The organism is Komagataeibacter ossonobensis (assembly GCF_057359305.1).
In genome coordinates this window covers 1-54195 of record NZ_JBXAYQ010000022.1, presented here as the reverse complement: position 1 = coordinate 54195, position 54195 = coordinate 1, and the positions used below count along the sequence as shown (strand labels likewise).

The 54195-nt window shown below is 62.9% G+C and carries 48 protein-coding genes and 1 tRNA gene; 25 read left to right on the top strand and 24 right to left on the bottom strand.

The features are described 5' to 3' along the window. The coding region (locus AC1RQ9_RS12445; RefSeq protein ID WP_485987211.1) for a DUF4070 domain-containing protein at positions 1–646 on the top strand (646 nt) is incomplete at its 5' end. Positions 647–976: 330 nt separating this feature from the next. Here AC1RQ9_RS12445 and AC1RQ9_RS12440 read toward each other — a convergent pair. After that, positions 977–1051: transfer RNA gene (locus AC1RQ9_RS12440), tRNA-Val, on the bottom strand. Positions 1052–1245: 194 nt separating this feature from the next. Between AC1RQ9_RS12440 and AC1RQ9_RS12435 the strand changes: the two genes are divergently transcribed. Continuing rightward, positions 1246–2091, top strand: a complete 846-nt coding sequence (locus tag AC1RQ9_RS12435) for an N-formylglutamate amidohydrolase (protein ID WP_485987210.1) — start codon at positions 1246–1248, stop codon at positions 2089–2091. A 38-nt stretch (positions 2092–2129) separates the two neighbouring features. On the opposite strand, the gene AC1RQ9_RS12430 is transcribed toward AC1RQ9_RS12435, so the two are convergent. The 5 genes from AC1RQ9_RS12430 to AC1RQ9_RS12410 form a co-directional block, all read right to left on the bottom strand. Continuing rightward, the gene (locus tag AC1RQ9_RS12430) at positions 2130–2492 is read right to left on the bottom strand and encodes a YidB family protein (protein ID WP_485987209.1); all 363 of its coding nucleotides are present in this window, start codon (positions 2490–2492) and stop codon (positions 2130–2132) included. A 215-nt stretch (positions 2493–2707) separates the two neighbouring features. Further along, positions 2708–3394, bottom strand: a complete 687-nt coding sequence (locus AC1RQ9_RS12425) for an NUDIX hydrolase (protein ID WP_485987207.1) — start codon at positions 3392–3394, stop codon at positions 2708–2710. A 45-nt stretch (positions 3395–3439) separates the two neighbouring features. Further along, entirely contained in the window at positions 3440–6391 is a 2952-nt protein-coding gene (locus AC1RQ9_RS12420) for a glycosyltransferase (protein ID WP_485987206.1), read from the bottom strand. 50 nt (positions 6392–6441) lie between these two features. Then, positions 6442–6948 carry a YbaK/EbsC family protein gene (locus AC1RQ9_RS12415; RefSeq protein WP_193731739.1) on the bottom strand — a complete coding sequence of 169 codons (507 nt, stop codon included), beginning with the start codon at positions 6946–6948 and terminating at the stop codon, positions 6442–6444. A 93-nt stretch (positions 6949–7041) separates the two neighbouring features. After that, positions 7042–7734 (bottom strand): YoaK family protein, encoded by a 693-nt coding sequence (locus AC1RQ9_RS12410; protein ID WP_485987205.1) that lies wholly within the window; start codon positions 7732–7734, stop codon positions 7042–7044. A gap of 919 nt (positions 7735–8653) precedes the next feature. Here AC1RQ9_RS12410 and AC1RQ9_RS12405 point away from each other — a divergent pair. The 4 genes from AC1RQ9_RS12405 to AC1RQ9_RS12390 all read left to right on the top strand — a co-directional run bounded on the left by AC1RQ9_RS12405 (position 8654) and on the right by AC1RQ9_RS12390 (position 12953). Then, the gene (locus tag AC1RQ9_RS12405) at positions 8654–10003 is read left to right on the top strand and encodes an amidohydrolase family protein (protein WP_485987203.1); all 1350 of its coding nucleotides are present in this window, start codon (positions 8654–8656) and stop codon (positions 10001–10003) included. Between the two features lie 72 nt (positions 10004–10075). Beyond that, complete coding sequence (locus AC1RQ9_RS12400) at positions 10076–11050, top strand: isopenicillin N synthase family dioxygenase (protein WP_485987201.1); 975 nt, start codon at positions 10076–10078, stop codon at positions 11048–11050. After that, a complete protein-coding gene (locus AC1RQ9_RS12395; RefSeq protein WP_485987199.1) occupies positions 11047–11799 on the top strand; it encodes an alpha/beta fold hydrolase in 753 nt (250 codons plus the stop codon). The genes AC1RQ9_RS12400 and AC1RQ9_RS12395 overlap by 4 nt, the downstream gene beginning before the upstream one ends. 5 nt (positions 11800–11804) lie before the next feature. Next, positions 11805–12953 carry a BMP family ABC transporter substrate-binding protein gene (locus AC1RQ9_RS12390; RefSeq protein ID WP_485987197.1) on the top strand — a complete coding sequence of 383 codons (1149 nt, stop codon included), beginning with the start codon at positions 11805–11807 and terminating at the stop codon, positions 12951–12953. Between the two features lie 33 nt (positions 12954–12986). Here the strand turns inward: AC1RQ9_RS12390 and AC1RQ9_RS12385 are convergent, their stop codons facing one another. The 8 genes from AC1RQ9_RS12385 to AC1RQ9_RS12350 form a co-directional block, all read right to left on the bottom strand. Further along, complete coding sequence (locus tag AC1RQ9_RS12385; protein ID WP_485987195.1) at positions 12987–14435, bottom strand: M48 family metallopeptidase; 1449 nt, start codon at positions 14433–14435, stop codon at positions 12987–12989. Between the two features lie 4 nt (positions 14436–14439). Next, positions 14440–14817, bottom strand: coding sequence for a hypothetical protein (locus AC1RQ9_RS12380; RefSeq protein ID WP_485987193.1), 378 nt, complete (start codon positions 14815–14817; stop codon positions 14440–14442). A 3-nt stretch (positions 14818–14820) separates the two neighbouring features. Next, positions 14821–16620 (bottom strand): CHASE2 domain-containing protein, encoded by a 1800-nt coding sequence (locus AC1RQ9_RS12375; protein WP_485987192.1) that lies wholly within the window; start codon positions 16618–16620, stop codon positions 14821–14823. Between the two features lie 311 nt (positions 16621–16931). After that, positions 16932–18305 (bottom strand): amidohydrolase family protein, encoded by a 1374-nt coding sequence (locus tag AC1RQ9_RS12370; protein WP_485987191.1) that lies wholly within the window; start codon positions 18303–18305, stop codon positions 16932–16934. 391 nt (positions 18306–18696) lie between these two features. After that, positions 18697–19272 carry a cupin domain-containing protein gene (locus AC1RQ9_RS12365; RefSeq protein ID WP_485987190.1) on the bottom strand — a complete coding sequence of 192 codons (576 nt, stop codon included), beginning with the start codon at positions 19270–19272 and terminating at the stop codon, positions 18697–18699. A gap of 53 nt (positions 19273–19325) precedes the next feature. Next, positions 19326–20459, bottom strand: a complete 1134-nt coding sequence (locus tag AC1RQ9_RS12360) for a PQQ-dependent sugar dehydrogenase (protein WP_485987189.1) — start codon at positions 20457–20459, stop codon at positions 19326–19328. Positions 20460–20488: 29 nt separating this feature from the next. After that, positions 20489–22999: an HWE histidine kinase domain-containing protein gene (locus tag AC1RQ9_RS12355; RefSeq protein WP_485987188.1), complete on the bottom strand. Its 2511-nt coding sequence runs from the start codon at positions 22997–22999 to the stop codon at positions 20489–20491. Beyond that, the gene (locus AC1RQ9_RS12350) at positions 22981–23211 is read right to left on the bottom strand and encodes a hypothetical protein (RefSeq protein WP_485987187.1); all 231 of its coding nucleotides are present in this window, start codon (positions 23209–23211) and stop codon (positions 22981–22983) included. The genes AC1RQ9_RS12355 and AC1RQ9_RS12350 overlap by 19 nt, the downstream gene beginning before the upstream one ends. 266 nt (positions 23212–23477) lie before the next feature. Between AC1RQ9_RS12350 and AC1RQ9_RS12345 the strand changes: the two genes are divergently transcribed. Next, a complete protein-coding gene (locus AC1RQ9_RS12345; RefSeq protein WP_485987186.1) occupies positions 23478–26024 on the top strand; it encodes an EAL domain-containing protein in 2547 nt (848 codons plus the stop codon). Between the two features lie 124 nt (positions 26025–26148). On the opposite strand, the gene AC1RQ9_RS12340 is transcribed toward AC1RQ9_RS12345, so the two are convergent. Beyond that, positions 26149–27486, bottom strand: a complete 1338-nt coding sequence (locus tag AC1RQ9_RS12340; protein WP_485987184.1) for a serine hydrolase domain-containing protein — start codon at positions 27484–27486, stop codon at positions 26149–26151. A 154-nt stretch (positions 27487–27640) separates the two neighbouring features. Between AC1RQ9_RS12340 and nagA the strand changes: the two genes are divergently transcribed. The 11 genes from nagA (at position 27641) to AC1RQ9_RS12285 (ending at position 41455) form a co-directional block, all read left to right on the top strand. Further along, positions 27641–28747, top strand: a complete 1107-nt coding sequence (gene nagA, locus AC1RQ9_RS12335) for an N-acetylglucosamine-6-phosphate deacetylase (RefSeq protein WP_485987182.1) — start codon at positions 27641–27643, stop codon at positions 28745–28747. A gap of 335 nt (positions 28748–29082) precedes the next feature. Further along, entirely contained in the window at positions 29083–30411 is a 1329-nt protein-coding gene (locus AC1RQ9_RS12330; RefSeq protein WP_193731758.1) for an ATP-dependent DNA helicase, read from the top strand. Between the two features lie 127 nt (positions 30412–30538). Continuing rightward, a complete protein-coding gene (locus tag AC1RQ9_RS12325) occupies positions 30539–30781 on the top strand; it encodes a hypothetical protein (protein ID WP_485987181.1) in 243 nt (80 codons plus the stop codon). Between the two features lie 688 nt (positions 30782–31469). Continuing rightward, positions 31470–31715, top strand: coding sequence for a hypothetical protein (locus tag AC1RQ9_RS12320; RefSeq protein ID WP_485987180.1), 246 nt, complete (start codon positions 31470–31472; stop codon positions 31713–31715). Between the two features lie 187 nt (positions 31716–31902). After that, complete coding sequence (locus AC1RQ9_RS12315; protein WP_485987179.1) at positions 31903–32478, top strand: Crp/Fnr family transcriptional regulator; 576 nt, start codon at positions 31903–31905, stop codon at positions 32476–32478. A 23-nt stretch (positions 32479–32501) separates the two neighbouring features. Beyond that, positions 32502–34823, top strand: a complete 2322-nt coding sequence (locus tag AC1RQ9_RS12310; protein WP_485987178.1) for an EAL domain-containing protein — start codon at positions 32502–32504, stop codon at positions 34821–34823. A gap of 30 nt (positions 34824–34853) precedes the next feature. Next, positions 34854–36596, top strand: a complete 1743-nt coding sequence (locus tag AC1RQ9_RS12305; protein WP_485987177.1) for a putative bifunctional diguanylate cyclase/phosphodiesterase — start codon at positions 34854–34856, stop codon at positions 36594–36596. Positions 36597–36602: 6 nt separating this feature from the next. Continuing rightward, entirely contained in the window at positions 36603–37019 is a 417-nt protein-coding gene (locus AC1RQ9_RS12300; protein ID WP_485987176.1) for an RrF2 family transcriptional regulator, read from the top strand. A 299-nt stretch (positions 37020–37318) separates the two neighbouring features. Continuing rightward, a complete protein-coding gene (locus AC1RQ9_RS12295) occupies positions 37319–37729 on the top strand; it encodes an RrF2 family transcriptional regulator (protein WP_485987175.1) in 411 nt (136 codons plus the stop codon). A gap of 199 nt (positions 37730–37928) precedes the next feature. Further along, positions 37929–40235, top strand: coding sequence for an FdhF/YdeP family oxidoreductase (locus AC1RQ9_RS12290; protein WP_485987174.1), 2307 nt, complete (start codon positions 37929–37931; stop codon positions 40233–40235). A gap of 14 nt (positions 40236–40249) precedes the next feature. Continuing rightward, positions 40250–41455, top strand: coding sequence for a molybdopterin molybdotransferase MoeA (locus tag AC1RQ9_RS12285; RefSeq protein WP_485987173.1), 1206 nt, complete (start codon positions 40250–40252; stop codon positions 41453–41455). Between the two features lie 177 nt (positions 41456–41632). Here the strand turns inward: AC1RQ9_RS12285 and mobB are convergent, their stop codons facing one another. Beyond that, positions 41633–42163, bottom strand: a complete 531-nt coding sequence (gene mobB, locus AC1RQ9_RS12280; protein WP_193731767.1) for a molybdopterin-guanine dinucleotide biosynthesis protein B — start codon at positions 42161–42163, stop codon at positions 41633–41635. A gap of 95 nt (positions 42164–42258) precedes the next feature. Here mobB and mobA point away from each other — a divergent pair, with 95 nt between their 5' ends. The 6 genes from mobA (at position 42259) to ggt (ending at position 49259) form a co-directional block, all read left to right on the top strand. Continuing rightward, positions 42259–42909: a molybdenum cofactor guanylyltransferase gene (gene mobA / locus AC1RQ9_RS12275; protein WP_485987172.1), complete on the top strand. Its 651-nt coding sequence runs from the start codon at positions 42259–42261 to the stop codon at positions 42907–42909. 13 nt (positions 42910–42922) lie between these two features. Continuing rightward, entirely contained in the window at positions 42923–43729 is an 807-nt protein-coding gene (fdhD, locus tag AC1RQ9_RS12270) for a formate dehydrogenase accessory sulfurtransferase FdhD (protein ID WP_485987171.1), read from the top strand. A gap of 192 nt (positions 43730–43921) precedes the next feature. Beyond that, entirely contained in the window at positions 43922–44308 is a 387-nt protein-coding gene (locus tag AC1RQ9_RS12265) for a glycerol dehydrogenase (protein ID WP_193731770.1), read from the top strand. Between the two features lie 14 nt (positions 44309–44322). Beyond that, positions 44323–46509: a pyrroloquinoline quinone-dependent dehydrogenase gene (locus tag AC1RQ9_RS12260; RefSeq protein ID WP_485987212.1), complete on the top strand. Its 2187-nt coding sequence runs from the start codon at positions 44323–44325 to the stop codon at positions 46507–46509. A gap of 209 nt (positions 46510–46718) precedes the next feature. After that, positions 46719–47366 carry a DNA-3-methyladenine glycosylase I gene (locus AC1RQ9_RS12255; RefSeq protein WP_193731774.1) on the top strand — a complete coding sequence of 216 codons (648 nt, stop codon included), beginning with the start codon at positions 46719–46721 and terminating at the stop codon, positions 47364–47366. A 66-nt stretch (positions 47367–47432) separates the two neighbouring features. Further along, on the top strand, positions 47433–49259 hold the full coding sequence (gene ggt, locus AC1RQ9_RS12250) for a gamma-glutamyltransferase (protein WP_485987170.1): 1827 nt from the start codon (positions 47433–47435) through the stop codon (positions 49257–49259). A 127-nt stretch (positions 49260–49386) separates the two neighbouring features. Here ggt and AC1RQ9_RS12245 read toward each other — a convergent pair whose 3' ends face one another. Continuing rightward, on the bottom strand, positions 49387–50451 hold the full coding sequence (locus AC1RQ9_RS12245; RefSeq protein ID WP_193731777.1) for a hypothetical protein: 1065 nt from the start codon (positions 50449–50451) through the stop codon (positions 49387–49389). A gap of 621 nt (positions 50452–51072) precedes the next feature. Between AC1RQ9_RS12245 and AC1RQ9_RS12240 the strand changes: the two genes are divergently transcribed. Beyond that, positions 51073–51537 (top strand): hypothetical protein, encoded by a 465-nt coding sequence (locus AC1RQ9_RS12240; protein WP_485987169.1) that lies wholly within the window; start codon positions 51073–51075, stop codon positions 51535–51537. 239 nt (positions 51538–51776) lie between these two features. Here the strand turns inward: AC1RQ9_RS12240 and AC1RQ9_RS12235 are convergent, their stop codons facing one another. From AC1RQ9_RS12235 to AC1RQ9_RS12205, 7 genes are all read right to left on the bottom strand, one after another. Then, positions 51777–52181 carry a hypothetical protein gene (locus AC1RQ9_RS12235; RefSeq protein ID WP_227672435.1) on the bottom strand — a complete coding sequence of 135 codons (405 nt, stop codon included), beginning with the start codon at positions 52179–52181 and terminating at the stop codon, positions 51777–51779. Between the two features lie 110 nt (positions 52182–52291). Next, the gene (locus AC1RQ9_RS12230; RefSeq protein WP_485987168.1) at positions 52292–52525 is read right to left on the bottom strand and encodes a hypothetical protein; all 234 of its coding nucleotides are present in this window, start codon (positions 52523–52525) and stop codon (positions 52292–52294) included. A 136-nt stretch (positions 52526–52661) separates the two neighbouring features. Then, positions 52662–52928, bottom strand: coding sequence for a hypothetical protein (locus AC1RQ9_RS12225; RefSeq protein ID WP_485987167.1), 267 nt, complete (start codon positions 52926–52928; stop codon positions 52662–52664). A gap of 55 nt (positions 52929–52983) precedes the next feature. Beyond that, positions 52984–53268, bottom strand: coding sequence for a hypothetical protein (locus AC1RQ9_RS12220; protein ID WP_485987166.1), 285 nt, complete (start codon positions 53266–53268; stop codon positions 52984–52986). Between the two features lie 62 nt (positions 53269–53330). After that, a complete protein-coding gene (locus AC1RQ9_RS12215) occupies positions 53331–53549 on the bottom strand; it encodes a hypothetical protein (RefSeq protein ID WP_193731784.1) in 219 nt (72 codons plus the stop codon). Positions 53550–53565: 16 nt separating this feature from the next. Beyond that, the gene (locus tag AC1RQ9_RS12210) at positions 53566–53844 is read right to left on the bottom strand and encodes a putative hemolysin (protein WP_193731785.1); all 279 of its coding nucleotides are present in this window, start codon (positions 53842–53844) and stop codon (positions 53566–53568) included. A gap of 99 nt (positions 53845–53943) precedes the next feature. Then, positions 53944–54195 (bottom strand): hypothetical protein (locus tag AC1RQ9_RS12205; RefSeq protein ID WP_485987165.1); only part of this gene is annotated, 252 nt, incomplete at its 5' end.

The window sequence follows — 54195 nt, the reverse complement described above, 5'->3', positions numbered from 1 at the left end:
AATTTTCGTCAATGCGGGCTTCATCGTAGGCTTCGACAGTGAAAAGGGCAGCGTTGCCCAGGGCATGATCGACTGTATCGAGGATACGTCGATCCCGGTCTGCATGGTCGGCCTGCTTTATGCCCTGCCCACGACACAGCTGACGCGCCGCCTGCTGGCGGAAGGCCGTCTTTTTTCCGGCAGCGAACAGACGCAGTCGGGTGACCAGTGTACGGCCGGGCTGAATTTCGCCACCAGCCGCCCGCGTCGCGACGTGCTGAACGATTACAGGACGGTGCTTGCGGCCATCTATGAACCGGTCGCCTATTTCGGCCGTGTCCGCAGGCTGGGCCGGATGCTGAAGCGCGGGCGCGCGCACCGGATGATAAAGGGCGACCTGCGCAGCTTTGTCCGGCTTATGTTCCGTATCCACCGCGCGGGACCGGGAACAGCCAGACAGTTCTGGCGCATGATGCTGGATTGCGCCCTGCATAACCCGCGCGCGCTGCCCTATGTGGTGATGACCAGCGCGCTATACCTGCATCTTGGCCCGTTTTCGCGGCAGGTCATTGCCGAGATTGACCGCGAGATCGCGGATGTGGACCAGGGCCGCTGGCATGCCCCGCCGGTCATGCGGCCTGTCGAGGCGGAACTTGTGCCCGCCTGATCCGGTCTGGCGCGGGTGTAAAAACCCGCTGCCAGCGGGGCAGGGAAGTCGGCCTGCCTCCACCGCAGTTGAAGCCTGGGGGATGGGATAAGGCATCATTGCCTGATGATGGGCAGGATCACCACGTCCGTTCCCGCTCGCGGCATCCCATAATATGCGCTCAGGCGCGGCGAGGAAGAAGTGTACGGGGCAAAGGCCAGAACGGCTTCACGGGAATTCCATGCATGCGGACGGATTTCCATGGCCCCTGACGGACGGGCGCAAGTTTACGCCTGATGGGAGACTATCACGCATCATATTGATTTTATGGGGGTTCTGACCGAAGCCGAGTGGTGGGCGCAACAGGGATTGAACCTGTGACCCCTACCATGTCAAGGTAGTGCTCTACCGCTGAGCTATGCGCCCAATCGGCTTCGGTGAAATGGCTTTTACTTGCCCTTTCAGGGGGATGCAACCCCTGTTTTAAAAAAAATCGCATTGACCGCAAACCGGCCTCCTGTCCCTATGGCAGGCATGTGCTGTACTGCTTTCCCGCCTGTGACCATCCGGGGCTGTCCGTGGCCGTTACCCGCGGCAAAAACGCCGTGACGGACCCAGCCATGCCGCCGTTTCATATCCACCACCCCGATGGGGCGGGGACGCCTGTCATCGTGGCGTCGCCACATTCGGGCCGGAATTACCCGGCGGAATTCCTGCGTATGTCGCGGCTGGATGCACGGTCCCTGCGCCGCAGCGAGGACTGTTACGTGGATCAGCTGTTCGCATCCGCACCGGGGCGGGGTGCGACATTACTGCACGCGACCTTTCCCCGTGCCTATTGCGATGCCAACCGCGAGGCATGGGAACTTGACCCCACCATGTTCCGTGAAAAACTGCCTGACTGGTGCAATACCACCAGCCGCAAGGTACGGGCGGGCTTTGGCACGATCGCGCGCATTGTTTCCCATGACGGGCCGATCTATCCCCGCCCGCTGCCCTTCAGCGAGGCCGAAGCCCGCATCCGCACCTGCTGGCAGCCCTATCATGATGCGCTGGCCGGTCTTGTGGCCGACAATGTGGCGCGGCATGGCGGCTGTATCCTGCTGGATGCCCATTCCATGCCCATGCTGAAGGGGCGGGGCGTACAGCCGGATTTTGTTCTGGGGAATGCGTGGGGCACGGCGTGTTCGCCGCAACTGACGGCGCTGGTGGAACGCACGCTGCTGGCCCATGGGTACAGTGTCGCGCGCAATGTCCCGTTTGCCGGTGGCTACGTCACGCGGCATTACGGCCGCCCGCGCCGGGGCGTGCAGGCGCTGCAGCTGGAAATCAGCCGGGCGCTGTACATGGATCAGGATACACTCGCCCCCCATGCGGGCTTTACGGCATTGCAGGGCGTGCTGGGGGATCTGGTGGACCACCTGGTACAGTATGGCGGCATGCTGGAGCAGCAGGCGGCGGAATAAAAAAAAGGCCGGGCATGATACCCGGCCCCTGTCGCATATCAGGCGGTCTTGGTGGGTGCCGTGCCCTGCGGTGTCTGGGTATTGACGGCTTCGGGCAGCAGGTGCGCCAGAACCGGCAGGATGGTGGCGGCCGGCAGGCCGGTCTTGTCCACCATGGCCTGAACCTGCTGGCTGCTGAGCAGGCTGCGCAGCTCATCGGTGGAGATGGGCAGGTTGTGGCCATCTCCGATCCACGAACGCACCTTGTCCCCCAGCCCGGCCTGTTCCGCCTGCGTTACCAGTGAACCGATGGTCGCGGGCGTCAGCAGCTGCGACAGGTAGGAATGCACCTGCTGCGACAGGCCCGATGCGCCCGCCAGGTCATTCAGCTTGCCCATGACGTCATTAAAGATACCGCTCATTCTGCTTTCTTTCCCGTCTCTCGTATGTGTGGGGACCCGACTATACTACACGACATACAGTTATAGGAAATTTATATAAGACGGGCCAAAAAAAAGCGGTGCATATGCACCGCTGAGTTTAGGGAGGAAACGTCCAAGAAGCAGTTGCACAAGGCAGTCTGCTTCCGACCCTTATGATTGTCCTCACGGGGTTGTGTCAACAAAAAAAGCGGCGCTTACCGACGGGCCTGGTACATGTGCCATGAAAGCAACGTTTTCGCGTCCGTCATGCCAATATCGGGCACCGCCGACAGGTCAATGACCCGCAGGTGGATGTGTTCATGTTCCCGCGCTACGCCGGTCTGCCGGTCGCGCAGGGCCTTGGCCAGCGTCTCGTTTATGTTCAGTTCGGCATAATACAGGCCTATTGCCTCATCACAGCCGCCGGGGGACAGCCAGACATCGGTCAGCTTCACCAGATCCTGCGCGCGCACCTGCAGGTCGGCGCCGACTTCTTCCGACAGTTCACGCACCGCGGTGCTGACAAACGCGCCACCGTCCAGCATCCCGGCGGGCAGCGCCAGCAGGTCAGGTTTCGCTACGGGTACCCGTGCCTCGCATGTCAGTACGGTGCGGTCGGGATAGCCCGGACATTTCAGCACCAACAGCACCGATACGGAATCCCCGCGCAGCAGGGCCAGCCCCGGCACGCGGTTGCCTTCATGCAGGGCGTCGGCTTCGACCAGTATGAATCCCATGCGTTGCGCGTCAAAGGCAATGGCGTCGCGCACCAGTACATGGCGCAGGGTAAAACGCGTGCGCATCCCGTCATACCACCGCCGGAAATGCGGCGCGGCCAGCACGCGCGCCTGAAGGTCAGGGTCAATGCCGGGAGCGAAGGAAATAATGTCCGTCTGGTCCATGGTATCCGGTTCCTGTCGGTTGGGCGCCGGAAACAGGCCCGGCTGCTAGCCTTGCATGAATACGGTGTCCATGATTGCGGCTACCGCGTTGCGGTAATCCCTCGGGGCATGTTCGGTTGTGATGCGTGTCAGCGCATTGTCGCGCACTGTGTCCCACAATGTCCGGTCATGATAGAGGCGGACGACCTGCTGCGCAAAATCCGCGGGATCGGTAATGCTGGCGCATAGCATGTCCTGACCATCGCGCCAGCCTGCCTGCCGGCATAACAGGGGCGACCCGACAACCGGCAGGCCGTTGGCGGCGGCTTCATGCAGTTTGTAGGCAATGCCGGCGCCGTAACGGGTGGGGGCGACGAATACGCGATGGTGGTCATAGACCGGGGCGGTATCGGCCACGCGGCCCAGCATGCGCACGTTGGGATGGTGGCGCAGCGGGCCAAGGTCCACGCGCGGGCTGGCATGGCCACACACGCTGAAACGGATGTCAGGCCCCAGCTGGTCCACCAGCAGCGGCAGGACCTGCCCGCTGAACCATGCCAGTGAATCAAGGTTGGGGGATGCCATGTCATGCACCGCGCCAAGGAACAGGATATCACGTCGCGCCGCCCATTCCGGCCCGGTGGCACGCGGCACCTGCACATGACCCAGCACCGACACGTTATCAAATCCGGCGCCACGCAGCAGGTCGGCCTCCGCCGCGTTGACCGCCACCACACGCTGCGCCAGGAACAGCGGGCGCAGTTCATCCGCCAGTCGCGCGCCCAGCGGGCGCGGGGGCGTGATCGCGTGCAGGCGGTCGTATTCCATGTCCCGGCAGGCGGCCAGTGCCTCGGTATCGACCACGATGCGCCCGGCAGGAATGTACGACGCCGCGTCGTTCAGGATACTGGCCACGCGGGCGGCGTTATGGGTGCGGGCGATCCATATCGCATCGAAACACCCGCTGCGCGCGCGCAGGAAATCGGGCAGGTCGGGCAGCTCGCGGTCATGGATGACCTCCACATCCTCGGGGAAGGCCGCGGCCAGCGTCGCGGCGTCCTCGATCGGGCGGAACATGGGATAGATCGTGACGTGGTAGCCAAGGCCGGCCAACGTGGTCACGATGTCATTCGACCGGGTAAAGCCCGAACCCAGATGGCGCAGCGGCAGCCTGTCCTCGATGAACAGGATATGCCGCCCGTCATCGGCATGGCGCGCGCGGGCCTCGTTCGGTGCATGCCGCAGCAGCCTGCGCCGCAGGCCGGGCGTGTGGCGGCGGATGAACAGGTCGCTGTTGCGCGCGATCAGGCGCGATGCGCTGGCCCCGTCCGACGTGCCGCATTCATAATGGACCAGGCAGACGGCCGGATCGTACAGGATCCGGTACCCCAGCGCCTGGATACGCACGCACAGGTCGGTTTCCTCAAAATAGGCGGGCGCGAAGCTTTCATCAAAACCGTCCAGCACCTGCACCACTTCGGTCCGGACCATCAGGAACACGCCCGAACAGAAATCCACCGCGCGCACGAACCCCGCTTCGGGCACACAGGGGTGGGCGTCGCGCATGTAGCCCTGCACCGATCCGTCGCGCCAGATCATGCTGCCTGCTTCCTGCAGCATGCCGTGCGTGCGGATGATGCGTCCGCCGACCGCGCCCGTCGTTTCATCCGCCACAAGCCGCGACAGGGCGTTTGCAATGGCGCCGTATTGCAGGTCCACATCATTATTGAGGAACAGCGTGGCAGGTGCGCGCACCCGGCGCAGGCCGGCGTTACACCCACGCACGAAGCCGATATTGCCCGCGAAGCGCAGCACCTCGATCCCGCGCACATGGTCCTCGATACGGGCCACGCCGTCACGTGATCCGGAATCCACCATCACCACCTGCATCGGCCCATGGTAATTCGCCCGGAGCGAGGCAAGGGTGGACATGGTCAGTTCAAACTGGTCATGCGCCACGATAATGACGCTCAGGGCAGGGGGGGCGTCCGTCGTGAAATCAATCCCGCCATCCAGCAGCAGCGGCAGGCGGGCGGCGCACATGTGGCGGAACAGGGCGCGGGCCTGGTCTTCCGTGACCTGCGGCGGCGGCGGTGGTTTCAGGTCGGGGCGGGCTGTCAGGTAATGGCCCAGACCGTCACGCGCGCGGCGGCGGGCGATATCGGCCTGCACGCCGGGGTCGCGCATATACTGCGCAAGATCCAGCGTGGAACACGGCTTGCGCTGTTCATGCACCCCGTCGCTGAGGAAATGGGCGTAGCCATTGCGCAGGGCCCCGGCCTCGATCGCGGCCTGCACGTCGGGGTTGACCATGGCGTAGAAGGATTCAGAAAAGAACGGTCCCGGGTCGAACGCCTGCGGCGTGGTGTTGCACAGGTAATGATGCAGGGCGCTGCGCCACAGGCCCTGCGTGATTTCCGCATGGGCTTCGGGATAGGCCTGCACGTACCATTCCGCATCGAAATACAGCGACAGGCTGCGGCATGGCAACGCGTCCATGCCGTGTCGCAGGTATGTGGCAAAGGGGCGTTGCGTGCCGCAGCGGTCGCATTCCGCCAGCAGGGCAATGCAGGTTTCGGGATCGAAAAAGCATGACCCGCTGCGCATTTCCCCATCACCCGCGCGCAGGTAATGGTCATAGGCGTTGCGGTATCCGCCCGCGTCCAGCGTGGCGGGGGTTATGTCGGGACAGGCCGCCAGATAGGCGCGTTCATCAAACAGCCAGTGCGGGTTATGGGTGCGCGCGCCCGCGTTCAGGTAGTGGTCGAACCCGCTGCGCCATGTGCCGGCCGCCACCTGTGCCGCGACATCGGGATAGGTGGCGCGGTACCATGCCTCATCAAAAAAGGGGTTGGGCGCATGGCCCAGCGCAGCGCCATGCGTGTCATAGAATTCCTGTGCCTGTTGCGCGGGAATGTCCATAAGGTCCAGCATCGCCGCGTAACGGGCGCGGTACCATGCGGGATCGAACATGGCCCATTCATCAGCCATTTCCGCATTGTTCGGGGAAACAGCCATCGTGCATCCTGTCCCTGTTCTGTTCAGGGACGGGTTATGGACGTCAAAGGTTAATTTTTGATTGGTTCCACCGGGGCGGGGGCGGCGGAAATATCGGCCACGCGTGCCGCTACTGCCTTCTGCGCATCGGCGGGGGCAATGCGCACCACCAGGCCCTGGTCGCCCGCATTGATATAGACATGCGGGCAGGCCATGGCATCCGCCGACACGATGACGGGCAACTGGTGTGCCTGACCGAACGGGCTGGTCCCGCCAGAGCGGAAGCCGGTCAGTTCCGCTGATTTTTCCGGACTCATCATCCGTGCGTTGCGCCCGTCAAACAGGGCGGCGACCTTCTTGAAATTCACCTTGTGGTCGGCAGGCACCACCAGGCATACCGGCGTCTTGCGATCCACTTCCACCACCAGTGTCTTGAGTACGCAGCCCGGGTCTGCCCCGATGGACTGCGCCGCCTGCATCCCGATCAACCCGCCACCGGGCGCGTATTCGTAATCATGCACCGAAAAGGACACGCCGCTGGCGGTCAGGAATTCGGTGGCTTTGGTCTGTTTCGTCACGTGATGCTCCCGGCGTGTTGCGGGCCTGCCCGCATTTTCAGCATCAAGGATAAAATAGCACCGGGTGCCATTGCAAGCACTTGCCGCGGCGGGTCAGCGCCGCATCGCCCGCCGCAGCCCCGGCAGCGCAAGGGCCACCAGCCCGGCCCCCATGAACACCAGCATCCCTATGCCATACATCCGGTAGCCCGCCGCCCCCACGATCCCGCCCAGCACGAAACAGGCAATGATCGCACCATGCAGCCGCAGCCGTTCGCGCACCCGCGAAGCACCGGGATCGAGCAGCCATTGCCCCAGCTCCATGCCAAGGTCGGTCAGCATGCCGGTCATGTGGGTGGTACGCACCCGCGCGCCGGAAATATGGGTGACGGTGGCGTTCTGCAATCCCATAAGGAAACCCAGCCCACAGCCCAGCCCGCCTGCCTCCATCCACGCGGGCAGCACCCGCGACAGGATGCCAAGGGCGATCAGCAGCGTGCCTTCCAGCGCGATGCTCGCGGCATGGACCGCGCGCATGCCCCGCCTGCGGCCCACGCCCACCAGCAGTGTCGCGCCGCACCCGCCCGCAACGAACGCCGCCAGCACGCCCGCGCATGACAGCATGGACACCATGCCCCCGTCGCCCACGCCAACGGCCAGCGCCGACAGGTTGCCGGTCATGTTGGCGGTGTAATACCCGATGGCCAGAAACCCCGCCACATTGACCGCGCCCGCCACCGCCGCCAGCGTGCAGCCCAGGCGCAGGTCGGTGCCGATACTGCGCGTTGCCCCTTCGTGAACCAGCATGCCCCTTGTTCCATTGATGGCGGGAAGGTTCCCGCCCTGCATCATGGTATCCGCCACGGGGCAGGGGGAATGCAAGCCATCACCATGATCGGGCCACCATGCGGAACGATCCGATCACATCATGGCGAGGGGCGGGCGGGAATAAAGTCAGTTGCAACTGATGGTTGCGTGCATCGGCATGTGTCATAAATATTTAATATAGACTTTTTGAAGCCCGGCCGCACGCCCTGCGGGGCGACAGGCATGGCGCGACGCAGGGCGCGGCGATGTTTTCGCAATCAGGAATATGGCGCGATCAAGGCAGCGCGCAATTTAGCAACACTATGAAACATTAAATACCTGACAGGGCTTGATTTACATTTTTTAATACAATGATTACAGAAAATCGCAAATGACCAATACCCCATCCCGGTTTAACCTGATGGATGACATTCCTGTATTCGCTCCTTGAGCCATTCCGCCTCCGGGGATTAGGAAACAATACCTACAAACGGCATGATGACTGCGGATATTCTTGTGATGTAATCATGTTTTAACCGGAAGTTAAGCTTATCGACCTATCAGGATAAATGTACATTCCTGATAACTTATCGCCCGATGGAAGGAAGACCCTTACTCCTTTTGGTGTACATAAATGCTGCTTTTAGTTAATTGTTTGTAATCAATACAGCCGTCATGGAAACTCCACTGCATCCAGATGCATGGTTTTTCCACAATCCGAGGTTGTTGTTGCTGATATTTCCCGACATGTCCGTATCTATACATATGGACAGACACGCATGATGATGGCATGTTCCCGAAAAACACTTAAATAATTTACTTAAGTAGTGATTGGTTCAGTATTCACGCGTCCAGTTTTCCGGTGTGTCGGATTTCCCCCATCCCATGCGCATCGGGACTGGAACAGTATGGTTAAGTAATGATCGATATTCTGATTTGTGATGCCCACCTGTACATTGACCGCGAATGGGAGATTCCCGGCGGCTGGATCGCCATTGAAAAAGATCGCGTCCATTCCGTCGGCGGCCCCGGACAGCCCCCGCCGCCGGCCGCGCGCGTCATGAACGCGCGTGGCCGGCTGGTCACGCCCGGCCTGGTCAATGCACACCATCATATGTACCAGAACCTGACGCGGTCCTACGCCCCCGCCACGCGGATGCGGCTGTTCCCATGGCTGCAGACCCTGTACCCGCTATGGGCCGGGCTGGATGCGGATTCCGTATTCGTCTCAAGCTATGTCGCCATGGTGGAACTGCTGATGGGGGGATGCACCACCTCCATGGATCATATGTTCATCCATCCCCGTCCGCGTCTGATTGACGAACAGTTCCGTGCCGCGCGTGAAATCGGTTTCCGCTTCTATGCAACCCGTGGCAGCATGACGCGCGCGCAGGAAGATGGCGGCCTGCCCCCCACCGCCGTGGTTCAGGACGAAGACACGATCATGGCCGACTGCGAACGGCTGGCCAGCACGTACCACGATCCCGGCCCGGGCGCGATGGGGCGGGTGGCGCTGGGTCCGGTTTCGCTGTTTTCGGCATCCGAAGGGATCATGCGCAAATCCCTCGCCATGGCCGAACGGCTCGACCTGCGCCTGCATACCCACCTGGCCGAGGATATGGAGGAGGACGATTACTGCCTGAGCCTGTACGGCTGCACCCCCACCGAACAGTTCGAGCGCATGGGCTGGGCCTGTCCGCGCACGTGGGTGGCGCATTACATCTATCCCTCGTCATCGGAAATCGACCGCATTGCGGATGCCGGGGTCAGCGTGGTGCAGTGCCCCAGTTCCAACATGATGATCGGCGGTGGCAGCGCCGATGCGCTGGACATGCGCGAGCGGGGCATCCGCGTGGGCCTTGGCTGCAACGGGTCGGCCACGACGGACCATGCCTCCATGTGGATGGAAACGCGCAACGCCATGCTGCTGGGCCGCATATGCCACGGCCCGCAGGCCATGGGCGCGCGTGAGGCGCTGGACATGGCAACCCGTGACGGGGCCGCCTGCCTGGGCTGGGAAGACGAGATCGGGCACCTCCGCCCCGGCGCGTGCGCCGATCTTGTGATCTGGCATGCAAGCGACGTGGCGCTGGCCGGCGCCCTGACCGACCCGGTGGAGGCATGGCTGCGCTGTGGCCCCACCGTGGCGGGGACCACCATCGTGGCGGGAAGGGTGCTGGTGGAAAACTGCGAACCCACGATGGCGGGCCTGGGCGACATGCTGCGTGAACATACGCGGCAGGCACGGCGGATACAGCAGCTGGACTGATATCCGCCGCGGGGGAGCGTGTGCCCCCGGGGGCCGCTATCCAGTATCAATCCATACCGGGGGATATCCATCATGTCACAGCACCCATCCTGCGCGGCGGGGCAACGGCTGCCTGTCATTTCCATCGCGGGCCTGTTTGATCCGGACCCTGCCGCGCGTCGTGCGGTGGGGGCGGCACTGCATGCCGCCTGCCGGGACATGGGCTTTTTCTACTGTGCCGACCACCGGATCCCGCCGGACCTGATCGCGGCGGTATTCGAACAGTCGCGCCGTTTCTTCGCATTGCCCGAAGCGGACAGGCGGGCGCTGGACAAGGGGCGTTCCCCCTGCAACCGGGGGTATGAACCCCTGCGTGACCAGACGCTGGAACCCGGCACGCCACCGGACCTGAAGGAAGGGTTCTATATCGGCCCGGAAAAGCCGTTATGTGATCCCGCCGTCATGGCCGGGCGGTTCAACCAGGGGCCAAACCAGTGGCCCGCGATGCTGCCCGAATTCCGGCCGGTCATGATGACCTACAGCGCCGCCATGACCCGGCTTGCGGAAACCCTCATGCAGGGGATCGCGCTGTCGCTTGACCTGCCGGAGGACTATTTCGCCACCTTCTGCCATGATCCGCTGACCACGCTGCGCCTGCTGCACTACCCGCCGCAGCCCGCACGGCCCCTGCCGGGGGAAAAGGGGGCGGGCGCACATACCGATTTTGGCGGCCTGACCCTGTTGCTGCAGGATGACAGCGGCGGCCTGCAGGTCCGTGCGCCCGACGGGAACTGGGTGGACGCCACCCCCATTGCGGGCACCTTTGTCGTCAACCTGGGCGACATGATCGCGCGCTGGACCAATAACCGCTACCGCTCCACACTGCACCGGGTCATCAACACGTCGGGGCGGGAACGGTATTCGGTGCCGTTCTTCCATACCGGCAACCCCGATCAGGTCATCAGCTGCCTGCCCGGCTGCGTACCGGCAGGGGAGGCGCCATTGTGGCCACCCGTTACGGTGGAAGACCACCTGCGCGCGATGTACACCCGGACCTATGGCCGATGACCCGGCCCGATCCCGTCATCCTGATCCACGGCGCATGGCAGGGCAGCTGGGTATGGGACCGTTTCCTTGCGGCCTGGCAGCGGCGTACCGACATTGGCGCCCATGCGGTTGACCTGCCGGGCAACGGGGCGGATGGCATGCCCGCGCGCGACGCCACGCTTGGCCGCTATGTGGACCATGTGGGCGCGGTCATGGACCGGCTGGGGGCGGCATCGGTCAGCCTTGTCGCCCATTCCGGCGGCGGGGTTGTCGCGTCCGCCGTGGCGGAACGGTTTGCCGGCCGGGTGCGGCGCATTGCCTATCTGGCCGGGATGATGCTGCCCGATGGCATGGGCTTCGGGCAGGCGGTGGAACAGGTGCTGCCTAACCACCCGCAGGCAACCGGCATCAACCCCTACCTGCGCTGGCCCGAACCGGGCGTCGTATCGGTCGTGCCGCCGGAAGCGGCGGTGGCGGTCTTCCTGCATGACTGCCCAGCGGATGTGGCCATTGCCGCATCCCGCCGCCTGACGCCACAGGGGATCCATGGGCTGGACCTGCGCGCGCGCCTGACGGCGGGGCGCTTCGGGCAGGTGCCGCGCCTGTATGTCGAGGCAACGGAGGACCGTTCCGTCATCCTGCCGGTCCAGCGCCGGATGCAGGCCCTTGTGCCCGGCGCGCAGGTGGTTACCATGCATACCGGCCATGCCCCGCAGGTGGCGGACCCTGAGGGTACGGTTGCGCACCTTCTGCCCTTTATTGAAGGATAACATGCATGATCCTGCCGCGCCGGCAGCTTCTGGCCACTGCGGGGGCCGCGTTTTCCACCGGGTTGCTGCCCCGTGCGGGCCGGGCGGCCACACCCACGGCCACCGAACGGCTTCTGGCGGGGCTTGCCGCCCCCTATGCCAACGTGCCGCCCATGCCCCCCGTGGCGGAGGAGGACGCCCTGCTGGCGCTGGGCTATGTCGGGCCGACCAGCGATGGCGGCTGGACCGAAATGCACCATGTGGCGCTGCAGGCCGTGCGCCGTACCTTCCCGAAGCTGCGCACGGTGTATGTGGAAAGCGTGCCGTATTCGGCCGACGCCACCCGCCTGCTGCGTGAATTCGTGGCCGAGGGCGCGCAGCTGGTCATGACCGGTGCGGATTATGGCGACTTCCTGACCGATGTGGCGGCGCGTGCGCCCGAAACCGCCTTCATGCAGTGTGATGGACGCCCCCTGCGGGGCAATGTCAGCTGGTACTACATCGCGCACTGGTATGTCAGCTACGTGATCGGTGTGGCGGCGGGCCTGCTGAGCAGGGATGGAAAGCTGGGCTTCATCGCGTCCTTCCCGCTGCCTTCGGCCTATGCCGGGGCCAATGCAACGCTTATGGGCGCGCGCAGCGTCAACCCCGACGCCACCATGCAGGTCATCAGCATCAATGCATGGTTCGACCCGCAGGCCGCCATTCAGGCCGCCAACGCGCTGGCGGACAAGGGGTGTGACTTCCTGTTCGGCATCATGGACGAAGCGGGCTACCTGCATGTGGCGCAGGAACGCGGGCTGTGGGCGGCCATGTGGAACAAGGACATACGGCAGTTCGGGCCGGATGCGTACGTGGCGTCCGTCGTGCTGGATTTTACGCAGTTCTATATTGCGCAGGTGCGCGCGCGGCTGGCGGGCACATGGCGGCCGGTCCCGCAACTGCTGATGATGGGCCAGGGCGTGGACCGCGACCCATGGGGCCAGCGCGTGCCGCAGGCGGTGCGCGACCGGGCAGACGCCGTGCGCGCGCGGATCATGGGCGGCTGGTCGCCCTTCAACGGCCCCATCCATGACCAGCATGGGCAGTTGCGCGTAGCCGAAGGAACGACGATGAACGACCTTGAACTGTATGACTGGAACTGGGCGGTGGATGGGGTAAGCGGCCTGCCATAAACCCTGCCCGCCGGAATGCGGCGGGCAGGGATATTACGGGGTCTGTTTCTGGGCCGCGATGCACTGCTGCTCGATGCCGTCATCGCCAATGGCCTCACATTGCGCTTCCAGCTTCACGTTCATGACACCGTTCTTGCTCTTGCGCGCGTTCAGTAGCCGAATGGGCAGGAAAGATCGGTCATTGAACTTGTTCTGCTCATCAGCCATGTATTTTTCCGCCGCATCTGCCTTACCTAGCTGCGTCAGCAGCTTTCCCCACTCAAGGGCAATCGGCAGGGTCACATCGGGACGGTTGGCTGCCTTGATCAGGATCTGCAGGGCGTCAAGGGTCTTCCCGGTATGGGCTTCCACCATGTAATGCAGCCATGTCCAGTAAGCGCTCTGGTTGGTGGGAAACCCGATTTTTGCCAGCGTCGGACGGGCGGCGGACCAGTTGTTGTTCCCCACGGCTTCCGCGGCACTCTGCAAAAGATTCATCTGGTTCAGGAAGGATGCGACAGCGGCGCTGTTTATCCATGTGACCATGGGCCTGGTATGCAGCGCGATAATGTCCTGATCGGCATAAACATGGTCGATATACTGGGAAACCGCCTTCAGCCGCGCTTCCGCATGCGGGTGCCGCTGGGTCAGCGTGTTCAGGCCGCTGACCAGCCTGCCATCAAGGTCATCAGGCTTTGAAGCCGTCAGGGTGACGCTGTCTATCTGGAATTTCTGCGGGCCGGTCTTTTTTGCCCTGGCGTTTTTCTCCGCGTCGCGTTTTTCTTCCGCAACCAGTACGCGTTCCACCTTCAGCGCCTCGTCCAGCACGTAGCCCGATCGCGCCATGAGGTCGATGGCCAGGGTATCGGCCTCGGTTTCCTGCCCGCGCGACCATGATGGGAACAGCGCCGTATCGGCCAGCGCCTTGGCCCCCATGTTGGATACCAGCGCCTCCCCCGCGACCGACCCGGCATGGCTGACCGCCCCACCGATCAGGGTGCCCCACTTTACCGCGGCGGATGCATAATTCTTTATGTTGGTGTTGCGCTGCTGGGCCACGGTATGTCCCAGAAGCACATGAGACAGTTCATGCGCCAGCACGAAGGCCAGCGCATCTTCGGACTGGATATCGCGATTGTCGTGGAAATACTGGATCAGCCCGGCATTGATGAAGATCGCCCCGGCTTCCGATACGTCGGATGTGAAATCCTCGGTCGGTACCAGAAAAACCTGGACCTTTGGCTTCACCCCATCCCAGTGCGTGAGCAGCCTATCGATGATGGACTGTGGATAGTTGGAAACCTGCGGGTCAATGATAACACCCGTCGGGTGCGTGCTGGCCGGACGCAGCAGGTCCTGCAGCGCCATGCTGCCCGGATAGCTGGTGCGCGGCTGGATGCGCGTAATCAGCGGGGTGTTGTCCTTCGCCACCGCATCCACCGGGCAGGTGCCCAGCGCCATGGTGGCGCAGAGCACGGACGACAGCACAAGGCGTTTTCCCATCGCGCTAGCTGCCATGACACCCGCTGCCCAGGTTGTTGCTGATTCCGCCGGCCTGATCGATGCTGCCGGGGCCGATCTTCACGCACGCGGTTTCAGCCGGCGGGGCGGAGGTAATGTTGGTCTGCACGGCGGCGGGCTTCACCAGCACCACGCCCTTGTCGGTGCGAACCTTCAGCAGGCCGGTGCCGGCATCCTGCCCCACGATGGGATCACCGATCAGTTCCGCGGCCGGGAACTGCCCCAGACGCTTGTGGTCCAGCCCGTAGACCGGAACCGTCTCGGCAAAGGTGCCCGTAATCTGCTTTCCGCCCGCAGCCTGCGCCGACAGCGGCAGGGCCAGGATGCAACCCGTCACAAGATACATGAAAGGCCTCAGGTTCATTTTCTAGATTTCCCTTTTGTGAAAAATGGTCAGGACGCGGTTCATCCAGCCACGCCCCCAATCGGACAGCAGGCGTCCGCCGCCGCCCACCACGTTTGAAAACCAGGCGACGAAGCCACCGGGCTCGGCAGCTTCCTGCGTGGCCAGGCGCAGCAGCAGCAGGCCGATCCAGTCGGCATTGGGCCAGCGGGGGCCGTCGCCGTTCAGCACGAACCCGATTGCGGCAAGCGTGGCCAGCAGGATCAGGTTGGCAAGATAGGATGATTCCCGCTTCTCTTCCGGCTTGCCCTGCGTCGGTTGCGCGGGTTTTTTCATGGAAATGACGATGGGGCAGGCCCATGTCACCATGAACAGCATGGCAAGCAGGAAATATGCACCCACCAGGTTGCCCAAGCCGTGCGTGGTGCCGCGCTGCACCAGGTCAATGAGCCAAAGGCAGATCGCGACAGAAAAGAGGACGAAAAAGCGCGTCCAGTACCAGCGGAGAGTCACGATGGAATCCACCACCGGGAACGATTTCTGGTGAACATGCGCAAGGTACCGCCGGGCATGCGCCAGCAGCCGCTGGCCATGATAGATGCACAACCGCAGGCCGGGCCATGAACGCAGTTTCTGTCGGTCGTACAGCGGCCACTGGCGGCGCATGACCATATACAGCGCGAAGCCCATCCACAGGACCAGTTCCGCGATTTCCGCCCAGTCAAGGCAGATGAATTCGCCCGGTTCATGAAAATAGCGCTTGCCGTAAACCACCAGGTTGTCGAACGCCATGGCATGCACGATCACGCCCGGCACACGGCCCAGCATGGGGATGTAGGTATCGTCATGCTGGTCACGCAGGTCGGTGCCGTAGAACACCGCGCGCCCCTGAAGCAGGGATCCCAGCGCAGGGGATCCCTCGGGCGTGCCAAGGCCACGTTGGCCCAGCTGCTCCGCCCCGATTTCCAGCGGATAGAATGCAAAGACGTATTTGCCCGGTGTACGGTAGCGGAAGGTGTAGTGGAACCCCAGCGACATCGCCATGCCCAGCCGCCCGCAGCCAAGGAACTGCTGGGTCTGGCAGCGCACCTGCCAGTAGTCGTCCAGTTGACTGACCATATGCTGTGCGGGATCGGGTTTCAGCCCCCATTGTATGATCATCGGCGACCTGAAATCCTGGGGCCGGAAGCCGGGGCATCGCCCGCCCCAGCCGTCCTGACACAGACGACTGTACAGGTCATAGGCGGCGTTACCGCTTATGGGCGGACCTTCCTCATGCGTTTCAGGTTCGTGTTTTGCTTTTTTTCCGTCTTCCTCCTCCGGTTCATGGATCAGCGGATAGGCACCGCCTTCGGCCCGGATGCCGGCGGTGTAACCCTCGCTGTGGATCAGGGGTTCGGGCAGGTCGGGCTGGTCATTACCATCATCGCCACGGCCGAATAGCAGCGGCACGCCCATGTCTTTCGCGCGCTGGATTACCGGCCGGAATTCATCCAGTGATTCCCCGGGGCGTTCATACATCATCCGCAGGTCGACAAAGATCGCTGCCGGATGTGCATCCAGTATCCGGTTTAGCGTGTCGATATGACGCTTATATTCAAACGGGAAGGATGTATCGTATGCATCCAGCGTATGGTCAGTAATGGCGACAACGGCAACATTGCGGTGCGTCGCATCCGATGACATGCCATAAAATGGCGCGCTGATAGCGTTGAACATGGTGGCCGATGACTGTTTGGTGGCGGATTCCAGCCCCATCGGATCAATGAATTTGAATACGCCCCAGAAAAGAAGCATGACCAGAAGATAAATAATTGAATTCATCCCTTTTTTTTGGGGATGATCTTTCTTATTTTTGTTTTTATCTTCCGTTTTATTTATAGTCTGCCTGTTTTTCCGGGCCATATATTGCAGTTCTTTATTTATAAAATAACATCAAAACCCTGTTACAATCTGTGACCCAAAACTGTCAATAGGTAATAAACAAATAACAATCGTGGAAAAATATGGCGGTTTTGGTAAATCCTTATATATCTGGCAATTAATCATACAGAACCAAATGGTTCCTGTATGAAAAATATACCATGCCAGATGTCGGCTTGTACTACCGGACACGAAAGGGGCGGGACTGGCCTTCAGTCTACATCCCCATGTACGCGGCGTCCGGCCACCCAGACAGCACGGATATCGGGGCGGCCCATATTACACAGCATCTGCTGCACCACATCCGCCGCAGTGTCGTCCGTACGGCCCGGACCAGGGGGCAGGATATTGCTGCCGGGGGCGGCACGGTCGATCAGGATGGCGTCAAACGCCTGTCCCGCATCAAACTGTCCTGCCGCGATATCCAGCGCTGCCATCCCCCCGCGCGTGGCCAGCCACAACCCTTCGGTAAAGGTCAGGCGCGCACCCGGCCTGCCGCGTTTCCCTGCCGTGTGCGCGGGGTCGGTGCCGGTATCAAGCATGCGCGATGCGGTGACCGCCATGGCGGCATTGACCGCGACGGACGGAGAATACCCGCCCGAAATATCCGTGCCCAGCCCCACATGCACGCCCGCCTGCCATGCCTTGCGCAGCGGCAGCACCGCACCGGCGAAATAGGCGTTTGAAACGGGGCAGTGCGCAATGGCCGCGCCGCGTGCGTGGACCAGCGCCATGTCATCGGCTGTCATGAAACACGAATGGGCCAGCACCGTGCCGCGCCGCAGCAGGCCGAAGCGGTCCAGCGCCACGGTATCGTTCACGCCGGTCCGCTGGCGGACATAATCATGTTCCCAGTCACTTTCGGAACAGTGGGTCTGGATCAGGCAGTCTTCCGCCGCCGCCAGTGCGGCCAGTCCGCGCAGCAGGCCATCCGTGCAGGCCGGGATGAAGCGTGGCGTGACCATGGGGCGCACAAGGCCCTTTTCGTTACCCGGCAGGGCGCGCACGGCATGGATGAAGCGGCGGGTGGCGTCCAGCGCCTGTTCCACGCCGGCATTGCGATAGGTGGGGGGGCACAGCGCCGGATCATCCATCGCCACCAGCCCGACATGGGCACGCAGGCCGTGGCGCAGGCAGGTGCGCGCCAGCAGCAGGCTGCTTTCTTCATGAATGGTGGCGAAAAAGACAGCGGTGGTGGTGCCATTGGCCAGCAGGGTGCGGACCATTTCATCATAGACCGGGGCGGCAAAGGCGGGATCGGCAAAACGGGCCTCCAGCGGAAAGGTCCGCTGTTCCAGCCAGTCCCGCAGCGGCAGGTCCAGCGCCCGGCCCATCTGCGGCCATTGCGGGGCATGGACATGCAGGTCGGCAAATCCCGGCATGAGCAGTTGCGCGGGCGAAAGCGCCTGCACGGCCATGCCATGGCGGGCGGCGTGCTCCAGTACCTGTGCCGCCATGGGGGTACTGGCATCATGCCGGGCCATGATCGTGCCATCCGCGCCCACATGCACCACACTGTCCGTCATGGTGGCCCGGTCGGTGGCGACCGGGTTGATGACATGACCGCGGATAACGAATTCATCCATGCTGCAACTGAACCCCTACATTACGAAAACGCATTATTATTTCCGTAAAGCCCCCGTCTGCACAGTCCAAAAATCATTCCCGCAACCCCATGCGGACGGAAGGCGGGGCATGGGGGCGGGCAAACTCCACGACCATTGGAAAACACATTGGAACTAAAGGGAAAATACGGATCTCCCAATTTTTTCCACAGGGTTATCTTTCTCCCTATCCCCGGAATCTGTGGATAAAGCGGGGCGGCCGTCCGAACGCCAGCCAAAGACCCATCATCTGGAACAGATTATTGATAGGCAAAGAAAGTTTCTGGTGAAGCTTTTTTCAAAAAGCTTCGGGGAACCCCGCCCTTTGGAAAAAAGGCGACACCCAAAACTTTTTTCCATTTTTTCAATCAGTTCAGTGATACCGGCAGGGCTGGTTGATGACCGGTTCATTGGCGGACTGGATGACCATCAGCGTCACCGGCCCGCTGCCGATATTGCCCGCGTCATGCCCCTTTTTACCCCGATACGGGCCGGTTTGCATGGGGCGCACGCCCTGGTCCTCGCCAAACAGGATGTCACCCGGCCCCATTTCCACCCGCGTGCCGTCCATGGCGCGGACATACCACCGGCCCTGCAGGGGCACGATCCACTGGGGCCTGGGATCCGGGTGCCATGTGCCGTTCCAGCGCGCGGGCTGCACCGTCACCATCACGGTTGCAACCTGCGGGGCCATCGGGTCCTGCCATTGCGGGCCGGCGGGCGGGGACATGCTTTTAAGGAAAAAGTCATGCACAGGGCAGGTGGTGATGTGGCTGATCCCTTTGTCATCGGTCCATAAATGCCGGTACGACCGCTGGGGCGGGGCGGGCTGCGTGGTGTCGGGCAGCACGGCGGGACGGGGCGATGCCGGTGGCACGGTGGCCATGGCGGATACAGGACCCAGCAGGGCGACAAGGGCTGTGAACAGTGCGGCGGCGCGCGGGGACATGGCGGGGGCCTCCGTAACAGTTAAGGGAAAACGGGGGACATGCCCCGTCATGGTCAGTGCGTGGGGGCGGCATCCCCATAGCTCAGGCGGTATATGGCGCCCGACAGGTCGTCGCTGATCAGCATGCTGCCATCGGGCAGGGGCAGGACATCAGCCGGACGGCCCCATGCCCGCTGCCCCTGCCGGAAGCCGCTGACCAGCACGGTGGGGGACCGGGGACGGTTTTCCGCGTCAAAGCTGACGCTGACCACCTGGTATCCCGATAGCTGGCTGCGGTTCCATGACCCGTGTTCGGCAATCATCAGGCTGCCATGATAGGCGGCGGGAAATTCCGTGCCCTCATAAAACCGCAGCCCCAGGGCCGCGACATGCGCGCCCAGCAGCAGGGCGGGCGGGGTGAACTCACTGCATGGATGCTGGCTGCCGAACTGCGGGTCGGGCACGTTGCCCTGATGGCAGTAGGGATAGCCGAAGGACTGTCCCGGCACGTCCACCCGGTTCAGTTCATCGGATGGCACGTCATCGCCCATGTTGTCGCGCCCGTTATCGGTAAACCACATGACACCCGTGCCCGGCTGCCACGTGAAACCGACCGAGTTGCGGATGCCATACGCCACGTCGCGGCGGTCCGTGCCACTGGCGTTCATGGAAATGATACGCCCGAATTCGTGGCCCACGTCACATATGTTGCACGGTGCGCCAATGGGGACATACAGGCGGTTGTCCGGGCCAAACGCAATGAACTTCCATGAATGGTCGCCGGCGCGGTAGGGCAGGCTGTCGGCCACGACCTCGGGCTTTGGCGGGTCGTCCAGATGGTCCTCGATAGCGCGCAGCACGACAATGCGCCGCATGTCGGACACATACAGGTCACCATCGTGGTAGGCCACGCCCACCGGCAGGTCCAGCCCGTGGGCAATGGTCTGCACCCGTACCGTTCCGCCGCCATCCACACCGCTCAGGGCATAGACATTTCCCGCCGCCATGCTGCCGACGAATATGGTGCCCCGCGCGCCACGGGCCATTTCACGCGCACTGGGCACGTGGTCGGACACAATGCTGAGATGGAACCCCTGCGGCACCTGCAGCAGGTCCGTGCGCGGGGCGGCCAGCGCGGCGGTGGCCGGGACCACCAGGGCCGCAATGATGGCGGCGCGGCCCATGAAGGCTGCGGGGATACGGGGCATCGGATGGCTCCTCGGCGCGGCGGGCGTGGTCACGAAACAAGCTGGCGGATGCGTTCGGCCAGGGCCGTGGCGGAATATGGCTTGCGCTCCACCGGGACATCGCGCAGGTCGGGGGGGATCATGGTGCGGTCGGCATAGCCGGTGGCGAAAATGAACGGCACGCCCCGCGCACGCAGCATGTGCGCGACCTCGATCGAGTTTTCATCACCAAGGTTGACATCCAGTATCGCGACATCCGGCACGCGGGTGCGGATGGCGGTCAACGCTTCATACACCGAGGCCACGGTGCGGACCTGTCCCAGATTGCTTTCCTCGATCGCCCATTCGGCTTCCATCGCAATCAGGAACTGGTCCTCGACCAGCAGGATATCGGCGTCGGTCACTTTCTTTTCCTTTCCCGGCGTGGGGGATGCGGCGGCCGTCGCATCCTGCGCCACAGGTGGCGGGGCGGGGTTTACGTGGCGGGCGGGCAGGTCCATGACCACCTCCAGCCCGCCGGGGCGGTAGTTGACATGCGCACGCCCCCCCAGTTCATGCGGGAAGCCCCGTTCGATCAGGACGGAGCCGAAACCCCGGCGCATGGGCGGCGCGATACCCGGCCCCCCGCTTTCGCGCCATGCAATGCGCCACCCGTCCATCTGCGCATCGTGCGACCACGTAATGTCCAGCCGCCCGCGCGCATGGCCCAGCGCGCCATATTTGACGGCATTGGTGGCCAGTTCATGCACCACCAGCGCCAGAACCGACAGGGCGCGGCCCGTCAGCCAGATGGGCGGCCCGTCGCATGTGATGAAGCAACGTTCACGGTAGGGGGCAAGTTCCGCATCCAGCAGCGCGCGCAGCAGGCCGCCGCCCTCGCTGCGCACCGCCTGGTCATGCGCCAGCGCCAGCGCGCGGATGCGCCCGCGCAGCCGTTCGGCATGGCCTTCGACCGTGCCGCCGGGTTCCAGCGGCTGGCTGACCAGCGACTGCACCACCGACAGGATGTTCTTCACACGGTGGTTCAGTTCCTCGTTCAGCATGCGCTGGCGCAGGTCGGCGGTGGCGCGTTCACTCAGCTGCAGCTGGTGGTACGCGCCCATCACCTCGATCAGGGCGGAGCGGACAAGGGTCGCCGCCTCCACGTCGTCACCCGACCATGGCAGGCATTCCCCCGTGACCTGCTGGGTCCAGATGGCGAAACTGTTACGCGGGCCGAAATACCCGTCCTCGGCCTGCTGGCAGTTGCGGTCGGTGGGGTCGGCGCCCCATTTCAGGGTGCGCACCACCTCGCGCCGGAACACCAGCAGGTAGTCCCCCGGCTGCGAGGAAATCGGGACGATCATCATGCCCGCCGCCTGCGCCGCGTAATCCGCCGCCTGCGGCACCTGCGCCGCCAGGCCGGTGGTGTGCCAGATCTGCGCGCCCGCGCACAGGCGGGCCAGCCCCAGCAGCCTGTCCATCGCTTCGGGCGGCGGGTGCGCGCCATGCAGGGTCCATTGCCCGCCCACCCACAGCGCCGCCCCGTCGCACTGCACGAAGGACAGCATGTCCGGCAGGTGCGCCATGAGGTAGGACGGCATGTCCGCCACCGGGGCCGCGCCCTTCAGCAGTGTCTCGATCAGGGTATGGGTCTGCCGCGTCATGGCCAGCCGCTTGGTGCGCAGCAGGTTGGTGATCTGCAGCGACAGGAATTCGCCAAACATGCGCGCCACGATCCGCTCGCTCATGTTCATCACGCGCGGGCTGCAGTGGTGCCCCGCGATCATGCCCCACAGCCGCCCGTCAACCATGAGCGAGACGGACACGCACCCCGCGATCCCCATCATGCACAGGTAGTCCGTATGCCTGACGGTGGCCGCGCGCAGGTGGGCATGCGACAGGTCGGGCGGCGCCATGCCGGGGGGCGAGATGATGGGAATGGGCGTTGCGCCCACGTCACCGATCACCCGGATCAGGTTGGTGCTGTACAGCCTGCGGGCGGGATCGGGGATGTCGCTTGCGGGGAAATACTGGCCCAGGAAGCTTTCCAGGTTGGGGGCGTGGTATTCGGCCGCGACCTCCCCCGATCCGTCCTCGGCAAAGCGGTAGAGCATCACGCGGTCGAAATGCAGCACGCCCGCGAACAGCCGGACCACGGTGCGGAACAGGCGGTCGAAATCCGTGATTTCACGGATCCGGTCGATCATGGTGCGCAGCAGCGACAGGTGCGCGCCATCCCCATCCGGGTCGGCGGCCGGTTCCCATTCCAGCACGATGTCCGCCCCGGCGGTATGGATGGCGATGTCATAGCGCCTGCCGTCCGGCGCGTCCTGCCCGAAGACAAGGGCGGGCCGGCGGTGGGCCTCCCCATGGGTGGCAAGGGCGTTGCGGATGGCGTGGGTCGCCTGCCGGCCCACCACCTCGCGCAGCAGCAGGCCGGCCGTCAGTCCGTCCCGCCCAAGGCAGTGCGGCGCGTTGGCGGACCAGCGCACGATGCGTTCCAGCCGCGCGTCACACGCCAGCAGCCAGCCATTGGGCTGGATATGGTCGGTGGCCCATTTCATGCCACGTGCGCCCATGCCCGCATCCGGGGCGTGGCATGCGGCCACCCGGCGGGACCGTTGACCGTCATCATCGCATGATAGGGCCGTGTCAGCACCATCCCCGCTCCTGCCATGGCCGGGGCGGGTGCAGGCTGCACCGTGCCGGCCGGGGTTACGCCGCCCCGCACGGCCCCGGCGGGGCGCGTGATGGAAGGCGATGCAGCATACCCCCATGGGGCAGGGTGCAACAGCTTACTTTTACACACCTCACATTTATGTAAAGTCGCGGCACCGCCCCCGGCGCGCCCGCGACCCGCGCGGCATCAGGGGTGAATACATGAATGTGTAATACAATATTTTATATATACTTCCATATACCTTTTCTTAACCCCGGCATGTGCATGAAACATCATGCTGGCTGTCGCTTATTGCAGTGGCCCGGACGGTTCCGGCCTGGCGCCACACTGCAGCTTCATCCCCGTTCGTTTCCAGTCAGCAGGAGACCAGCAGCCCGATGCCCCGCGACATGATAGATGACATGCAGGTAACCGTCCTTCCTGCACTGGAACAGACCATCCTTGGTGTTGTCCTGATCGATGAAAACAATACCATCACCTTTTTCAACCGGGCGGCGGAAAGGCTATGGCACTGCGCGCGCCAGGACGTGATCGGGCGCAACGTCAATGTGCTGGTGCCGCGCAATATCCGCTCCACCCATGACGACCTGATCCGCCACAACCGCGAAACCGGGATCAACAAGATCGTCGGCACCAGCCGCGAGGTGCTGGTGGAACGGCTGGATGGCACCAGTTTCTGGGCCAACCTGTCGCTGTCGCGCATCGCGGTGGATGGCAAGATCGGCTACATGGCGCTGATCCGCGACATTTCGCAGGAAGTGGACGACCGTGAAAAGATCCGGCTGCTGTCGCTGGTGGTGCGCGAAACCGACCGTGGGGTTGCCATCCTGGACCCGGAATTCCGCATCATCTACGTCAACCGCGCCTTCAGCGACATGTTCGGCTTCGGCCCCGAACGGGTGACGGGGCATGGCCTGTCGGTCATCCTGGCGGGGGACACGACGGATATCGGCATCCTGAACAAGCTGCATGAAGGCGCGCGCAACGCCCGTGGCTTCACGCTGGAAATCCGCGCCCGCCACGCCAGCGGCCGCGACATATGGGTTTCAGCGGCGATGAACCCGGTATTCAGCGAAAGTGGCGAGATCGAGAACATTGTCGTCGTCCTGACCGACATTACCGAACAGCATTTTCTTGACAGCCTGCAGCGCGACACGCTGGAGGCGATATCCAGCGACCTGAGCCTGCATGAAGTCATGGACTTCATCTGCCGCCGCATCGAACACTACATTCCCGATGTCATGCCCGCCATCTACCTGGTGGAAAAGGACGAACACCTGAAATGCAAGGGCCGCGCCAGCCTGCCGCTGTCGCTGGTCAAGCTGTATGACACGCTGCCCATCGGGGATGGCGCCGCGTGTTCGGGCCTTGCCGCGGCCACCGGCACCGTGACCGAATGCCGGGACATTGCCCAGGACCCGCGCTGGCAGCACCTGCGTGAACAGACGCTGCATAACGGCATAAAGGCCGCGCGGGCGACGCCCATCATCCTGCGGAACAACCGGGTGGCGGGGGTGTTCACGTGCTATTCGCGCACCGATACGCTGCCCGATGCGGCGTGCCAGAAGGCGGTGGCCACCAGCCTGCACCTGTGCACACTGGCCATTGAACGGCACGAGGCGAAGGAACACATCAACCGCCTGTCGGATTTCGACCTGCTGACCAGCCTGCCCAACCGTCGCTGGCTGCGCCAGAACATGGCCCGCATGCTGCGCCGCCATGTGCGCGGCAATCTTATGCTGCTGACCGTGGGCGTGGATAACTTCAAGCACATCAATGATGTATTTGGCCATACGGCAGGCGATGAACTGATCGCCCATATTGCCGGCCAGCTGCGTGACGTGCTGAGCATTGACGACACGCTGGTGCGCAGCGGGGGGGACCAGTTCACCATCGTCACCAATGGCGAACAGCAGCATGCCTCGACGCTCAGCGCCACGATCCTGCGCGTGCTGGGCACGCCCACCCACATTGGCGCCGTGCCGGTCAGCCTATCCGCAAGCCTGGGTGTTGCCGTCCATCCCGAAAATGGCGAGGACGGGGACACCCTGCTGAAAAACGCCGAAACCGCCATGTTCCAGGCCAAGGCGAATGGCGGCGGGCATTGCTGCTTCTTCAGCCCGCGCATGAACCAGCAGGCCAGTGACCGGCTGATCCTGGCCGCCGCATTGCGCGACGCCATCGCGCATGACCGGCTGCGCCTGTTCTACCAGCCACAGGTCCATGCCCGCAGCGGCCAGCTATATGGGGTGGAGGCGCTGTCACGCTGGATCGACCCGTCACTGGGCTTTGTCTCGCCCGCGCGGTTCATTACCGTGGCGGAGGAAACCGGCCAGATCGAGGCCATTGGCAAGTGGTCCCTGCGCGCGGCCTGCATGCAGATGGCGCAGTGGATGCGCGACGGGGTGGATGTGCCGGTGGTGTCGGTCAACCTGTCGCCGCTGCACTTCCGTGACGAAACGCTGCCGGAATTCGTGGACAGGCTGCTGAAGGAAACCGGCATCCCGCCGCAGCGCCTGACGATAGAAATTACCGAAAGCACCATGATCGACAATTACGAACGCACCATCCGCGTGGCGCAGAAGCTGCGGGAAATGGGGGTTGGCATGTCGATGGATGATTTCGGCACCGGCTTTTCCAGCCTGTCCAACCTTGCGGGCCTGCCGGTGAACGAGGTCAAGATCGACCGCAGCTTCATGACCGGGCTGGAAAGCATTGAAAAGGTCCGTGCCGTGGTCATGGCCGTGGTTCGCATCGGCCAGAGCCTGGGCATGACCGTGGTGGCCGAAGGGGTCGAGCATGAGGAACAGCGCCGCCTGCTGGCCGACATGGATTGCGACGTGCTGCAGGGCTACATGTTCTCCAAGCCGCTGCCGGCGGAAGAACTGGCGGCATGGTTTTCCGCCTACCAGCCCGGGTCCTGACCGCCGGCAGGGTGCCGGGACATTGCTGATGGAAACGCCGCTTTCTTGAAAAAGGCGGTGCCCGGAAAGCTTTTTTATCCGTATGTTGCCATGAACGACGCCACGGTGGCGTCAAACCACCCCGTCAGCGCGACGGCGCGCAGGGATGGCCACCCACCTGCGCCACGATCTGGTCAATGACGTGGTAATCCACCGCCAGGGCGGCGGCGTCATCATCGGATTTCGGGGTGGCTGACAGCACAACCGCCGTCACGTCATTGCGCGGGTCGACCAGCATGAACTGCGCGCCGATGCCCATCCCGGCCAGACGGTGGCAGCTTTCGCTGCTGTCATACCAGAAGCTGCGATAGCCACCGTGTTCGAAACCGGGGAAGTCCGCCGTAAGTTCCGGCCCGCGCCGGTCACGCGCCCAGACGGCGCGATCCGCGCGGTGGTACAGGGCGTCAATCGCTGCGGCAGGCACGACCTGGCGGCCATCGACCTGCCCGTCATGCAGCATCATCTGCGCGAACAGGGCCATGTCGCGCAGGGTGGCGTTCATCCCGGCGGATGCATAGGCTTCGTGCGATCGGTCCAGCACATAATAGGCATCATCGCGCGCGCCCATCCGCGTCCATATCCTTTCCGTCAGCAGCGTGGACAGCGGCTTGCCCGTCGCGCGTTCCAGCACCCACGCCACCACGTTCGCCCCCTGGTCCAGATACAGGAAATGTTCCCCCGGCGGCCCATGCGGGTGGTGCAGGGTGGCCAGCCACGCGTGCAGGTCACGCGGGCTGTCGGGGTGGGGCGGCAGCCAGCCGCCCGCGCGGTCGCTGTCCTCATAATCCAGCGCGCCATTGGCTTCCGATTCAAAGACCCGGTCCGATACCTGCATGTCCAGCGCCTGGCGCAGCGTCGCGCCATCGTAATTCGTGCCGCGCATTTCCGGCAGCCATGACGTCAGCTGCCGTTCGGGATCGATCGTGCCCTCGGCGACCAGGATTTCGGCCAGCGTGCCAACCATGGATTTCGACATGGACATGATCAGGTGCGGCACGCGCTGCTGGTCGGGGCTGGCGTACCATTCCACTACCGGCCTGCCGTGCTGCATCACCATGAACGCATCGACATGGTTGCGCGACAGGACCTGCGCCAGCGGCTTCGCCCTGCCGCCGTCGTGATCCGTAACCCGCCACTGCGCGGCCGGGCGGGCAGGGGCGTCGGACAGGGGTTGCGGCGTCCCGGCATGGGGGATGTTGGCGCTGGGAAATATCTCGCGCATGTGCCGCCATGACCATGCATTGTATGGCCCCCAGTACCAGTGCGCCAGGTCGACCTGACCGGACAGCGCCGTCATGTCCGGCGCAGCCTGGGCCGCCACCGGCGACAGGGAAAGGGTCAGGCCCGTGCATAACAGGCGCAGGGAAAACCGTAATCCGTAACCATTCAGTAACCCGCGCATGCCGTTGCCTTTCTTTGTCATGGTGCGCTGACGGTCCCGAATTCCGGTTTCGTTGTCAATCCGTATCGTCTGGCGGGGCTGCGGCGATTTGTCCGGCAGGTTATGGCATCCGCCGCGCCAACGCGGTAACACAGGCGGACAGCGTCAACCCAGAGCGAACAGGAAAAGCAGCACCGTGAATATTGATGGCCATATCGTCCTGCCAGACCGGGTCATGCCGGGCCGTGTCGTGTTCGATACCTCAATTACCGATGTGCGGCCCCTGTTGCACAACGTGCCCGACCGCTACATCCTGCCCGGCTTCATTGATGCCCATGTCCATGGCGGCGACGGGGCGGACACCATGGATGGCATCATGGCGATCCGGCACATGGCCATGTTCCATATGGCGCAGGGCACCACCACGCTGCTGCCCACCACCATGACCGCCCCATGGTCGGACATAATCGATACGCTGCATGCGGTGGTCGATGTCATGCGCAACGGGACACAGGGCGGCCCCAGCATTCCCGGCGCCCATCTGGAGGGGCCGTTCATCAACCCCCATCGGCGCGGTGCGCAGCCCGCGCATACCCAGTTGCCCACGCCCGTGCGGGTCAGTGCGGTCATCAAGACCGGGGCGGTCAGGCTGGTGACGCTGGCGCCGGAAATGGAACATGCCGATACCGCCATCCAGCAGTTCATACAGGCGGGCATACGGGTCAATCTTGGCCATACGCAGGCGGATCATGAACAGGCCGAACGCGCCATCTGCCGCATATGTGGCGGTGGCGGCGTGGCGGGCGGCACGCACATGTTCAACGCCATGCCGCCGATCATGGCGCGCGCGCCGGGTCCGGCCACGGCGCTGATGTGCAGCGATGACGCCTATGCCGAGATGATTTTCGACACCCATCACGTCCATCCCGCCCTGTTCCGCCTTGCGCACCGGGTCATGGGGCGGCGGCTGGTGTTTGTTACCGACGCCATGCGCGCCACCGGCATTGGTGATGGCGCCAGTTCGCTGGGGGGGCAGGACGTGATGGTGCATGACGGCGTGGCCCGCCTGCGCGACGGGACGCTGGCGGGCAGCGTGCTGACACTGGACCAGGCCCTGCGCAACGCCATACAGGCTGGCGCATCCCTGCCACAGGCGGCGGCGCTGGTCAGCACGCATGCCGCCAATTGGCTGGGGCTGCATGACCGGGGCGTCATCATGCATGGACGCCGCGCGGACATGGTGGTGATGGGGCCGGACCTGACGGTGCAGGAAGTGTGGGTCGCGGGCCGTCGCAGCGCCTGAAACTGACAAAAATTTCGGGTGAAACGTTTTTCACAAAGCCCTGAAAAACGCTGCCTTAAAAATAAGGCGGCACCCAGGAACTTTTATTTTTATCAATAGTGCCATCTGATCCCCATTTTCCATATGGCAGGACAGGGACGGCCTGTTGTCCCGACTGATGCGGCAGCATGTGACAGCAGCAATACGCTTGCGCAAGGAACCGGCCATGACGCGTATTTGCACTGGCCCGATGGGGTGGGGCGGCCTAATACTCGTCCTCACGGCATCAATGGATCAAGGATCACCCCCGGCCCGATGGCCCCGCATACCGCTTATCATTCCCGCAGGTCCGCCGCATGTCGCGTCTGGAACTGACAGCGTGCCAGGAACGCGCGCTGGCGGAAATCCTGACCGCGCGCGAAACCTGTGCCACGCACCTGCTGACCGGCTATGCCGGGACGGGCAAGACCACGCTCATGCAGCGCGTGGCCCGCGCACTGCGCAAACAGGGGGCGGAAGTGGTCTTTACCGCCGCAACCCACAAGGCTACCGCCGTGCTGAAGGCACGGGTGGGCAACCTGGCACCATGCCGCACCATCCATAACGTCCTGTCGCTGCAGCCCGGCACGCAGGATGGCGGGCGCGAGGTGCTGCAACGCGCCGACCGGCCCGAACCGATCACGGCGGATGTCATCATCATCGACGAATGTTCCATGGTGGGATCGGAACTCATGCGCTGGGTGCGCGAACTGGTGCCCGACCGTTTCGTGCTGTTCGTGGGCGATCCGGCGCAGCTGCCGCCGGTGGGGGAGGCGATCAGCCCGTCATTCGCCATCCGCTCGGCGTCGCATCTGGAAACGGTGGTGCGGCAGGCGGCGGGCAACCCGCTGGTCGCCGCCGCCACAACCATACGCGAAAGCCAGGGCGGGCCGCTGGACTGGTCATGGTGCCGCGCCAACCACCACGACGGCGCGGGCCTGTTCGTGCCGCGCACGCCCGATGCGTGGATGCAGCGTGCCTTTACATCCGACGAATTCCGCGCCGACAGCGATGCCTTCCGCTATCTGTGCTGGACCAATGCACGGGTGGAGGCAGTCAACCGCATGGTACGTCGCTGGGTGCATGGCGGTGAGACGCCAACCCCCTTTGTCGCGGGCGAACGCGTGATTGCCCGCGCCCCCGTGATGGATGTGGAGGGACGGCGCGTTGCCATCGCCACCAATGAGGAGGCGGAGGTGATCGACATCCGCCCCACCATCCTGCGCCATGCCTTTCCCGCCACGTCAAAGGTCGCGGGCTGGACCACCGAACTGCCGGTGCATGACGTGGTGCTGCGTACCCTGACGGGGGAGGAAGTGCCCGTGCCCATCCTGCGGCCTGGCGCGGACATGGCGGCCATCGAACGCCGCCTGCGGCGCGAGGCGGCGGAAGAACGCGCGCGCTGGCAGCACCGCTTCGTGTTCCGTCGCGGCATCGGGCGGTTGCAGGCGGTCTATGCCATGACCGTGCATACCGCGCAGGGCAGCACATTTGGCCGTGTATTCGTGGATATAGGCGACATTACCCGCCGTGCCACCACCAACGTGCTGGAAACGCAGCAACTGCTGTATGTGGCGGCCACGCGGCCATCCACCGCCTTGATCCTGACGGGAATGCCCGGCCATCCGCCACCGGGAAAGGGTTGAGACCAGCGCGTATCCGATGGTTTTTCCGGCATTGATACGCCGGATAGATAGAAAATATTTCAAACCGTGTCTTGATGCCCCGGGGTGGAGGCTCAACATATGGTGACATCATAAGGAGTTATTCACCATGAGCGAGCATCGCGTCCCGCATGCGGCCGGTTCCATCCACGATCTGGTGCGCAAGGCCACGCATTCCCCCGCCATCATGACGAAAGCGGAAACCATCCGTCTGGCCGAACACGTCCTGAAGGGCGGCGAACATGCCACGGAAGAAGAACAGTCCATTGCCAAAAGGGCCGCCCTTGACCCCGAAGGCGTCAATGCCTCGGAAATCGCGCTTCTGGGCAAGCGCGCGGCTGCAAAGAAGTAAGCTGTCCGTCCTGACAGGACAATAAATGGGGCGGGTGCGCTGGTGCGTACCCGCCCCATTGCGTTGCGGGCCGGGTAAAAAAGCAGGGCACCGCATCCCGTCGCCGGACGGTCATTTTCCATCCCCCATGACCCCACCGGGGTATCCATGCCGCCTGCCATACCCATATGCGCAGCCCGGTTCGCCACCATGTGGAACGAGCCGTTCCGTGCCCGTGACGGCATGTCCCCTTATGAAAATCGGGCACGAACCTGTGATTGCGACGAACTGAAAACAATTTTTTTCATAGGTCTATCACATCTTTTACTAAGTTATTTCAAAACATTTCAATATACTTTCATGAAATATTAAACTGTCAGCATGATATTTATGGCTCATGCCCACTGCATGAAAGGCATACCAACCTGCATCCGCCATGCCCCGTAACGTGGGGAAGGGCAGGTGTAAAAATGGGAAAGCGTGCCCGCCTGTCCCAACACAGGCGGGATTATTACTTGACCATCCTGGCCTTTTACACTGACCACGCGGGTGTAGGCAGGCCGCCCATCCCCCATTGCCACCGGCCGGGGCGACACAGGGCACACAGACCGCACCGGGCGCAGCGCACCCGCTTGCAACAGGCGAGGCAACACACTGGCACCGTACCCACCGGGCAGCATGCCCCACGGTGCAAAGGGAGGCGAACGACGTGATCCATTCCCGGACGGATCGCGGGAAACCGGGCATGGTACCCGGTCGCACCACCGGGAAATGGTTCTGTAGGCGTGACGTGACGCAGTTCATGCGCGGGCGGGCAGGAGACATGCGTACCCGTTGGGACCAGGCCCGACAGGCAGGCCGACACCCGGATCGTACCGTGGCAGGCACACGTCACCATGCAGCCAGAACGGCCAGATACTTACAGGTCGGGCTGTGGCAGCCACCCTACAATTAAGCAAAAATATAAGATGTACGGATATATAAACAATTGCGTCTGTTTATTCTGCATGCATTTTACAAATTAACTTATGGCAAAAAGATGTCATTAATCAGAACTGACGCAGTCCTGTCGGGAACAGAAAAAGATAAAGATGTCATTAACGCAGCTTCATAGTCCTCTGGCCGGGGTGGAACGCCATTACATGAACCGGCAGGAGTTCATGACGGAAAGCACGCCCGCCAACATGCATTTCCATGTGGTCAGCGGCGGGGCGCGTCTGTTCAAGTCACTTCCGGACGGCCGGCGGCAGATCATCGGTTTCGCCCATAAGGGGGACGTGCTGCCTGCCTATCCCTGCACGCATTACCACTACAGCGCCGAAGCCATGCACACGCTGCGGGTGATGTGCGTGCCCACGCCCTATCTGCGGCACCTGCATGAAACGTCGCCCGGTGCCTGCGCCGCATCGCTGAACACCGCGCGCCAGCTGCTGGTGGGGCTGCACAACCGGCTGCTGATGCTGGGACGCCAGACCGCGCGCGAACGGCTGGCCGCCTTCCTGATCGCGCAGGGGACCCGCATGGGACGGGGCGAACTGTGGCCTGTCGATCCCGGCATTTCCCGCGCCGACATAGCCGATTTCCTTGGCCTGACCACCGAAACGGTCAGCCGCCTGCTCAGCGCCTTCCACCGGGAAAAGCTTATTTCCCGGCAGCGGCGTTCCATACACATTCTCGACCTCGACCGCCTGCGCGCCATCGTGGCCCATTCTGAATGAAGATGAAGAAAGATAGCCAGAAGATGCCCGACATAACTGCCCTTACCACCGAAATCCTGCTGCCTGCGCTGGAACAGGCGATCGACGCGACGGTCATCATCGGCCAGGATAACGAGATCATTTTCTACAACCAGGCTGCGGAAGCATTGTGGGGCATTCCGCGCGCCGAGGTCATGGGCCGCAACGTGGACTGCCTGGTGCCCGTGCGGCTGCGCCATGAACATGACCGTTATATCGACCGCAACCGTGAAAGCGGCCACAACCGCATTGTCGGCACATCGCGCGAAGTCGAATTCACGCGCGCGGATGGCGAATACATCTGTGGTGAGCTGTCACTGTCGAAAGTGCAGATCACCAAGGACGGGCGGACCCTGACCTACTACATGGGCGTGATGAAAAACGTCACGGAGGAAAGCCAGCGCCGCAAGATCCTGATCCTGCAGAACGACGTGCTGCAGGCACTGGCCAGCGACATGCTGATACAGGATATCGGTGAACTGATCTGCCGCAAGGTCGAGGCCTTCGTGCCCAATGCCGTCGCCGCCCTGCTGGTGCTGGATGATGCGCAGCCATGGCGGGTGATCTGCACGTCCGCCCTGCCGCCGCGTATCCGCAACGCGCTGGAAACCACCGTGCCAACGCCGTCCGATGTGGAAAAGCTGCAGGCCAACCCGTCCTATACCGGGCGGCTGGTATGGGACAATTACCAGTCCATGTGCCGCTCGCTGGGGCTGCAGTCGTGCTATGCCGCCCCCGTGCTGGCGGGCGACGGGCGGGTGACGGGTATTTTCGCGCTGTACCTGCGTGAACCCAACCAGCTTGGCGCATGGCCGCAGCGCCTGGTCGGGTCGTGCCTGCCGTTCTGCGCGCTGGCGCTGGAACAGCACGCCACCAAGACGCACCTGACCCAGCTTGCGCGTTATGATTCCCTGACCGGCCTGCTGAACCGTGGCGCGCTGCACCGGGTGATGGAAGACATCATTGCCCAGCCGGGCAACCGGACGCTGGCGATCTTCATGCTCGATATCGACCGTTTCCGCGATATCAACGACGCGCTGGGCCATGTCTATGCCGACCAGTTCCTGGTCGAGATCGCAGGGCGCATCCGTTCCATTTCCCAGGATGATTATGTCCTCAGCCGCTCGGGCGGGGATGAATTCGTGGTGGTCGTGCCCGACTGCGAGGGCAAGCGGATCGAGGAAATCGCCCAGCAGCTTCTGGACACCATCGGCCGCCCGCTGCAGATCGGCCAGAACACGCTGTCCATTTCATGTTCCATCGGCATAAGCACGTTCCCCGCCAACGGGCCGGACAGTGAATCGCTGCTCAGCCATGCCGACACCGCCATGCGCCAGGCCAAGGAAGACGGGCGTGGCATCTTCCGCTTCGCCAACCTGGAAAAGAACCAGGTGGCGCAGGACCGGCTGGTGCTTGGCTCGGCCCTGCGCGATTCACTGGCGCAGGGCATGCTGCAGCTGCATTACCAGCCGCAGGTACGCACGCATACGCTGGAACTCAGCGGGGTGGAGGCCCTGTCGCGCTGGCATCATCCGCACCTTGGCAACATCTTTCCCTCCCGCTTCATCGCGGTGGCGGAGGAAACCGGCCAGATCGAGGCCATTGGCCGGTGGTCGCTGCTGGAAGCATGCCGCCAGATCGTGAAATGGGACCGCGACGGCGTCCATGTCCCCACCGTGGCGGTAAACCTGTCGGCGGTGCATTTCCGCAACCGCGCACTGCCTGAACACATCGCGGCCCTGCTGAAGGACCACGACCTCAAGCCCGCGCGGCTGACGGTGGAAATCACCGAAAGCGTGATGATGGACAACAGCCGCGATACCGAGGAAGTGCTGCAGTCCATCCGTAACCTTGGCTGTGGCCTGTCGATGGATGATTTCGGCACGGGGTATTCGTCACTGTCGCGGCTGACGCGCCTGCCACTGACGGAAATCAAGATCGACCGCAGTTTCATCAACGATTTCGAATACGACACCAATGCACAGGCGGTGACCATGGCGGTCATCGGTATCGGTTCGCGCCTGGGCATGACGGTCGTGACCGAAGGGGTCGAGACGGAACAGCAGCGCGAACTGCTGGAAAAACTGAACTGCGATGTGATGCAGGGCTATCTGTTCGCCAAGCCGCTGGCCCCGCAGGATCTGGAACAGTGGGTCCGCAAGGGGGGCGCGCCTGCCGTCATCCGTGAAATCGAAGCCGCCCGCGCCGGGGCTGCCAGGGCAGGGACGCCATCCGCGCAGCCCGCGGACAATGCCGAAAAGCAGCCTGCCCCCACCGCAAAGGCAACCGCGACCACGCCGTCCCCTGCAGTAAAAGCCAAGTCCTGATCCATTCAAGACGAAAGATGGAGCAACGCCATGTCACTCAAACACGATGATCGCCTGCGCGCGCTAACCCACAAGGATTCCGATTTCTGGGCCGATGTGGTGGACAATGTCCTGATCGTCGCCATTACGGATGTGCGTGGCGTGATTACCTATGTCAACGACCGCTTCTGTGAGATCAGCCGCTACCCGCGGGAGGAACTGCTTGGCTCCACGCACCGGATCGTCAATTCGGGGTATCATGACGCCAGCTTCTTCAGGCAGATGTACCGCACCATCCGGTCGGGGGAAATCTGGCGCGGCAATATCTGCAACCGCGCCAAGGACGGGACGCTGTACTGGGTGGCGACGACCATCATGCCCAAGCACAACTCGCTTGGCGCGGTCGAGGGGTATGTCGCGACCCGTTTCGAGATCACGGAGCTTATGAACACCCGTGACCGGCTGAAGTCACTGGCGGCGACCGACCCGCTGACGGGGCTGTTCAACCGCGGTGGCTTCAACACCGTGCTGCAGACGGCGGTGGAGGAAAAAGCCCGCAACATCACCCGTGAAATCATGCTGGTCATGTTCGACCTGGACGGTTTCAAGCAGATCAATGACATCCACGGCCACCATGCCGGTGATGTGGTGCTGAAGGTGATTTCGCACCGGCTGCTTGAACTGGTCAGCCCGCAGGACGCGGTGTGTCGGCTGGGTGGGGATGAATTCGCGCTTATCCTCAACCACACGTTGCTGACCACGCCGCTGAACACCATGCTGGAACGGCTTCTGGCAGCACTTGAGGCCCCGATCGAGGTCGGCAATACCATGGTCAACGTATCGGGCAGCATTGGCATAAGCCCGATCGCCAGCCAGGAAAGTGCGGAATCCCTGCAGAAAAACGCGGATATCGCACTCTATGCCGCCAAGCGCGCGGGTGGTCATCAGGCACGGATGTTCGACATCACCCTGCACCAGCACGCGCTTGAGCGCGCGCAGATCCTGACCGATGCGCGTGATGGCGTGGAAAAGGACCAGTTCGAGCTGTATTACCAGCCGATCCTGAATGTTGCGACCGGCCGGTGCGACCAGATCGAGGCCCTCCTGCGCTGGCACCATCCGCTGCGCGGGCTGCTGGCGGCGGAAAGCTTCCGTGACGTGTTCCTTGACGCCACACTGGCGCAGGCCATGAGTCCGCGACTGGTGAAGTCGTTCCAGAATGACATGCGGCTGTGGAATTCCAGTCTTGCAACCTATCCCAACCTGACCATCAACCTTTCGCGGCTGGACCTGCTCAATATCGGGTTCCAGAACGACCTCGAAGCCGAGATCAAGCGGCAGGGTGGCACTGCCAGCGACTATGTGCTGGAAATATCCGAAAGCGTGCTGGCGGGCCGCCGGTCGGACCGGGTGCTGCTGCGGTTGCAGGAACTGGTCAACCTGGGCTTCCAGCTGACACTGGATGATTTCGGGCAGGCGACGCTGCCGATCGCGGTCCTGCGTGATATCCGTTTCACGCAGGCCAAGATTTCCCGCCACCTGGTGACCGACATCGAACATAGCCAGGCAGCACGTGACGTGATTGCCCACCTGACGGGACTGGCCCATGCCTTTGGCCTGAGCGTGACCGTGGGCGGGGTGGAAACCAAGGGGCAGATGGATATCCTGATCGACCTGAAAGTCGACCGGATTCAGGGTTTTTACATTTCTCCGCCCATTTCTGCTGCAAATCTGGTTCTGGCGGAGCACATCCTTGCGCCAGATCATTCCGAAGTTGCATTACAGGCGTCATGAGGTGCCATGCGCCTGACACTTTATACGGATTATTCCATTCGTGCCCTTGTCTACCTGGGACAGAACCCGGGTAGACGGATTGCGATTCAGGAAATTGCCGATACCCATGGAATTTCACAAAGCCATCTGGTCAAGGTGGTCAACCGCCTGTCCAACAATGGCATCATCCTTGCGCGGCGGGGCCGCAGCGGGGGGGTGGAACTGGCGGTCACGGCGCATGAAATCTTTATTGGTGACATTGTCCGGCTGATGGAAGCCGACCTGCATACGATCGTTGCCTGCGTCCCGAACAAGGGACAGCCATGCGTGCTGGCGGATGCCTGTCGGCTGCGTGGCCTGCTCTCCAAATCGCTGAATGCCTTCATGGCGGTACTGGACCGCGTGACGCTGCATGACCTGATAATGGACCAGAAAAAATATTAACGACGACAGGAGGATAATTCTGGTTTTTAATTTGTATTCCGTATAAGTATCCATTTAAGGAATTTCATACGACTGGCTGTTTTCTGCCGGTTTTGTTATAAGTTCTGCTTATGATTTGATAAAAATATATTATAAGATCCCTAACAGGATACTTTCCTGTTGCAGCGCGGACCGATACAGTCTTTTTTTATGATATATCAACATCGCCACCCTATCTGACCACAGGATACCATGTCCCGCATGTTACAATACCGGGTCCTACCCACCATCCGGGCCGGGGAGGCCGTGAACACCATACCATGCGCCTGACCCTTCATACCGACTACGCCATTCGTGTGCTTGTCTATCTGGCCAGCAACGCCGACAGGCGGGTCTCCGTGCACGAGATTTCCAGCCATCACAGCATTTCCCACAATCATCTGGTCAAGGTGGTCAACCGCCTGTCCAACGAGGGGATTGTACTGGCCCGTCGTGGCCGGTCGGGTGGGCTGCTGCTGCCCTGCCAGCCACATGAAATCATTATCGGTGATATCGTACGCCTGATGGAAACGGACATGCATTCCGTCGTAGTGTGCGAACCCGAGAACGGGCAGCCCTGCGTACTGGCCGACATGTGCCGCCTGCGGCACCTGCTGTCCCGATCGCTGGACGCCTTCCTGCAGGTGCTGGACCGCACCACGCTGCGCGACATCATGTCAGACAGGATATAATCCGGTCGGGATGACCGGGGATATTGCGCCATTGTCTATATACGTTTATATATAACCAATCATGCAACATGGGCCTGCGCCGTTGATAGACCAGACTTATGAACAGATAAATCTCTGTTATACATGGTAAAATCTGCCTCTGCGCAGTTGCAATAATACCAGCCCGGCGGTTTCCTGCGTGCGAACACGGGAGAGCGCCATGTCAGAAAAACCGGAATTCAGACCCTATACCCATCCTGCCGGCGGATGGGGCGCGGCCAACGCCACCGCGCGCGTGCTGATGGAACAGAGCGTCCTGGCCAAGGGGTCGCGCGCGCTTCTGGCCATGAACCACCCCGATGGCTTCAAGTGCCCAAGCTGCGCGTGGCCGGACCCCGACCGTGAAAAGACACTGGAATTCTGTGAAAACGGCGCCAAGGCGCTGGCGTTCGAGGCCACGAAGCGCAAGGTCTGCGCGGATTTCTTCGCCGCCCACACCGTAACCGAACTCATGGCCCGTAGCGATCACTGGCTGGAGGAACAGGGCCGCCTGACCCAGCCCATGCGCTATGACGCGGCAACTGACCATTACGTGCCGTGTACATGGGATGAAGCCTATGCCATGATCGGCCGCCACCTGCGCGCACTCGATCACCCCGACCAGGCGGAGTTCTATACTTCGGGCCGCACGTCGAACGAGGCCGCATTCCTGTATTCCGTGTTCGTGCGCGCGTTCGGCACCAACAACTTCCCCGACTGTTCCAATATGTGCCACGAACCGACCAGCCGTGGCCTGCCCATGTCCATCGGCATTGGCAAGGGCACGGTGCGGATGACGGATTTCGCCCATGCGGAAGCCATTTTCATCATCGGCCAGAACACCGGTACCAACAGCCCGCGCATGATGACCGAACTGGTGCATGCGCGTAAGCGCGGCGCGCCGATCATAGCCGTCAATCCCATGCCTGAACGCGCGCTGATCCGTTTTACCGAACCGCAGGACCCCATCAAGATGGCGACCTTCGGTTCCACCCCCATCGCCAGCGAGTTCTGTCATGTGCGTATTGGCGGTGATGTCGCGTTCCTGAAGGGGGTGATGAAAACCCTGTTCCAGATGGATGCGGACGCCGCGGCAAAGGGCGAACCCGCCGTTCTGGACCATGCCTTCATTACCGAACACACCGACGGGTTCGATGCGCTGAAGGCCGATATCGAGGCGACGCAGTGGGCGGACATTGTCGCGACCTCCGGGCTGAGCGAGGAACAGATCCGCCGCGTTGCCGGAATCTATGCCGCATCCAACGCCACCATCATCTGCTTCGGCATGGGGGTGACGCAGCACCAGCAGGGATCGCGCGTGATCCACCAGATTGCCAACCTGCTGATGCTGCGTGGTAATTTTGGCAAGGAAGGGGCGGGGATCTGTCCCGTGCGCGGCCATTCCAACGTGCAGGGCGACCGCACGATGGGCATTGATGAAAAGCCGACCACCATCTACCTCGACCGGCTTCAGGCGGCATTCGGTTTCAGCCCGCCACGCGCGCACGGCCACCATGTGATTGAATCCGTGCAGGCCATGATTGATGGCACGGCAAGGGTGTTCATCGGCATGGGTGGCAACTTCATTCACGCCATTCCCGACACGCCGGTGGCGTATGAAGCGATGTCGCGGCTGGACCTGACCGTGGGGATTGCGACCAAGCTCAACCGCGGGCATCTGGTGCATGGGCGTGAGGCGCTGATCCTGCCGGTCATTGCGCGGTCCGAAATCGACATGCAGAAAACGGGACCGCAGTTCATCACCATCGAGGACGCGATGTCCGGCGTCACGCGGTCCCACGGCGTGCTGCATCCCGCCAGTCCCGACCTGCGTTCGGAAATCGAGATCGTCTGCCGCATGGCCCGCGCCACCCTGCCGGACAGTACGATTGAATGGGAAGCCTTCATTGATGATTACGACCTGATCCGCGACAGGATCGCGCAGGTCTATCCCGACCTGTATGCCGATTTCAACACGCGCATCCGCCACGGCAAGGGCTTTTCGCTGCCGGTGCCCCCGCGCCAGCGGATCTGGAACACGCCCACGGGCCGCGCCAATTTCCTGCTGTTTGACGGGCTGGACGAGGACACGCCCATTGGCGGCCCGGACATGCTGCGCCTGTCCACCATCCGGTCGCATGACCAGTACAATACCACAATCTATACCAATAACGACCGTTACCGGGGCGTGTACAACACCCGCATGGTGGTTTTCATGAACAGGGATGACATGGCGGCGCGCGGACTGGCGGATGGTGCGCTGGCGGACCTTGAAACCATCAGCACCGATGGCACGCAGCGCCGGGTGGGCGGGCTGATGGTGGTGCCATACCCCATGCCGCGCGGGTCGATTGCCGGGTATTACCCCGAACTCAACCCGCTGCTGCCGCTGTCGCATTTTGACCAGATCGCGGGCACCCCCGCCGCCAAGTCGATACCGGTGCGCGTAACCGTGGCAAGCCCTGCAACCCGGCCCGAACCGGCCTGAAACCCGGTCCGGTCATGAACAGCAACGCTTTCACGCGGCTGGTGGACTATCCCACCGCCCTGCGGCTGGTGCTGGCGCGCGCGGATGGCAGCGCGCCGCCCGTGACCCGCGTGCCGGTGGCGCAGGCGACGGGGCGGGTGACGGCCGTCGATATCCTGGCCACGACCTGCCGCCCGCCTGCCGATATTTCCGCCATGGACGGCTACGCCTTTGCCCATGACGCCATGGCGGCCCATGCCCCGCTGCCGGTCGCGGGCCGCACGGTGGCGGGGGACCGGCCCGAACCGCTGGCGCCGGGGCATGCGCGCGCCATCCTGACCGGCGCGCGCATCCCGGCGGGTGCCGACTGTGTCATGGCGGCCGAACGCATGGCGGTTGCAGGAAATACCGTGGCCCCGGTCACGCCGCTTGCGCCGCAGGGCGCGAATATCCGCAGGCGGGGGGAGGAATTCGCAGCCGGAACGCGGCTTGTCGCGCGCGGGCAGGTGCTGGACTGGCGGCATATCGCCCTGCTGGCGGCACAGGGGCTGCGTGATGTGCCGGTTGCCCGCAGGCCGCGCGTATCCGTCCTGTCCAACGGCGCGGAACTGGCGGCGGATGCGCCGGGGACCTGCCCGGATTCAAACGCCCCGATGCTGTCATCCATGCTGGGCGCCATCGGCGCGCGCGTCAGTACGCACGCGGCCCCCACCGATAACGTGGCCGCGCAGGCCGCCCACCTGCGCGCGGCGTGCCGGGGTGCGGATATCGTGGTCACGACGGGCGGCATATCGGTAGGCAATACCGACCATATGCTGGACATACTGCGCGACATGGGCGCGGGCGTGGTGTTTCGCGGTGTTGCGATCCGCCCCGGCCGACCACTGACGGTACTGGCGCTGGGGGAACGGACCATATTCTGCCTGCCCGGCAACCCGGGGGCTGCGGCCATCTGCGCGCTGATGTTCGTGCGGCCCTACCTGCGGGCGATCATGGGCACGGATACGCCACAGCCCGCCATGCCCGCCACCGCTGGTTTCACGGCGGATGCCCCGGCTGGCGTGACGCAGTTCATTCCCGTCAGCCTGCATCATGGCCCCGATGGCGCGGTCTACCGCCGCGTGCCCACCGTGGGGGCGTCGGACATCGTTGCCTTTTCCCGCGCGGATGCGCTGCTGGCGGTTACGGAAGCAAACCCGGTCCGGGTCGGGCAGATGGTGCGGGGCATACCGCTGTTTTAGATTGATGGAGAACAATAAAAGTTTCCGGGTGCCGCCTTTTTTCAAAAAAAGCTTCACCAGGACCTTCTGTTTATCAATAAATCGTTTTCAAACAGCTTTTAATACGATCTGCCCAACAGGGCGGCACCAAAAATTCTTTCTGATCTGCACGATGGACCGGGCGAGGCAATGTGTCTTTCATTCAATGACAACACGACAGGCATGCCGCAACGCAAAATCGGCAATCGCATCCGTATCATTCACATCCAGCACCGGCAGGCGCGCAGGCAGGGCGGGATCGCCGGGCGTGTCGGTCGCGATGGCGATGATGTTGTCCTGATGCCTGAACAGCGGGTCCCTGCCAATGCCGGGGCGATAGACCTCGATACAGGCGGGGACAGTGGCGTGGAAGCCTTCGACCACCACCAGGTCGGTGCGCCGCATGCGCGACAGCAGGTCCGGCAGGGCGGGGGGTGCATCAGGGCATTCATGCTGCAGCACCCACCGGCCGGGTGCCGCCAGCATGACCTCGGCCGCGCCTGCGTTGCGATGGACCCAGGAATCCTTGCCCGGCCGGTCGATGTCGATATCATGGTGCGTATGCTTGATGGTGGAAACCGCCAGCCCCCGCGCGCGCAGCACCGGCAGCAGGCGCGCCAGCAGGTGCGTCTTGCCCGACCCGCTGCGCCCGGTCAGGCCGATCACCGCCTGTTGTGGTGGATGGGACATGGAACGCACCCCCTGAACAATACTTCGTCCCGACCGCCCATGCGGGGGATGGCGCAGGGTACGGCCTTGTCCCGCCCCATGCAATGCGCGCACTGATGGTGGGCATACGTGTGGGCGCACTGGTCATGGCCGGGGGCATGGCGCAGCGCATGGGTGGCGGTGACAAGCCGCTTCTGCAACTGGGGGGCATGACCTGCCTTGGGCGCATCCTGGGCCGCCTGCGCCCATGCTGCGCCGCCATTGCGATCAGCGCCAATGGCGACCCGGCACGGTTTGCGGCTTATGGCCTGCCGGTGCTGGCCGACAGGGTTGCGGGCGTGGGGCCACTGGCCGGTGTGCTGGCCGGTCTGGACTGGGCGGCGGGGCAGGGGTGCGACGTGCTGGTGACGGTGCCGGGCGATACACCGTTCATCCCGGCTGGCCTTGTGTCCCGCCTGCTGCCCGCGCCGTCCTTTGCCGCAAGCGGCGGGCAGCGCCACAGCCTGGTCGCGGCATGGCCGGTGGGCTGCCGCACCCTTCTGGCCCGGCAACTGGATGGCGTCACGCCCGAAACCCGGCGCGAGATGACCCGCGTGCGCACGCTGGCCAATACGCTGGGCGCGCGCGGGGTGGATTTTGCCGTGCCGCCGGGTGGCCCGGACCCGTTCATGAACATCAACACCCCCGCCGATTACGCCATGGCCCGGCACCATGCGCGGGGCTGGATGACTACGCGACCGTGCCCGGAAAACACCATCCAGCCATAAGAAGGACCGCACCATGACCCGCGCCCTGCCGCCCGCCATCGTGCCCTGCGCCATGGTGGTCCATGCCCCCGGTGACAGTGCCCGCGAACGCACGCTGGACATTGCCGAGGAAACGCCCGTCACCCTGTCCTTCAACGGCATGGCGCATGGGGTGATGATGGCCACACCGCTGGACCTGCATGACTTCGCCACCGGCTTTGCCCTGACCGAGGGGATCATCCCCGACCTTGCGGCGCTGAAGGATGTCACGGTCGTGGCGGAAGCCGATCATGCGCGTGTGGACATGCGCATCGACGGTCCGTCCTTCCACCGCCTGCTGGCGCGCGGGCGGCGGGCGATTGCGGGGCGCACCAGTTGTGGCGTGTGCGGCACGGATGCGCGTGACGTGCTGGACCGCCCGCGCCGCACGGTGCCCGATCTACAGCCCGACCTTGCGGCGGTGGGGCGGGCGCTGGTGGCGCTGCCGGGGCGGCAGGTGCTCCATGCCCGCGCGCGCATGCTGCATGCCGCCGCATGGTGCGCGCCGGATGGGACCATCATGCATGTGCGCGAGGACGTGGGCCGCCATAACGCGCTGGACAAGCTGGTGGGGGCGGGATTGCGCGACGGCGTGGATTTCGGGCGCGGGTTCTGCGTGATTACCAGCCGGTGTTCGTATGAAATGGCGCATAAGGCGATCATGGCCGACATGCCCGGCCTGGTGGCGGTATCAGCGCCCACGGCACGCGCGCTGCGGGTGGCGGGGCAGGCGGGGCTTTACCTGATTGCACCGGCGCGTGAGACATCCGTAATGGTTCCCGGTCTGGTTGTGGGAAAGTAAAAAAAACATTTCGTGTGCAACCACAGCAGGTCTGGATTCTAAATACGTCATGATGGGGGCCGTTTTCTGGCGGAATACTTACAGCGCTGAAACAATAGTAATAAAGTCGTGACCAACCTCGCGATTTCGTTTTTTCGCGTTTAACGGACGCGGGACTAGCCTCCGCTCCATGATACTGGAGGAACATCCATTATGTCTGCTTTCATGAAACCACACAGCGCCGCGGGATGGGCGACGCTTTTACTTGCAGTCATCATCATCCTTCTGGGCCTGCCCCTTTTATACATGGGCGCGGAACTCGCCTTCCTGGGTGGCTCGCTTTACTATGTTGTCTGCGGTCTGGTGGTCACCGCCGCGGGCGTGCTGATGGCCATGGGCCGCCCGCTGGGTGGCCTGCTTTACCTTGGGGCCTGTGCCTTTACCTGGCTGTGGGCGTTCTGGGAGGTGGGCTTCGACGGCTGGGGCCTGCTGCCGCGCGTCTTTGGTCCCACCCTGCTGGCAATTGGCGTGGCGCTGTGCCTGCCGGTGCTGCGCCGTGCGGAACACGCACGTACAACCAACGTGCGGGGGGTCGCATAATGTCCAATACAACAATGCTGCGCACCCTGCTGCTGGGGGCTACCATCATCGCCGGCACGGCCGGTGTCACCGCGCTGGCGCAGGTGCCCCCCGCCGACCAGCCACCCGGCAATGGCAACGCCACCGTATCCCCCGGCACGCCCACGCCGCCGACGGATGCGTTTTCCGCCCCATCGCCCAACGGCCCGCAGGCGCCGGGCGTCAACGCCGCCAACATTCCCGACGGCCCGCCCGCCGAACCCAGCGAGGCCACGCCGATGGTCGAGCAGGTCACGGCCAGCCCCGCCCATGATGACTGGCCCGGCTATGGACGCGATGACAAGGCGACCCGCTTCTCGCCGCTGGACCAGATCACGCCATCCAATGTCAGTCACCTCAAGCGTGCGTTCATCTACCATACCGGCAGCAAGCCCGCGCCGGGGCAGGTGAACAAGTGGGCGGCCGAAACCACGCCCATCAAGGTGGGTGACGGGCTGTACATGTGTTCGGCCATGAACGACATGATGCGCATCGACCCCGCCACGGGCAAGGAAGTCTGGCACTTCCACGCCAATGAAAAATACGACAGCATTCCATACACGGCGGCGTGCAAGGCGGTGGTGTACTACACGTCCTCCACCGTGCCGGAAGGCGAGCACTGCCACCACCGTATCCTTGAAGCCACGCTGGATGAACGCCTGATCGAGGTGGACAGCGAGGACGGCAAAGTGTGCGAGGGCTTTGGCTGGCACGGCATGGTCAACCTGATGAAGGGGATGGGTGAGTCCGTGCCCGGCTTCGTGGCCGAAACCGCGCCGCCGCCGATCGTCAATGGCGCGATCATCACCAATCAGGAAATCCTGGATGGCCAGCGCCGCTGGGCGCCGTCGGGCGTGATCCGCGGGTATGATGCCGAAACCGGGCGCTTCCTGTGGGCATGGGATGTCAACCGCCCGCATGAACATGGCGAACCGAAGGAAGGCGAGCATTACAGCCGTGGCACCCCCAATTCATGGGCCGCGATGATTGGCGACAACGCGCTGGGGCTGGTTTACGTGCCGACCGGCAACTCGGCCGCTGATTATTACAGCGCCATGCGGTCACCTGAGGAAAACAAGGTGTCCTCCGCCGTTGTGGCAATCGACGTGAAAACGGGTGAGCCGCGCTGGGTGTTCCAGACCGTGCACAAGGACGTGTGGGACTACGACATCGGTTCCCAGCCCACGCTGATGGATTTCACCAAGCCTGATGGCAGCAGCGTGCCCGCGCTGATCATGCCAACCAAGCGTGGCCAGACCTTCGTGCTGGACCGCCGCACGGGTGAGCCGGTGCTGCCGGTGGAAGAACGGCCCGCCCCATCCCCGGGCATGGTGCCGGGTGACACGCGCGCGCCCACGCAGCCGTGGTCGGTCGGCATGCCGCGGCTGGGCTTTGCCCCGCTCAAGGAAGCCGACATGTGGGGCATGTCCCCCATTGACCAGCTGTACTGCCGCCTGAAATACCGCCGCGCGCATTATGTGGGTGAGTTCACGCCGCCCAGCATTGACAAGCCGTGGCTGGAATATCCCGGCTATAACGGCGGGTCCGACTGGGGCAGTGTTGCCTATGATGAAAAGACCGGCATCCTGATCGCCAACTGGAACAACACGCCCATGTATGACCAGCTGGTCAGCCGCAAGAAGGCGGACAAGCTGGGCCTGATGCCGGTGGATGACCCCAACTACAAGCCCGGCGGCGGCGGTGCCGAGGGCGCGGGCGCCATGGCGGAAACGCCGTACGGCATCGTGGTCTCCCCCTTCTGGGATGAATATACGGGCATGATGTGCAACCGTCCGCCCTATGGCATGATCACCGCCATCGACATGCACACGCAGAAGGTACTGTGGCAGCACCCGCTGGGCAGTGCGCGCGCCAACGGCCCGTTTGGCCTGCCCACGCACCTGCCGCTGACCATCGGCACGCCCAACAATGGCGGCCCGGTCATTACCGCCGGTGGCCTGATCTTTGTCGCGGCGACGACGGACAACATGATCCATGCCTTCGACATCCATACGGGTAAGGAAGTGTGGAACGATGTCCTGCCCGGTGGCGGACAGGCAACGCCCATGACGTATGAATACAAGGGCAAGCAGTACGTCGCCATCATGGCCGGTGGCCACCACTTCATGATGACGCCGGTGACGGATGACCTGGTGGTTTACGCCCTTGATAACGTGAACTGACCACGTCCGTCATATCCTGACTGACCCGACCGGGGCCGCATCCTTGCGGCCCCGGTTTTTTTATGGGCTGTCTGAAACGTCCAATCATGAGAAAGTTTTTGGTGAAGCCTTTTTCAGAAAAGGGGACACCCGGAAACTTTTATTGTTTTTTATCCCCGAATTGTTTTTTCAGGCAGCGGCTTATGCGCACCCGACAACGGAGTACCACCATGCAACCCATGCCCGATCCATGCAGGCGCGACGGGCCGCCTGATCCGGCCGCCATGTCACCGGATCCCGACCGCCCGCGCTGCCGCTGGGCGCAGGCCGATGCCATGATGATGGCGTATCACGACGCGGAATGGGGCCAGCCGGTACATGACAGCCGACAGTTATGGGAAATGCTGGTGCTGGAAAGTTTTCAGGCCGGGCTGTCATGGCGCACAATCCTGAAACGGCGCGCGGGATTCCGCCGGGCCTTTGCCGGGTTTGATCCCGACCGCGTGGCCCGTTTCGGTGATGCGGACATCACGCGCCTGCTGGCCGATCCCGGCATCATCCGCGCACGGGCGAAGATTGTCGCCACCATTGGCAATGCCCGCGCCTATATCGCCATGCGTGAACGGGGGGAGGACCTTGCCACCTTCGCATGGGGCATGGTGGGGCACGCGCCGGTGCATAATCCCGGGCCGGTGCAGGCGTCATCCCCCCTGTCGCACGCCATGTCCACCGCGCTGCGGGCACGCGGCTTCCGCTTTGTCGGCCCGGTCACGGCCTATGCCTGGATGCAGGCGGCGGGGATGATCCATGACCATGAACCCGGCTGTTTCCGGCATGCGGGGGCAGGGGTTTTGTTGTCAAACAAAAATGAAGTATAGGCGGTAGCAGCCGGTCGGGGCATGCCTTCCCGACTGCCCACACGGATGCTGAAGGGTCGTATGGACATGCCTGCACACACAAACACCGACATGCCGGGTTTTCGTTCCCGCCCACCCATGCGCGGCAGTTGCGCGCGGGGCGCTGGCGTGATGCGGCCATCCGTCATGTTTTCGGCGCTGCTGCTTGCCTGCACGGCCCTGTTGCCGGGGCAGGGGCATGCGGCATCTGTGACGCAGGCGAAGCAGGCCGGGGCACCATTCAATCCCCTGCGTGGGGACCGGGGCTATGGCTGGACGGGGCAGACGCGGTCCGAAGTGCTGGGCACGCACGGCATGGTGGCGACCAGCCAGCCACTGGCGGCGGATGTCGGGCTGGATATCCTCAAACGCGGGGGCAATGCCTTTGACGCCGCGATTGCAACCGCCGCCGCCATAAACGTGGTCGAACCGGAATCCGCCGGGATCGGGGGCGACCTGTTCATGATCGCATGGGTGGCAAAGGAACACCGGCTTGTCGCGCTGGATTCCGCCGGGCGGGCACCATCCGGCGCCACGCCGGGGCGTTTTAGCGCCCGGGGGCTGAAGACGGTTCCGTACACGGGCATTGATTCGGCCGTCGTGCCCGGCACCGTGGCCGGGTGGGACGCCATCCGCGCCCGTTATGGCACCATGTCGTTCAAGGATACGCTGGAACCTGCCGCCCGACTGGCGGAAGATGGCTTTGGCGTGACCGAACGCGTGGAAGCCGAGTGGGAGGAATATGCCACCCTGCTGGCCAAGGACCACGACACGGCCGCCACCTATCTGCCCCATGGCAGGCCACCGGGCCTGTATGGCGTGTTCCGCAATCCCGATCTGGCCAGGGCATTCCGCCTGCTGGAAAACGGCGGTGCGGATGCTTTCTACAAGGGGCCGATTGCGGATGCCATCGTAAAGAAATCGCAGGCGCTGGGCGGGACAATCACGCCCGCGGATTTTGGCACGGTCAGGCCGCAATGGGTCAGGCCGCTGACCACGTCCTATCGCGGTTACGACATTTATGAAATGCCACCCAGCACGCAGGGCGTCGCCGTGCTGGAGGCCCTGAATATCGTTGAACAGTGCGGGCCGAAACTGGGCATCAACCCGCGTGGGGAGGGGCCACGTTCCCCACTGTTCTGGCACCTGCTGATCGAGGCGAAGAAAGTCGCCTATGCCGACCTGCGGCAGTATGTGGGCGACCCGGACTTCGTTGCCGTGCCGACCGCGAAACTGACCGGCAAGGCATATGCACGCTCGCAGTGCCACCGCATCGACCCGCGCCATGCCGCCGCCATTACGGCGGATCGCGACCCGGTGGGGGGTACCGTGTACCTGACCACGGCCGACCGCGAGGGGAATGTCGTCTCGCTGATATTCAGCGTGTATGACGAATTCGGTTCGGGCATAACCGTGCCCGGCTACGGCTTTTTGCTGAACAACCGTGGCGCGCAGTTCAGCCTTGATGAAAAAAGCCCCAACGTCATCGCGCCCGGCAAGCGGCCATTCTATACCATCATTCCCGGCTTCGTGCTGAAGGGGGGCAGGCCGTTCCTAAGCCTTGGCGTGATGTATGGCGACCAGCAGGCACAGGGACAGTTGCAGGTGCTGGAAAACATGCTCGACCTTGGGGCCAACCCGCAGGCCGCATCCGACGCGGCACGGTTTTCCCATTCACAGCAGAACAATCATGTCGTGCTGGAATCCGAACTGTATCAGGCCGTTGGCCCCGCGCTGCAGGCCATGGGGCATGATGTCAGCACGGGCAACGGGCTGGGTATGGGCGGTTACCAGGCAATCATGATCGACCCGCATTCGGGCGTGTATCGCGGCGCATCCGACCACCGCAAGGATGGCGCGGCCGTCGGTTATTAGGCCGCCCCACACGCCCCGCCGCGTCCTGTCCCCTGCACGCCGGCAGGGGAGCATGGTGTCTGTCGGTGTGTCATGAATGGCCAGGACGGCGGCGGCTGGAAACAGTCATTCAACACACTGATGCCATTCACCCGTTTACGGGTATGGTCAGCACGGCGCCCGGGTTCTTGGTGGTTTTTGAAAGCTCCATCAGGATCTGCAACATTGTGAACCCCAGCTTGCTGGGGAAATCGGTATCCGAGATATAGTAGAATTTATTATTGTACTTTATCGATACAAAAGAAAGGCGCGGCCGTTCATTACTGACATGGACAAAAACCGTCGGCTTTGTATTGCGTCCAATCAGAATGATCTTGGGCAGGGTGCGCCCTGAATCAATATCCTCCTGCGGGACGTCAATCTGGTAGGCAATCTGCCCCAGAACACCAAGCATTGTGCGGGTAAGCAGCCTGATCTGGCCATGCTGCGGCCGTCCGGCCCCGTATATGACTTCCACACGTTCATCTTTCGGGCCCATTTCAAAAAAACGCCGTGTTGACTTCACCACGTCGGCAAGAAGGGGATCCGTAGTCGATGATACCGTCAGGAATACCCGATCAAAAGCCGGGGTTTTCCCCGGTATTTCCTCACTATGTTCAAGTTGTATGCCCAAAAGGCCCGCAATCTGCAACCGGCGCAGATCATAGATGAGTTCGAAAAATTCAGGCGACCCACGCCCGACATCGCCCCCAATGGCGCCCGCATTATTGATAAGGTTGACCGACTGGACCGACAGGCGGAACAGGATATCTATGGGCAGTCCCCCCATGGCCAGCGGAAGCAGGCTGCCCGGCGGAAGCGGGCGCAGGAAACTCTGCGCATAGGCATCACCGGTAACGGGCTGGAATGTAAAGGTCGGGCTTTCCTGTATCTGTGCCCCGATGGCGCCCGCGGGCCGGATCGGGTTGGAGTCCGAGCCGACGCCTATGGAAATATTGCGCTGCAGCTGATAGCCGGAAATCAGCTGCGTCGTATCCAGAAAGCCCGGCGTATCGGCATAACGCAGACGGACGACGTTAAGCAGTGTCTGTTGTTTGGAAGAGCCAATCAACGCCTGGGAATAATCAAGTTGATCACGGTCCAGTCTTTGGGAGCCAACGCCATGACATCCACTCAACAAGAAAATGAGCGGCACGACCGTAAATTTTTTCATAACAATAGGACTCTGCATTTCTTAATATGACGTATTATCTTGTATTTTGACTATGTTTCGATGACGGTCGGGCACTGGCTTCATAAACTGACCTGATTACACCGTGTCATGATAACACGCGATTTTCTTAAACTGTAACGACACCGGTTTTTATCGGGCAATGGCGACAATCACAACCATTGCCATTTCGTGCAGTTTTTTCAACAAGATAGTCCAGACCCCCGGCGCGATGCCCTGATTGCCGGAATGTGCGACATTATTAAAATAACGTAAGTTATACTGAATCCATATGCAGCCATGGCAAACGGTCATGAACCCATGCCCCATGTGTCATCGGTTTTCGGGACGATGCCGCCCCACACCGGGCGTGAATGCATCGCAAGCCCGGCGCATGCAAAATGTGTCAGGTCAGGAAAACGTGGATGGACGGTCCGGGTCGCGCTGCCTGTTCCAGCCACCCGCGCGATGCGTGAAGGCAATTTTCATGGGATATGTGTTATTATATAATAATGTGTTAAGCGACCGGAACGGCCCCGTCACTTCCTGTGACAGGGGAAAGAGACTAGAGTATTAAACAGGATCGCAAGGTTTACCTGAATTGCCCGTAAGGTGTCCCGTACTATGAGTAAAAGCTTTTTTGCCCTTGTTCCGGCGCTCCTGCTGGCTGGACATGCGTATGCGACAGACGTGAAGCTGCCCGATGGCACCCCGGCCAGCGTGACTGTCCAGACACCCTGCACAAGTGAAAGCTACAGGGAATATGCAACCTGCATTTCCGCCATTCTCAGCCTGCCCTCCAACCGTGGGGGCGATATTGATATCAGGGCGATCGAGACCTTACTGCCCAAAGACATTCAGAAGGCAGCGATCATAAGCGGCATCACGGCAGCGCCGGTTGTGCCGATGACCGTGTCGTTAAAGCATTATGATGACAAGAATATCATCTGGCCATCAACGGATACCCCACTTGATCATATTATAATTCCCAATAACGGCACCTATCAGGTTGTGCTGACAACGGCCGATGGTGGAAAAACGTGGGGCATGCGGATCATTATTGAACAGCCGGGATCGGTCGATCAATAAAAGACGGATGATTTGCTGAAAGTTGATCCTTTAATAATTCATCCATGGTCCACAGGCGCGTCCCGCGCATCATGCAAAAATGTACCGTTGACCATGACCGCGCCCGAAACCGGGCGGTCGGGCAGCCTGTCCTGTTCAGGCATGCTGTAAAAAAAAGCCCGCCACACCGGGGGAACAGACCCCATGGCGGGCGGGCAGGCTGGCGGTACACATGTTACCGCCCTTTCTTTACTTGCTTGTTATTCGCCAGCCATCGGTTGCCCGGTGGTGGCATCCGTGCGGGCCATCTGCTGCTGCTGCCAGCCCGCACGGGCGTTGATGGCGCGGTGGCGGATGGCCGAAGGCAGAAGGTCACGCAGGATATTCATTGCCGCGCGTTCCGACAGGCCGGTCTGGCTGGAAAAGCGTTGCAGTTCCGCCGGCCTGAACAGGGCATGGATGGTGCTTTCATCCGCAACCGACGTGTTGTCACGTTCCTGCCATGTGCGGATCAACGGCAGCATGCCCTGTTCCTGTGCGCGGTGTTCCAGCATGCTTGGCTCATCCGGGGCGGGCAGGGGACCAAGGATGTCGTTCAGTACCGACAGTGCCCCCGAACGATCGCCCCGTGCGCCGGTCAGGAAATCACCGATGGCAGTGGTCATGTCGGAAATGTTTCCGGTAAGGTTTCGTGCGATTTTCATGTCAGCCTCCGAACGTCGGCGGGGCGGCCGGGCCTGTGCCACGGCATGCCCCCGGAGTTTGCGGGACGGCGTCATTTACCCTGCACGGTGTCCCGGCATGCAGGTGAAAGATCGGCAACCCGGCGTTGCATGCAGGCTTCGACCAGTTTTGTATCCGGTATGTCCAGCGGGCATAGCCGCAGGGCATCGACCTTGCACGCCGCAACCTGCTGCGGTGTGCCGGGATCGGCGGAATATGCATTCGCCGGTAGTGCCATTCCCAACCCTGTCACGATCGGGAGGGCGCAGAAAACGGATTGCCGCATTGTCTGTCCTCCTGTCTGTTTTCCAATGGGGTGGTATGGGGCAAACGTGGTCCGGTGGCATGGGTTTGCCGTCCCCATAACTGCCATGGACACATTGACGTGACCCTCGGGACCATGAAACATCTGCCCCGTACCGTTACATGTGCGACGGACCCGTGGCCGCCGGTGCCCGGGGGCCTGCCGCCTGCGCGGATGCGCCGGGGCCGGCTGGCTGGCTGGCTGCCGTATCCGTGGCGGGGGCGCCTGACTGCGCGTGTTGTTCATTCGCGCATGAAATGCAGAAATCTTCCCCGATCCTGCCATGGGCGCAGGCGGTCAGTGGCAACGCAAGCCCCAGCATGAGGGGCAGCAGGCGGCTGGCGGTCCTGATGCGGGGCAGGCGGGTCATGGGCACGGCTGGCACGTTATCCTCCATCTGTTCTGGGGGGAAAACGGCGCAGCCGCGCGGGGGTTGCATCCTACCACATGGGTGGTGGCGGCATCATGGGCGGTGGGGGTGGCGGTGGCGGCCCGTAGAACCGGCCCATCCGCATGGGCGGGGGCGGTGGTGGCGGCGGGGGCGGTGGTGGATAACGCCGCCGCATGTAGTGCCGGTGGTAATGCGGTCCCCATGCCGGTCCCCATGGCTGTGCCGACGCCACGGCAGGCAGGGTTACGGCCGCCACCACGGCCACGATGGATGTCCCATGCCGCAGCGCGCCGCGCAGGACGGACAGGACGGGAGTAAGATCCGGGTGTTTCATATCGGCATGGAACGCGGGCAGTGGGGCATCAGTTTGGAAAGATCTGGGCATAACATGACAGTTTAATGGCCGCGCGGCACAATCGTCCATCCCGCCACCTGGCCGCCGGGTGGCAGGCGGCACAGGCCGGTATGCCCGTTATCATTCACCCGCCATGTCCCGCCCCGGTGCGCGCAGTCGGCGGGCGGGGGCATGCGCCGGGCCATGAGCGCGTCATCACACGCCCCCAGGCCCAGCAGCGCCGCCATGACCATGGGGCGCAGGGCCATGGCCCCGGTCATGCACGCACGCCGCATGTCATGGCGCGGTGGTGGCGTGATCCCGGCGGAACAGCGCCCATTCCTCCATCACCGTGCCATCGGGCAGGTGGCACCAGCCGGTCACGCCCTGTGCCGAGGGGCGCATTTCCAGCGTCCCGCCGCGCTGCTGGCAATAGACCGAGGCCGGATTGGCCATGCCGATGCGCGATGCATGCGCCGGGGCATGGTGGCCCGACGCGCACGCACCCAGCAGCGTAATACCGCCAAGAACCACGCCGCGCGCCACATGCCGCATGAAAAGAGAGGGATATGTCATGAAACCTGCCTGCCTTGCCTACGGTGTTGCATGGGTAACTGCCGCCATCAGGTATCAGCAAACGCGCGCCGGGGCCAGCACGGGCATGCCCGGCGCGGGTCAGGGCGCGGGCGGCGGGGGCAGGGCGTGCCCATGGCCCAGTGCGCGCAGCATGATGCACAGGTTTGGATGATCCATCACCGCGCTGTATGTGACGCGCGGGCGGCCCGTGGCGTCGTACCACATCAGCCAGTACATCGTGCCCGCAGCCCCGGTCACGTATTCCAGCCACAGCGTATCCCCCGTGTCATGCCGCGTCACCAGCGGCGCGGGCAGCACGCTGCCCCGCGCATGGCCCGCGCCATGGGGGTA

Excerpts from the sequence above, each read along its gene's own strand:
- AC1RQ9_RS12235 (WP_227672435.1), bottom strand. The coding sequence starts at position 52,181 with ATGACCACTGCCATCGGTGATTTCCTGACCGGCGCACGGGGCGATCGT.
- AC1RQ9_RS12430 (WP_485987209.1), bottom strand. The coding sequence starts at position 2,492 with ATGAGCGGTATCTTTAATGACGTCATGGGCAAGCTGAATGACCTGGCG.
- AC1RQ9_RS12255 (WP_193731774.1), top strand. The coding sequence starts at position 46,719 with ATGCAACCCATGCCCGATCCATGCAGGCGCGACGGGCCGCCTGATCCG.
- AC1RQ9_RS12380 (WP_485987193.1), bottom strand. The coding sequence starts at position 14,817 with ATGAACCTGAGGCCTTTCATGTATCTTGTGACGGGTTGCATCCTGGCC.
- AC1RQ9_RS12300 (WP_485987176.1), top strand. The coding sequence starts at position 36,603 with ATGCGCCTGACACTTTATACGGATTATTCCATTCGTGCCCTTGTCTAC.
- AC1RQ9_RS12240 (WP_485987169.1), top strand. The coding sequence starts at position 51,073 with ATGAGTAAAAGCTTTTTTGCCCTTGTTCCGGCGCTCCTGCTGGCTGGA.
- AC1RQ9_RS12285 (WP_485987173.1), top strand. The coding sequence starts at position 40,250 with ATGAACAGCAACGCTTTCACGCGGCTGGTGGACTATCCCACCGCCCTG.
- AC1RQ9_RS12400 (WP_485987201.1), top strand. The coding sequence starts at position 10,076 with ATGTCACAGCACCCATCCTGCGCGGCGGGGCAACGGCTGCCTGTCATT.
- AC1RQ9_RS12325 (WP_485987181.1), top strand. The coding sequence starts at position 30,539 with ATGAGCGAGCATCGCGTCCCGCATGCGGCCGGTTCCATCCACGATCTG.
- AC1RQ9_RS12435 (WP_485987210.1), top strand. The coding sequence starts at position 1,246 with ATGCCGCCGTTTCATATCCACCACCCCGATGGGGCGGGGACGCCTGTC.
- AC1RQ9_RS12265 (WP_193731770.1), top strand. The coding sequence starts at position 43,922 with ATGTCTGCTTTCATGAAACCACACAGCGCCGCGGGATGGGCGACGCTT.
- AC1RQ9_RS12245 (WP_193731777.1), bottom strand. The coding sequence starts at position 50,451 with ATGAAAAAATTTACGGTCGTGCCGCTCATTTTCTTGTTGAGTGGATGT.
- AC1RQ9_RS12385 (WP_485987195.1), bottom strand. The coding sequence starts at position 14,435 with ATGGGAAAACGCCTTGTGCTGTCGTCCGTGCTCTGCGCCACCATGGCG.
- AC1RQ9_RS12360 (WP_485987189.1), bottom strand. The coding sequence starts at position 20,459 with ATGCCCCGTATCCCCGCAGCCTTCATGGGCCGCGCCGCCATCATTGCG.
- AC1RQ9_RS12315 (WP_485987179.1), top strand. The coding sequence starts at position 31,903 with ATGAACCGGCAGGAGTTCATGACGGAAAGCACGCCCGCCAACATGCAT.
- mobB (WP_193731767.1), bottom strand. The coding sequence starts at position 42,163 with ATGTCCCATCCACCACAACAGGCGGTGATCGGCCTGACCGGGCGCAGC.
- AC1RQ9_RS12420 (WP_485987206.1), bottom strand. The coding sequence starts at position 6,391 with ATGGCTGTTTCCCCGAACAATGCGGAAATGGCTGATGAATGGGCCATG.
- AC1RQ9_RS12345 (WP_485987186.1), top strand. The coding sequence starts at position 23,478 with ATGCCCCGCGACATGATAGATGACATGCAGGTAACCGTCCTTCCTGCA.
- AC1RQ9_RS12405 (WP_485987203.1), top strand. The coding sequence starts at position 8,654 with ATGATCGATATTCTGATTTGTGATGCCCACCTGTACATTGACCGCGAA.
- AC1RQ9_RS12220 (WP_485987166.1), bottom strand. The coding sequence starts at position 53,268 with ATGAAACACCCGGATCTTACTCCCGTCCTGTCCGTCCTGCGCGGCGCG.
- AC1RQ9_RS12365 (WP_485987190.1), bottom strand. The coding sequence starts at position 19,272 with ATGTCCCCGCGCGCCGCCGCACTGTTCACAGCCCTTGTCGCCCTGCTG.
- AC1RQ9_RS12290 (WP_485987174.1), top strand. The coding sequence starts at position 37,929 with ATGTCAGAAAAACCGGAATTCAGACCCTATACCCATCCTGCCGGCGGA.
- AC1RQ9_RS12390 (WP_485987197.1), top strand. The coding sequence starts at position 11,805 with ATGATCCTGCCGCGCCGGCAGCTTCTGGCCACTGCGGGGGCCGCGTTT.
- ggt (WP_485987170.1), top strand. The coding sequence starts at position 47,433 with ATGCCTGCACACACAAACACCGACATGCCGGGTTTTCGTTCCCGCCCA.
- fdhD (WP_485987171.1), top strand. The coding sequence starts at position 42,923 with ATGACCCGCGCCCTGCCGCCCGCCATCGTGCCCTGCGCCATGGTGGTC.
- AC1RQ9_RS12330 (WP_193731758.1), top strand. The coding sequence starts at position 29,083 with ATGTCGCGTCTGGAACTGACAGCGTGCCAGGAACGCGCGCTGGCGGAA.
- AC1RQ9_RS12410 (WP_485987205.1), bottom strand. The coding sequence starts at position 7,734 with ATGCTGGTTCACGAAGGGGCAACGCGCAGTATCGGCACCGACCTGCGC.
- AC1RQ9_RS12305 (WP_485987177.1), top strand. The coding sequence starts at position 34,854 with ATGTCACTCAAACACGATGATCGCCTGCGCGCGCTAACCCACAAGGAT.
- AC1RQ9_RS12395 (WP_485987199.1), top strand. The coding sequence starts at position 11,047 with ATGACCCGGCCCGATCCCGTCATCCTGATCCACGGCGCATGGCAGGGC.
- AC1RQ9_RS12210 (WP_193731785.1), bottom strand. The coding sequence starts at position 53,844 with ATGACATATCCCTCTCTTTTCATGCGGCATGTGGCGCGCGGCGTGGTT.
- AC1RQ9_RS12230 (WP_485987168.1), bottom strand. The coding sequence starts at position 52,525 with ATGCGGCAATCCGTTTTCTGCGCCCTCCCGATCGTGACAGGGTTGGGA.
- AC1RQ9_RS12375 (WP_485987192.1), bottom strand. The coding sequence starts at position 16,620 with ATGAATTCAATTATTTATCTTCTGGTCATGCTTCTTTTCTGGGGCGTA.
- AC1RQ9_RS12355 (WP_485987188.1), bottom strand. The coding sequence starts at position 22,999 with ATGGGCGCACGTGGCATGAAATGGGCCACCGACCATATCCAGCCCAAT.
- AC1RQ9_RS12425 (WP_485987207.1), bottom strand. The coding sequence starts at position 3,394 with ATGGACCAGACGGACATTATTTCCTTCGCTCCCGGCATTGACCCTGAC.
- AC1RQ9_RS12295 (WP_485987175.1), top strand. The coding sequence starts at position 37,319 with ATGCGCCTGACCCTTCATACCGACTACGCCATTCGTGTGCTTGTCTAT.
- AC1RQ9_RS12310 (WP_485987178.1), top strand. The coding sequence starts at position 32,502 with ATGCCCGACATAACTGCCCTTACCACCGAAATCCTGCTGCCTGCGCTG.
- mobA (WP_485987172.1), top strand. The coding sequence starts at position 42,259 with ATGGTGGGCATACGTGTGGGCGCACTGGTCATGGCCGGGGGCATGGCG.
- AC1RQ9_RS12340 (WP_485987184.1), bottom strand. The coding sequence starts at position 27,486 with ATGACAAAGAAAGGCAACGGCATGCGCGGGTTACTGAATGGTTACGGA.
- AC1RQ9_RS12370 (WP_485987191.1), bottom strand. The coding sequence starts at position 18,305 with ATGGATGAATTCGTTATCCGCGGTCATGTCATCAACCCGGTCGCCACC.
- AC1RQ9_RS12260 (WP_485987212.1), top strand. The coding sequence starts at position 44,323 with ATGCTGCGCACCCTGCTGCTGGGGGCTACCATCATCGCCGGCACGGCC.
- AC1RQ9_RS12215 (WP_193731784.1), bottom strand. The coding sequence starts at position 53,549 with ATGACCGGGGCCATGGCCCTGCGCCCCATGGTCATGGCGGCGCTGCTG.